This is a genomic window from Pantoea leporis, from assembly GCF_028048155.1.
Classification (GTDB): Bacteria; Pseudomonadota; Gammaproteobacteria; order Enterobacterales; family Enterobacteriaceae; genus Pantoea; species Pantoea leporis.
Map to the genome: position 1 here is coordinate 1 of NZ_JALMEU010000012.1, position 57671 is coordinate 57671.

Here is a 57671-nt window from a genome sequence, read left to right on the forward strand (position 1 = left end):
TGTTACTGCGTTCATCGCCGAACGGAACCAGATGCCAACTTCCGCCAGAATGCGCTGCAGGAATTGCAAATCACTCTCCTGCCACTGGGTAATCAGCTCGCGCGCCGGGTATTCACGCGTCAGGCGGAAATCAAAATCCGGCCCTTCAAAACCGTGCTGGCGCAGCAGCTGCTCCGCCAGCTCCGGCGCGCTGAGGTTCTGGAATATCCGGCTCTCGCAGGTTAGCTTCATCAGCGCAAGGCGGGATTCGAGGATGATGCGGTAGTGCGTCTGGTCAGCGCTCTGGCTGAGCCACTCCATGCGGGTGATCACGCCGTGCACCACCTTGCCGCTGCGCATCGTCAGGCTGGCAAATTTGTTCAGCAGTTCGTCTTTTACCGGTAAATCAGTAGTGAATTCGATATCCCAGCGGAACGGCTCGCTCAGTGCCTCGCGGCCGCGAAAGCGCAGTAAGTCGGGACGCACAGCCGCGTTGTGAATATCAAGCTGATAAAGATTCTGCCCGCTGAAGCGGGATAGCCACTTTTCCATGTGCTTACTCCTTAACGGGCAGTAGAGTCAGCGTGCCTTCGCCCAGCTCAATTACGCGGGGATAATCCGGGTCCAGATCGTTGCGTGTAAGCAGTAAACGCCAGCGGTTATCGGTGAGATCCGGGCGATTAAACAGCGCCACCACCGCAACAAATTTCGCCTCGGCATGCATCGGCATATTGAGGCTGACGCTGCCCTGCGGCATCACCAGCAGCGATTTGGACTCCAGCAAATCTTCTTTCAACACCTTATCGCCATCGCGAAGCAGCGAAGGATAATCCGCGCTTTCCAGTGCCTTGCTGTCTTTCAACTGATAGACGCGCACCATGGTCGCCAGCGGGATTTGGTCGCCATCGGCGTTAGCCGCTTTGCGCGGCGTGAAATCGAGGTGCAGCACCTTAATTTTTTTGTAGAAGATCGATTTAGTGACATCGACGGCGCCATCGGTCACCGTTTGGGTCAGACCACATCCGGCCAGCAGTAAAAAGGCCGGGATCAGTAATACTCGCCATCCACGTAAAACTGGCATGATAATTCCTTTGTATGCAGATTATTCGAAACGGTAATGTCCGCTAGTGGCCGCTTCCCGGCCTGATGATTGCAACCCTTCATAACATCCCAGACTGACAGTGAGCGTTTGTTGCTGATTGCTCAGCGTGCCCTCTTTCAGCCCCAATACGCCGGTGCGTCCCAGACTGATGCGTTGTGACTTCGCCAGGCGTGGCTCCGGCAAAAGGGTTAACGGGATAGTGAGGCGCAATCGCGCGTCACTGCGGTAACCGAGATAAACACGCATCAGCACCAACAAATCGGTATGCAGATAACCGCCGGGCAGCCAGCCGCGCGCTTCCTGCTCACTGTGCGTAACGAGGGAAACCAGCACGCGGCTGCTTGCCTCCTGACCGGATTTTCCCAGCGTGGCACGCTGCGCCAGGCTAACGCGGTTGTTCCGGCCCAGGCCGCTACGTTCCGCGATCTGTACTTTGACCGGATCATGTTCGCTGATGGTGGCCTGCGTTCCCGGTGCCAGCAGATTCACCAATGCGCGGATGCCCTCGGCATTGCGTGTTGGCAAGCGCATGGTGCCAAGCAGCGCCAGAAAGCGTGAAACTGGCGTTGCCACATGCTGCGCGGTGCCCGGAATGCCCAATCCCACCAGCCCAAGCAGACACTGCGAAGTCTTATCCGCACCACCGGCTTCAAACGTTGCCGGATAGGCATGTTTACGCCAGATGCGGTAATACTGCGTGGTGATGCGGTGGCTGAAGATATCGAGAAACGCCGTCAGCGATTCATGCCCTTCACGCCGCTGCGCGATGTCATCGAGGTACGATCCCGGCAGCGGCGAATCGACGCCGTACATACCGAGAAAGGTGGTGCGGACCGACGGCGGCAGCGCTGGATTGTCGTCATCAAACTCAACCGCACGCAGTTCGCTAACTGGAAAGCCCATTCCCGGCCACGGACGAAAGCGCACCGGATCGTTAGCCGGATGGCAGGTTGAACCCAGCAAAGGCTTATCAGGATGTTCCTGCTCCAGCAACTGGCAGTAGCGATAGAAATTCACCCGCCAGATGTCGTCTTTCAGTTGTGCCGTCAGCCCGGTATGTGCTGGCTGTGATTCTCTCGCCATTGCAGTCGTTTCCCTGTTGGTTGCAGCACCAGCGTCAGCTGATTGAAAAGATGGATATCCGCGTAGAGCGAGAAGAAACGGTGCAGCATTTCACCAAACAGGTTCACATCGCCCTCGCCGCTGAAGTTATCCGCATTCAGCGTGATTTCGATGTCCACGCCGCGCAGCATAAAGCCGCGTTCGAAGCGGCGGATCAGGCTGTGCTTCACCGCCACAATCGCTTCGAGGCGACGACGGTTCATTTCGTTGTCGGTCCAGTCGTAAAGCGCCAGTGTGCCGCGCAGCACTTCCGGGTTATCCATCATGCTAAGAAAGTTGGAGCCGAGATGACTCATCACCCGCCAGTGGAAACGGTCTGCCGCAGGTGGATAAAGTGGCAATGTCGGCGCAGTCAGATTCATCACGGAGACCGGCACTTTGCCCGCTTTCACTACGCGATCCAGCAGCGTACTTTCCAGCGCCTTGCGCGGCAGTTGACCGTTGGTGCCGGTGATGCGAATCGATAGTGACTCAGGTTTTTCTGCCAGCTTATCGAGTTCGAATGAGCGACCGCCGAGAATAATCCAGGTATCGTGCATGCCCGATGCGCCACGCTTCACGCGCGTGTGGAAATAGCGTTCCGGCGCATCGTGGCGCATCATGCCGCCGCGATGACGGAAACTGGTGAACGGCACGTATTGGCTTTTGCCATTTTTCATCGCGCCGTGAATATCATCCACGCTGTAAATTTCGGTATGACCATCCTGCAAACGCAGCGGGCGCAGCAGATATTCGGTTTCCAGCGGATTTAGCGTCAGCGGATCGGCTTCCAGGCTGAACAGGTTAATCACCGGCGCGCAGTGCAGCTGGAAATTCTCGGTCTCGAACGGCAAATCCGCCGACCAGGTTTCACTCAGCACAATGTCGATTTCAAACCAGGTGCTGTCGGCGTCCAAACCAATGCCTTCGAGCCCGCGCAGTTCCAGAAACATAAACTTCTGACGAAAGCTGAAGTATTCCAGCAGCAACTGATAACCACTGAAGGCACTTTCGCCTTTCGGCCATAGACGATCAGCATCGTCGAAACCCATCGGCTTGCACCAGCCATCAAACGCATTGCGCTCCGTATGCGTACCCGCGTGGCGGGCATACATCGCGTGCACCTTGCGCGTAAGCGCCAGATGCAGCGCCGAGGCAACCGGGCTGTCGGCATTCAGATAAACAGAGACTTTATCCATGCCTACTTTGCTCCAATCGACTTTTGCCGGGCAGTCAAAACGCAGGCGAATGGTTGAGCGTCCGTTAGTTTCGGTGTGCAGTCGCGCATCGGCCAGGTTTAGCGGCTGCAAGGTCAAATCTCGCGTGGTGCGATACTGACAGGCGGTTTTATGCTGCCCAACCGGTCGGGATAACACGGCGAATTCCGCAGGCAAAACTTCCGCCTGGCGCAGCGTTTGCCACTGCGGATTAAACGCCACCACCGAGAGCGACGGAATGGTGCGCATATAGTGCGGCCAGAGCAGGCTGACTAAGCCTTCGGTCAGTTCCGGCAGATCGTCATCGAGCTTTTCACGCATGCGCCCCATCAGAAACGCAAAGCCTTCAAACAGGCGTTCAACGTAAGGATCGCGCGCGCCGTGTTTGTCGAGGTTGAGCATTGCTGCGCGGTCGGGATGGGCGCGGGCAAACTCTTTGCCGGCTTCGCGCAAATAGCGCATCTCCGCTTCGTAATAGCGCAGGGTTAAATCATCCATGTAGGGATTCCTGGAAAGTCATATTCATTTGCAGTGAATTGCAGCACGCACAATCGTAGCGGCGCGATTTATCGCGTTCAGTTGATTTTAAAAGGTCAACACAACGTAATAAATTGCGCCGCTACGGGAACGTGCGGTGATTAGTTACAAAGCACAAAGGCTCTGGAGGGATCGATTTGAATCATCGCGGCAATCAGCTTGTCCATTTCTGGCGTGAGGCGCGTTTTGTCGGTTTCGCTGCGCGATGACTTCATGCGCAGCAAGCGCAGGCGACGGGAATAAACTTCAAACATCAACGCAGGCTCCCACTCAATCACCGTCATTTGCGGTGCGCTGTCGCTGAGTTCACCCAGCAGATGCAGCGCCATTTCATTGCGGCCAAACTGCTCGGCGATACGCGCCATTACCAGCCGCATCAACCAGCGACTGCGCGCGGAAGTTGTTCCCGGTCGGGTTTGCAGCCAAGCCAGCGCGACTTCCGGGCCTTCGCTATCGCCCTTGGTCATCGCTTCCGCTTCCAGCGCCAGCACGTCATCCGCATCGCTGCTAACCATCACCGCCGCGTCTTCACCAAGTCCGCTGTTGTTGCCCTTCACCTTCTCATTGATCCAGTTCAGCGTGACTTCGTCGGCATACGGTGTGCCATCATCCCAGGCCAGCGTTTCCAGCCCTTTGAGGCGATCAAGTAGCAGCGCCAGATCCGATACCACATAATCCGCATACTGCTCCCACGGCGCACCGGCGCGGGATAATCCCTGCCACAGATACCACTGCACATCGAGGCTAAAGTGATTAACGCCCTCACAGAACATCTGTGATGCGTACTCCACCAGTTCGATCCAGTTTTGTTGCAGGTAAAGCCGTTTGAGCTGGGCGCGGTATTCCGCTTTCGGCGGCGGCAAACGCGTGCAACTGTTAGCATTCATTGGCGGGATGACATCCACTGTGTCCCAGCGGAGGGTTTTCATCAGACGATGCGAGGCGAGCCAGCCCGCCGATTGTTCGCTGAGCCACGCGGAAAGTAACTTGCCCTGATCCAGCAAATCGCGTCCGGATTTCACCGCTGACAGCGTCAAACCAGCCGACTGCGAGGTTGTGCTGGCGCTACTGCTGTTTTGCGGCAGCATCGCATCGCTGCCGCCGGAACCGTCCAGCCGCTGTTGCAGTGCCGTGCACAGGCCAGCCAGCGCAGGACGCTCATTTTCCGGCCATAGCTGCGTCAGTTCAGACAGTTTCACCAGCGCGCCAGCGATCAGGCTGGCGTCTTCCGGCACCACTTCCGGCCAGCGCGCCAGCACATTCAATACCTTCTCGCTGTTCAGCCATTCAAATGCTGCCTTGCGCGCGTTGGCGCGCTGGGGATGCAACTTATCGCCAAATCGTTCCACCATCGCGCACAACAGCAGCAAGCCTTCAGCCAACCCTTTTTCACCGTCATTGACTAAGCGGGCGAGGATGTACCAGGTGATGACGCGGATATCTTTGACGTTTTCACACAGCAGCGTTTCCGCTATCTGGCACAAAAGATCGGCATCCATCCCGGAGAGCTTATTGATTTCGTCGCGCATCGCCTGGAAATCATCTTCATAGGCCGGATCGTCACCGGTTGGATTGCTCTCACTGAGCGGTGCTAACCAGTTTTGCCACAGCGCCATTCCCGCGCTGATATTGCTGGCAGAAGTGGCTCCGGCGCTGGCCTGCAATCGTTGTTCTGGTGTCATTGTTTTTCCCTGTCATGTCGACTGTTATTCATCGAGCGGTGCGGCGTCTTCCGGCACTACCGCGTCATTAATGGCGTTAGCGTCCACGTCGAAAATATTTTCTGGCAGGCTAAATCCGCGCAGCTTCAGTAACGCCAGCGGCCCTTCGCCCAGCTCACTGCGCAGAATGAACTTCAGCGCTTTGCCGTCTGAAGTGTTCCACGTTAGCTGGCTGCGGCTGCTATCCAGCGGCGTTTTCTGCGCTTTCTCCAGCAAGCGGATCCAGCCCCAATTGCCCTGATTGTTTTGATACAGCTGCATGCCGCTGCTGGTGACCGTCTGCCACGTCAGATTCGCGCCGGGGTAGTAGGTTTCTCCCGGCCAGCGGAAGCTCTGCCAGCCTTCCATCTGATTGAAGTAATCCAGTTTCTGCTCATCAATGGTCATCTGTACGCGAGCGATGTCTTGTGAAGGCCGCGCCATTAATTCGAAACGTAAACCGGCATCGCCCTGCGAAAAGGCAATGTCGGCAATCGATGAGAGCTGATTGATCGCCGCAATAAAGGCCGGATCAACCTGCATACCCTGACTGGCGGAAGGATCAACCACCCAGCGATTACCTTCCTGATGCAGAATGCCGCCGAGATTAGTTTTCAGGAAGGTCGCAATACGACCGGAATCGGCACGTACAAAGTTCGCCAGCAGCGGGATCGCCGCATCGCTGCCAGTGGCTTTAAACGGATAGCGTCCGGCAAAGGCGGTGTTCCACTGCTGCACAATGGTCGACTGCCAGCGCGCATTCAGACTGCCCGCTGCCGGAGCCAGCACCTGCCGCCACGCCAGATCCAGCGGCTGCACAAACAGGGCCTGACCAAAGCCGCTCCACTCCTGACCCAGACTGGCAGCGACTAAACTGCCATAGTCGCGCGTATCGGTAAGATCGATGGATTTGCCCTGAAACACGGTTTGCGCCAGCATCTGCGCCATCGCTTGTGGATCTGGCGCGCTGGTGACCTGTTGCAGCTTAAGTCGAACCTGCGTCACACGCGCCAGCCACGACTGAAAGCTGAGATTACCGTTGCTGCCAGTGCCGTCTTTGCCTTCCATCAGGCTGGCAAGTGGGCCGAACACGCCATCCAGCGGGCCTTTCGGACCTTGTGCTTGTGAGATCAACTGTTTAGGTTTCTTCTCGCGGCTTACCAGCTGTTTGGCTGAATCCACCAGCGTATCGGCCAAGGCTTCAGACTTCTGACCGGTTTTTCCCTGCCAGGCCAGCGTGTTCATCAGCGCCACCAGCGGCGACTGACGCACATCAGCCAGCTGATTTAACTGGCCGATCGCTTCAGAAAGTGACGTCGCGTCCTGCCACTGAATGCTGTTCACCATGTTCAGCCAGACGTTGCCGAAGTCGGTGAAGTAACGTTCGGTAAGGCGCTCTTTCAGCGCTTCCGGCGAGGTTTCGCTGCCCGGCTGATGCACTTTGTCAGTCAGCACCCAGTCAATTTCATCGCGACGTGCGCTAACCACATCATCAATCGCCTGCTTAACCTGCTCTTCCCACGCCTGGCGCGTGAACATGCCAGGCACCACTTCGTCGGTGAAGAACAGCGTTGAGGCGTCGGTATCGCCGGTCATGTCCGCCAGCGATAAATCCGGCCAGTTACGCGACACGCGTTTAAGCATCGCCTGATACAGCCCGGATTCAGCATTACGCTGACCAATTTGCTTCAGCAGAATCTGACGCACGGTGCTGGTCAGCTGACTGTCGGGTTTGATTTTCCATTCAGGACGCTGCGGAACGTTCTGCGCCCAGAATCCCAGCAGTTTGGGTGCCAGCGTCTGCCATGTGGCTTTCTGCACACCTTCGCGCTGCGGCCACAGTTGCGCGGTGTTTTTCGCCAGCCACTCCTCATCAGCTTTATCCGGGCGCGCCAGCATCAGATAGCCTTTCAACAGATCGTAAGTGTGCTGGGTGCCATTGAGTCGTTCGATGCTGGCAGGGGGAAGACGGACAAAATCGTCAAGCTGCGCTTTCAGCGTTTGTGCTGCCACATCACGCATCAACGCATTGTTAACGTGGGCATACAGCGGCCACAGCGAAGTCAGCGTGTCGGCATCCTGATTGAGACCGAACCGGGTATACCACGGCGCGCCGGTTTTCTGGCGATGTTGTAGCCGGGCAATCGCCTGCTGCAATGCCATCTGGTGCTGCAAGCGATCGGTCAGCGGTGCTCGCGTATCGGCCGCCACGCGCGCGATTTCCTGCGCCTGATAAATCTGCGTGCGGTTCACTGCCAGCGACAACAGCGTTCCGGCGAACCACAAGCCCAACACGGTAAACAGCGCGAAACGGGCAATGCGCATCCAGTCAGTGGAAAGCTTGCGTGGCCGCACGGCAGCACAGCTTTCCGCGAATGTGTTCCAAAGGTTGGCTGCGCTGAGAATATGCGGATGATGATCTTTCACAACGCGCTGTGGCGTAAACATCACCCCGCTCAGACGATAATTTGCCGGGCTTTTTTTCAGTGTGCTGATGGCGTTGTTGAGATCTTTACCTTGCTTGTGCTGCAAGCGCTCAGCGAGATCGAGATGCCAGTCATTGCGCGTGTCTTCCAGCGATAACAGGGTTCCATGACTACGCAGGCGCGGGATCAGTTCTTCAATCAGCAAAGTGGCACTGTTAGCATCCGCATCCGGCCCAAACATTGCGGCAACTGGATTTTCAGCATCGATATGCTGCGGCCAATGCGTTGGCTGATGCAGCCACAACCAAACAGGTGCCTGCCAGCCGAGCAAACTGTCGGCTTTGTGCCGATTGCGGGCCATCACATCACACTCGTTTTGCCCCGGTAGCGCATCGCCGTTGACTATTGCCAGGATGCCATCGAGCGGACGACGAGAGCGCAGCTGTTTCAGCTCGGCGAGCAGTGCGATATCAGGTTCTGACTGCGCATCGCCGCCGTAGACCAGCACAAAGCCTTCGCCTTCCTGCCAGATATCACTGGTGAGCGCGGGAACAGAAGCCTCAACATCAGCTTTACCGCCCTGCACCAGAATGATATTGACCTTGCGCTGCCAGCGGCGGCCAAAGCGAAAACGCAGATGCTCTGCCAGCGTGGACGCGCTGAAGGCTTTTTGCGTAAGTGCATCAGGCGCATCGACGGAGTCATTTGCACCAGCAGCACGCTGCTTATTCTTCTCCATTCCCGCCTGCACGCCGGTTTTACCTGAACGGCGAAACAGACTTTCTACCGTCCAGCCAATCAGCAGCACCAACACCATGGCAACCGCCGCCCAGGTGAGGATGCGCAGACCGGTAACGGGTGAAATAGAAGTCGCCGCTTCTACCGCTTCAGGAAAAGCCCAGAGCAGAAACGAGATGATGATAATCAGTAAGATGGCCCCGGCGACGCACGGGCCAATAATGGTTTTATTTTCTGCTTCAGACATTCCCTGTTAATCCTTTCTCTTCCTGCTCTTTTCTTACCACCATGACCCAGATCTCTTCGCTCTCTGGCGCTGACTGACAGGCAATAGCCTGCGCTTCTCCAGCTTCAAGAGCCGATTGCGCCAGCGCGATCATCAGCCAGGACGCAGAGATATGGGTGTAACCAATAACGGAGTCAGGCACTGTGAGATCATCCGTCATGCTGAATGTGACTTTGCAGATATCGCAGGCATTGCTCCACGCCGCGCCCTGCGTTACGGCCTCACCGGTGATCCATGCACCGTTGAGGTTCAACGCTTTCAGGTCTGCCCACAGCACTGCGCGCTGCAGTGTTTTATCCAGCCCAGCAAATGAACCCTTTTCGGGACGGTGCAGGCGCGCAGCATCCGGATAATGGTGCGAAGGCCGATTCGCTAATACCAGGGCGGTAAAAGCATCGGCGCCGCCATTCTGCGGTGATTCGGGCAGATGCACGGATATCGCCACCAATATGGCTGGCGTATCCAACGTACGATCCAGCCAGTTATCTAACCCGGCCATACCGTTTTGCGTGATGCGGTTGAATGGGCGATCAGACTGCTCATTGAGTTGCTGAAGAATCAGTGTTTCAGTCTGAGCCGCTTCAGCGCTGTCACAATCAATTAATAACCAGCAGGAGAGATCTTCACGCAGCGGCGCGATCACATCGGCGATGCGTCTGGTCAGACGTTCAATCGCTTGCTGTGCAGCGAACTCACGATTGGGCAGCGCAGCATATTGAATGGCCGCCAGTTTGCCGGTTGGCACGAAACGCTCGACCACCGGAAATGCGGTTTTGATGGCATCGACAATGTTGGTTGCATGCTGCCCGGCGCGAATTTCAATCCCGGCATCCAGAATCCAGGCTGGAAGCTGGCCGCGCTGAGTTTCTTGTCTTATTAATTGTTCGCGCTCGATATCCCACGATTGCGCACCAACCTGATGTGCCTTATAAGCCACGCGGCGCAGGCTAAATATCAGTCCCCACAGGCAAAGCGGCAAGCCGATAGCCGAACACCAGAAGATGAGGCCCGCCCGGTCTCCATGCCAGAACCAGGCAACGATTGCCGCACCAATGAGCAGAACAACCGCCAGAAATATCAACCAGCGGCGCGTGTCAGGACGTTTCACTTTTGCCGCTTTTTCAGGAATGGTATCCAGCCAGACGGGCATACTTAGCCTACCTTAGCCGCTGCAAACGAACTGATCAGCGTGCAGCCGCAAGCGCATTTGTGGCCGTGGAAAGCGACAGGAATATCGTGATCAAGATAATCAGGATGGCCTTCAATTATGGTGGTCGGGCCGTGCCCCTCTTTTGGGCAGGAAACCTGGTCACCTTTGCGGGCAACGCCGATACCGCCAACCAGCATGGTTTCAGAGCCGGTCAGAACCTGACCGCCGTGCGTGGTTTTATCGCCTTTGCGGATAAATGGGAGCATATTAATTTATCTTTTAATTAAGCTACAAATTAAAACTGGATAGCCTTTTAAAATATGCTATCCAGTTAATATTAATTATCCGCGATCACCACCGAGGAAATTAATGCGCTCTTCCGTCATACCAATTTGGCATGAATAAGTAGCAATTTTCGCTTTCAAATCGCCTTGTTCGGATTGAGCTTCACTCAAATTTCCACATTTTTGCGCTTTGAGCTTAACCCACTCCTGTTGAGAAGCCTTCATAGATGTACGCAGAGAAACAGGTAAAGATTTCCAAATATCATTGAGTTCCCGATCGCTATCAGCATATGAGTACCTCATATTATTAAGTTTATTCTTTAGATCATCAGATAAGATATTATCATGATTTACTGATAGCCATGCCGTGTTATAAACAGCCTCAGGCATTCTATTCATATCACCCACGATGATATCCTTTTTATTATCTGCCAACTTTATTTGATATGAATAGTTTTTCCAGACCAATGCACCATTCAGTAAAGAAGCGCCGCCAACTTTAAGCAAAGAAAATTGCTGAGGCAATTCTTGCGAAAGATTTAGAGAGGCCTCAGGAACTTTAACTGAGATAGTGGATGTGCAGTTTACGAATGAACTTGATTTTTGATCTGATGTGCTGGTGTTGCTGAAACTGATTTGAAGGCCATCTATCTCTTTCTGATATTCTTCGACAGGTTTATTGTAGAAACTTGTACGTCCTGATGAGATATACTTTGACTGTAATATTTCACTCGCGCTTTCTTTAATGCTTTTTTGTACAGCCTGAAGAACATCTTCCCTGCCGCATTTAAAATCATCAGATGAACTAAAGAACCCGGCATGGGCATTTAATGATACAACGGTTAGAACTAGTGCGCTACATGCATGCTGCATTTTCATATATATTTCCTTATGTGTGATATTACTTGAATAGAAAAGCCTTACGATCAATAATTCAGAGTTATAACCAACTAAATCGATCAATTAATTTTATTTAATGCGAACCATTTTTCATCATCCCAAGGGAATAATGAGCTTTTTATTAAAAGGATGGTGCCTGTATTTTGCTTTGCGATGAATTGTGGTGGCTGTGTATCACACTCCATTTCAGAGCCTTCCCCAGAGAGCCAAGTTAATTTAATCTCATTATTATCTTTCTCAGTTTGGTACAAACCATCGCAAGTAAATGGAGCATGCCATGACGTAATAGAAACTTTTACTTCCCCCTCTGGCAAGAAGTTTAGAACCCATGTTATTGAAGCATTTTTACCATCGATTAGCTCATCTCCTTGTTGGGTATAAGTATATTTACCTATAATATTTTCATAAGAAGATGACTGTTTATTCTCAGCTAAAGATTGGAATGAAGCAGTAAACAACATCAACAGCAGTAATAACGACCTTAACATTATTCATATACCTCATTAGAACAAGTATCGGTAACTTTATAACCATACGAATAATAAATATGCTCATTCGAATTAGAAGAGTAAACATGGTCACATTCAGAACCATGGCAACTATTAATTTCGAGCTTTTCGTTCCCCATGGTCAATACCCCCTGTTCTTGTCATATTAAAAATCAACAACAGACTAGTTTCTTTTATTACAGAGAAAGATCATTCCAACTAAAGAGCCTAAATCACATAAAAGAGTAGGACTTACGCTAAATTCACGGGGATATTTTTTGGAAATAAAACATCAAGCGTTCACTATATCTTCAATTTGGTGAGCGTTCGAAAAATTATAAATGACATTCAAATCTTTATTTTTATAAGGATGAAAAAAATCAGACTAAAATAGAAAGATGACATCCCAGAAGTACGCAAGCCACTTCACATCAATTAACATCCATTATCATCGTGTAAAAGAAAATTAATTCCACCATGCTGGATTTTTTGTGAATGTAAAAATCTTCCTATTTAGCACATCCCTGCATGAATCATACTGAAGTCTAAACAATAGAAATCAAAGACAGATAAAAAAAATAAAAAGCCTTCATATCAATTGATTTTCAGCAGGTGTTTATCTCTATAAGACCAAATATCCACATCCCCCATTTTATTATTTTTAGCCGAATCAACTTGTGGAATTCTTATAGTAAAGCTGGAAGGTCCACTGCTTATGGTTGGATATTTACCACCACAAAAATCTATTTTGCCAATTAGTTTATAACCAGCTTCATTATCATTTATAATTACGTGCAGTGGTCCGCCGTCACATGCATTACCTAACGGTTGTTCTATGTAAACAAAAAATTCAACATCAGAATCATATAAATAAGAATAAGATATGAGCAATGGTTTGCGCGAACCGTAGCAGTCAAAATTATCAATGACATCACTTCCAACCTTAATACTACAGGTGTTACTATCTGCAAAACTCTCAATTTGCGGAAAATCATCAGCAAATGCAACATTACTATTTAAACAAAACAGAATAGTTGAGAATGACATAATCATAATAAAATTCAAAAACATAACATTACCCCTCATACATAAAACCTTTCTTATAAAAAACCTCAATATTTTTCACAATCTCTTTCTTTGTTATTTCCCCATCTTTATTTCGGTCATGAAAGAGATTTACTTTATATGCACTTTGACCTTCCGCGTAAACCACATCCGAATCTTTAAGCAACATAGCTGAAGGTGTGAAAATTGATAAATACACATCACCAAGAGACCATTTATTAGTGGGGTAATTAAAATTACTAGCCTGAGTTTCAAAATATTTTTTTACATAATCCATTTGTTCAACATGAGTCATGGCAGCTAACCTAGTTGTAGTAGTTCCTAAGTCTTTCGCAGTTGCAGACATGAACTGAATTAATCCTGTAGCTGTTGAATTAGGATTTTTGGTAGAAGTATTGAACTTCTCTCCTGTTTCTAATGCCATACAAGCCATAATGTAGTTAGGATCTATTGATAAATCTTTGCCAACTTCAATTACTTTTGACTTAAATTCGTTAGCTACATCTCTTCCGAATAGCTCTTCAACTCTCCTGACCCATATAAGCTTCTCCCTTTGTTGTAATGCGTGTAAAAACATTACTGGATGCATATGCCATAAAGAAGGCCCTAGTTTAACATCAGTCAAATCCTGCATCCATGACATCTTATCCAAAAAATTTTCGCTATACTTAGCCCAATCAGGAGCATTTTTTTTCAAAGGAGTAATAAAAGATTGCCAAATAGTATCATCTTTTTTGTGATACCAGTCACTTGGGTGCTTGACTATGGTTTTTTCAATGACATCTTTATAAAATGGATTATGAATAGCATTCAAGTATTCCTGTGGAGAATACCTACCATTGCCACTATCAATTTTAATCAACAGTCTATTATAGTTATGCGATACAAGTTCATGATTTTTTCGATTATCATTTTTAGATATTTCGAATAGGGACTCAAATACACCTCGAACAAATCCCTTAGGCTGATTTTTACCATCAAGATGATCAAAACTTGATGGATTCTCAACATAAGTTGTGAATCCAAGTTCACTAAGATCATACTGGGATAATAATTTAACCCCTTTTGAATCTTCAGAAATATATCCACCAGTTGAATTATCAAACCAGAACTTCTTTTTAGTTACTTTATCAACTTTAGATTTAAATTTAATCAGACTGGATATAACTGTTGACGTTGTTACTCTTCCATTACTCGTAAAAGTTCCATCTGAATCATTCAGATTAAATAATTCAACATCCTTATAATATTTCAGATAATGCGGCGAATCTATACCTACTTTCTCCGGATTCGTTAGAAAGCTTTCCAAGTTGCCATCCGTGCTAATGCATTCAATATGCACTTGATAACGAGAGTTATAGCCTCCTTCTTTTGCTGCTTGGAAGTAACCTAAATGACCAATCGGATCCCCAGCTCTAATGCTAAGAGGTTCGTTCAGAGTTATAACCTCATCGAATTTCATCATCTGTTTAGAGGGAGCAGATAGTTTTCGCCACCATACAGGACGTGGGACCTCTGTATCAGAAGGAACAATGTTATTGTTATCAACTAGCATCCAATACTGGCATCCAACTAATTTTAATTTGCTTTCTTTACTCGCATCCCCAGCTACAGATTTAATAGTAACAAGGCCATACTCCCTGTTTTTATAGGCCATTGTATGTAAATTGGAATCCAAGGAATCCCATTCAACTAATGAACCTTTTGGCAATGTTCCGTCTCTATAACTTTGGCTATGCTGTTGATTATTGGTACTAGCCGTTAATACCCATTCAGGTCGATATAGCGATAGTCGGTCTGTGGACTTCCATAAATTCTTTTTTCCCGAACTCTGATAAGCACTATAAGGAGCCAAATGCATATATAGAGTGTAAAATTTCAACCCACTTTTTTTTGTTTCTCCGAGTTGTATGTAATGCCGCACCAGTACAAATGATCCTGAGAAACTTAGCGGCATTCCTTGCCACGGAATGCCTAAATAATCATGGCATATCCTATAAGCAACAATTTCACCATCTGCCATACATCGAACAAATTGCTCTCCTTTATATGGTATTTGAAAATTAATTTTCTCTGAGGCTGCTTTTCCAGTTAGTGCACACCAAGGTGTTGTAGCATTTGTAATATGGATGCCCCCATGCCACATGCCATTGCGGCCGATCATGTACTTCCCTGTTGATTCATTGTCCAAATGTGATGTTATATCTTCGATACTTCTGAATTCACTTCCGCTTTTTTGAGATACCGGAAAGCATATTTTTATGAGTTTGTTATTATTTTCCTCAACGTTCTGGAGTTGTTCATTTTTTCGTTCGAACCTATACAATTTAAATGCTGGCTTTATATTTCTATACTGCTGACCGGGATAAAATCCCCTGAGTTGAATAAATTCCGATACCCAATTCACTCCATTAAACAATGCAATATGACCATGTGGATGCCCCTGTATTGGTTGAATAACGACAACATCACCGGCCACCTGCCCTACCACGGTTCCAGTGTCAATCGGTCCCCGAATAAACAAATATAGGCTTAAAGCCGACGGCCTCAAGAGATGGGCCATAATCACAGGCTGAAGCAGAACTTCCGAACCTTGGCGCAGGGATGCGAATAGTTACCCCACCTGCCTCAATTGCCCTTCTTACATATGCCGCACATTTACCAAGACTTTTTGGTTCAGCTTTTTCATTGATAAAATTAACAGATGATTGAGTATTCCACATAGTTTAGCCTCTAGTATTCCGTCACTTTTCTTATTTTCCAGTTGCCATCAACTAAACTAACGATTACTCTTAATTGCATTATCGGATCTGGCTTCATCCCTAATGAAACTTTGTAACTCTCACTATCTTCATACTTTGCAACAAGGGAAACTGAAACATGCTTTGACCATGAAGGATAAAAATCTTGGCTCTTAGTAAAGTAATCAACATCTGTTTCAATCCATATTCCATTCCAATTACAAGAGACATTATCCCCCTTCGTTTTGCACTCTCGTTTTTCTGAGCACATCTTTTCTTTATTATTCAAAGGACTAACATCATCAGAATCATAATTACAACTGGAAGAATAATTTATGCTTCGTAGCAAATCTTTAGATATATACTTTTTAAGTAACGCATCAACACCTTCACTAACCAAGTATTTTTCATAAAAACATTTTACTTTTTCCGAGTGAAAATCACTTGAAATTATTGGTTCTATTTTTGTTTGGCCGTTAATATAATCATTATCTGCTGCATTAACAGAAAAACCCATCAATACAAAAATAACGACCAAGCTCTTTGTTATTCCCTTCATGCTCGAAGCTCCATGTTAGCTTTATTCACCCCTAACTTCAGATAAAAATTGTTGATGATAATTTTATAGTGCCTGGCAATTACTCATTGAAAGGTTTGCTGGTAATTTCGTTTAATATTTCAATCTCACTTAAACGAAAACCAGGTGCATCATAAGGCAAATCCGCCCCGCCCGCCGGTATCAGATACTGCGCCACGTTCATAATCATCGGCCCCTGCGAGCCGTGCTCGACGCCTTCGCCGCTCAGCTTCAGATACGAGCCGCCGCCGTTCAGCGTCAGCGTTTTCGGCGTGCTGATGACGATTTCATCTTCCGTGCTGGTCACCGTGATTTGCTGCGCGGCGTTGAACGTCATCGCGTTGTGCTGCGCCTGCATCAGCACCTCGCCCTGATTGGCAATCATCGTCATCGCGCCGGTGTGGGCGAACAGGCCGAGCGCCTTTTCGGCGGCCAGCGACAGGTTTTTCATCGCGCCGGCGTCAAGATTGTTGCCCGCGTTCAGCAGGGTGTTCTGGCTGCTGGTCAGCTGCAGGTGCTCGCCCGAGGTCAGCGCCACGCCGAGCGGCGCGCTGGCCAGCATCGCGGCGGACTGCAGATTCTTCAGCCTGTCCGACAGCAGGTTCGCCTGCGCGTTAATGTCTCCGGTCAGCGCGCCAGCGGTTTCGGCGGCGTTAGTGAGTGCCGCCATCTGGTTGTTAGCGTTTGATATCTGACCGACCGCCGCCGACATCTCCAGCACCTCGCCCTGCGCCTGCTGCTGGCCGTGTGAGCTCAGAAACAGGCCGCGCGCGGCGCGCACTGCGCCAAATTCATCGGTGCGCAGCTCAAAGCCGGTGCCGCGCTGTTTGCGCTGCGCGTCCACCAGATGCCCCATGTTGAGCTGGCTTTTGCCGTACTCGGTCGCCAGCTTGATGTGCTCCTGCTGGCGCAGGTCTTCCATGCGCAGCTTGTTGTTCGCCGGCGTGCGCAGCACGTTGCGGCTGTGGTTGTCGCGCGTAACGTGGTCGGGATGTTCGGAGTCGTGCTGCGCGTGGGCGATGTACGGACGGTCCGGGTCGCCGCCGTCGAAGGCTATCGACACTTCGGTGCCGTCCAGCAGCGGCGCGTGCCAGCCGTAGTCCGCGCCCGCGTAAGGTTTTGCCATGCGCACCAGCAGGTAGCCGTAGCCCGCCTCGCGGTCGCTGCGGTCAAAGTCCAGCTTCACGCGGTAGCGCCCGCTGCTGTCCAGCCACGCGTAGGTGTCGTTCTTTTCGATGCTTTCCACGCGCGCGGGCAGCGTGCCGGCAATCACCGGACGGCGCAACGGCGCCGGACGCCAGCAGACGGTTTCGCTGTACGCCATACCGTCAAACGCCAGCATGAAGCTGCTGCTGCGCGAGCCGTGGCTGCGCACGCGGGTAATCAGCACGCCGTCCTGCAGTCCGTCCGGCAGCGCGCTGTGGCTTTCCAGCACTTGGCCCGGCTTCCGCTGCGCGCGGTTGGTGGTGCTGTTGGTAATAAGCACCCACGGTAAATAATGATATTTCTACTTTTTTTATTTTTCCAAAGAATCAGCCATGATCCATGCAACAAGAGGCACACCCTTTGAATTAATATAGCCAATATTAATCCAATTATTGTCTTTGGAAGTTTGTATAACTTTTACCTTATCACCAGTAACAAGATAAGCACTTGTTTTGCTATTATCGTCTGGAGATAAAAACAAATATGATTTCTTAGAAATTTTTTTCTCAGACTTTATACCCCTTACATAATTTAAAATATACTCATTTACTATTGATTTAGACTCTTTATTCTTTCTAACTAACTCTTGATAAGTATTGATGTTGTCATTATCAGGAGCATCACAACGCAAATACCTTTTTACTGTTAATTTATTAAGTGATGCGAGATTGTCTTTAACATTTTTAATTGTTGGTCGAAGTGACTTGAAATCAAAGGTGTCTGTTCCTTGGGAGTTTTCCAGTACATCTTCATTTTTTTTCCAATCATAACCACATGCATCACCTTCCCAATCGCTTACATAACAACCGTTTTTCATGTCTACAATGCTACAATGAGCCTTGTCAACATATTCTTTTTCTTCTCCTTCATCACTTATGTATCCTCCAGAGATACTATTTAAAATCAAGTACCTTCCCGATGGAGAAACTTTAGTTGAGCCATCTTCCGTAAAATAGCGATCTTTGATGCCAAGGTCTATAACATAGCCATTCCCATTAAAAGATAATGCCCGCCAAGCATCAAAGTAATAATTAGCTCCGTTTATCTTTTCTGAAAATATCACGCTAGTTCCGAGTGGCGACTTAATAGTAACGTCACTTAAGGCAGATGTTGGAATGGAAAAATAAAATATATAAGTCATATTTAGATAATGATAACCTTTCATAGCCCATCCTATAGTGAATTAAATCTCGCGATTTAATCAGTTATTTTACCGGCAAACTTATATTCATCGATGCAATAGCTGTAGCCATTACCCCCCTATTTAAGCCAGCAACTCCAGGTAGTTATGCTAATTAAGTGTGTAGCTTGGACGTGTATTCTATTTAGCAGACTACAGCTATTTCACCTTTAAGGTTGAGGTATTTGTTAATTTCATTTTACCAAAATTTCCTTTATAAAAAGCAGACACTATGCATATAGAATTGACAACATCACTGGCAGTGGTGAACTGAAAAATGAGAATCAAAGACACTCCCTCGCAGTATCTATTACCTCAATAAGAAAAATCTATAAAAAAGGTTTTTTATAACCCTTGATACTATATTTTTCTTTAACCATCCTTTAATTAAAAATGATCATTAAAAACCTAAAAACACTCGATTATTGATTAACTATTACATAGTTTCTTTCTCTTTTTGAATACTTCAGCTCACTTACTACATCCCCTTTAATACTGTAACAATTTAAAAATGAGCCCCCATTATCCTTTTCTAAATTCTGATAGATAGCTGTCATGTAAAAACCAAAATCACACTTATCAGACTGAGGGTTAATAGTTTGGATTACCTTACCATTTTTCTTTTCAATCACATTGATTTTATTAATAATCAGTTCGCCTTTTTGGGCTTTATAGACACCAAAGAAAGAGTAACCAGCATCACTTCCCCAAAAAGGAATTATTAGTGATTCACCGGTAAGGACTCCATTAACCCATGAATTAGTAGCTGTCAATTTAACATCGTATTCCTTACCATTGCTAGACCAACTACCATTAAGATTATTATCACTAACCAACAATTTGAACTCACATTTCTCTGGATTAAACATTACCCCATTTACAATATAGTCTTCATAATCCTTAACCCCATGAACTTCACAGATTGTAAGCTCATCATTTAACTTCTTACCAAAGAGAGCTATAGGCGTCATTTTCTTATTATAAAAATAACTACCTTTAATGTTCACTCCAGAACCAAAATTATATTTCTGAATCGATAGCTCAATTGGATACACTCCTACAAATCCTTTATAGTTTTGCACTTCATACCAATCATTTCTTGCAAGAACATTAAAAGATAAAATAGTACTAATGAAGAAAACAAATAACCTCATAATCAAACTCAAAAATTAAGAAGCAGAAGACTTATCTTTCCTGAAGTTATCAAAATTATGTCCACACCTGTTATAATCATCAGTGCAAAGAATGTTTTACGCTAATTTAATCAAGTTAAAAAACACATCAAATAAAATAAGCAAACTCAACTGACACCTTAAAAAATAAAAAACGGACAATAAATTACTGAGATAATAATCATTTCTCTTTTAAATACCCCCATACATCACTTGCTTTTTTGAAAGCATACTTTACGGTTTTCCCATCAACTAAGCCATCCTGTCCTTCATCGAAGTATGAAGTAACCAGTTCATTTTTCTTTATATTTCCGTCTATGAAATCATATGCGTAAACACTATAGTATTTACCAACGGTGTTAATACCATCAAGATTGTAAATCCAACTAACTATAATGAATAAATTGCTTTTGAATTTACCTTTCCCCCAAAAAACAGACTCGACATTTGCCACACTCCCATCAAAGGAAAAAACATCAAATATGAAATTCTTATCAGAAAAACATCTATCAGGCATAAATGAAGCGTTAACATCCGGATGTTCATCAGTTATTGACTTATAAAAATAGATTGAACTTCCTTCTTTGAAACGTTCTGATTTAAATGCATCGATTAATTCATAGCCATTTGACTTTAAACTAGACTGCAATTTAACATCATCACACGCAATAACACTCCATGAAAAAAACAAAAAAAACAGAGCTATAATTTTAGCTTTCATTTAACACACCTCGTAATTTTCTTCTTTAAATAATCCAATGCATTCTTTTGAATAACACCCCTTTTTGCCATATCTAATCTTGCTGTATTAACTTTATATGTTAATGCGCTAAGATTATCCGAATCTGCAAGGGTGTTAATTTTTGCAAACTTAGACCAAAACCAACAAGCTGAGTCAACTGCAAGCGAAGGCGAGCTCTCTAGTAATTTAGGGTTTGATACAACATCATTTCCACTATAATCTTTATAACTCTTATAAGTACCTTCATGAGTCAGATGTATCAAACCGCGCCCTCGATAATCCATTCCATCGAAATCACTTGGGAATAATGTTTTGGCCAGTTCATCTTCATTTCTTACAAGATGATCTTTGGTATATTGTTTTCTTTGCGCCTCAGTATAACTCGGGAATCGTTTGGATAATCCCAAATTCAATTGGGTATAATATATTTTCCACAACCTATCTCCATCCTTATAATAAAACCCTTCTCTGAGCTTTGTAAGCATCTGAGTTTCCACTCCAATTTGCCCTAAGAAGTGAGAAATCCTTAAGCAATTATCAATTTCATATTTAGCAAAAGAGGTTGTCATGAGTGGAGCATATAGTTCAGCTTGTTCAGTACTAATACCAAAACAATGAATAAGCAACTCTGGACTTATCTCTATACCGCTCTGGCAAGTGGAGCAAGAAATGCTGCCCGATGTTTTTTGTGTAAGTGAATCGATTAAAACTATTGGATGCATATGCCATGGCTCAGGTCCCATTCCCGTCACCTGCTTCATCCACGTCACTTTCTCAATAAATGTTTCCAGATAGGTTTTCCACTTCGAGTGCTCACCCGTCAGTGTATCCAGATAGGTTTTCCACATCGGGTCATCTTTACCGTAATACCACTCGCTGGGATGTTTAGCGATGATGCGCTGTAAGCGATCACGGTAGGACACGTTATTTAGCGCCTGCAAATATTCATCGATGGAATAGGTGCCGTCATTATTACTGTCTATCTTCGCCAGCAGGCGCTGGTAGTTATACTGATTGAGCGCATAGCCTGGACGATTATCCGCTTTTGCTGCTGCCTCCAGTTGTTGCAAAATTTCTTTCACTATATTGTCAGGTTGTAACTTGCCATCAATCAGGTCAAAACTGGCTGATGACTTATTCAGCACCGCAAAACCCCGTTCAGCCAGCGCATATTGTGAAATCAGCTGCGCGTCTGCCGACGCGATCCAGCCGCCTTCCTGACGGATCTGGTAATATTTCGGCTGGTCACCTTCTTTTACTACCGGCACTTTTGCCAGCGTCACGATGCCATCGGATTTGGTCTGGCGCTCGCTTGCAGTAATCTGTCCAGCTTCATTTTTATCGAACAGCTTTAGTCCGGGTTTAAATTTCAGAAACGCTGGCTTGTCTGTCCCCACATTTTCTGGATTGCCAATAAACTTAGCCACGTCATCCATGCTCAGGCACTCAATGTGCACCTGATAGCGCGACCTCTTGCCGTTGTCTGTTGGCAGTTCATAAAAGCCCAGATGCCCGATGCTGTCACCCGCGCTGATGGAAATAGCCGTTGCCGGCTTTACCACGCCATCAAACGTTGGTTGCGCGCCGGATGCGGTAGGTGTTGATGGCGTCTGATAGTCCGCATCAGACACAACCCATACGCGGTCACCTTTCTTAAGCTTGCCCACGTCTTTACCCAGCGTTGCCAGGCTGAAGGTATTCAGCGCGCCGGACGGCTCTGGCGGGTTTATCCCCGGTTTCATAATCGCGCGCGTTGTCTGCTGCGCAGCATTATCCGGTTCGTAGCTCAGCGGAAATCCTTCCGTTAGTTCCCCTGGCGAAATGCCTTTCTGAACGTCATCGCTGCTCAGATAATATTTCACGCCCGTGCGTAGCACGGCGCTGATCTGGACACCGGACTGAGCCCCGTAAGCCGGAGCACATTTTACCCACCAGGATGGCTTTGGCGCACTGGCGCTGGAGGCCAATGAACCGCGATCCGAAACGGTCCAGATCTTTGTGCCTGCGGCTAACATTGTGCCCGCTGCGTTCTTTGTCTCAGCAACAAGCGTCACTTCGGTAAACTGCCTATTGTCCGACGCACGGCTGATAATATTGTCGCTCAGCGTGACAAGTATTCCGGCTGAAAGCATCCCGGCAGAATTTGCCGGTTTCGCCGTCACATCCTCCGCGCTCATGTAGAATTTCTGTGCTTTCACTACCTTGCGCGTCAGCTCACCACCCGATTGTGCATAGGCGCTGAACGGCGCGAGATTCATATACAGCGTATAAAACGTCAGGCCACTTGCCGCTGTTTCACCCAGCTGAATGTAATGCTTCACCAACACAAACGAGTTCGACATATGCAGCTGGGCGTTATTCCAGCTGATGGCTGCGCTGTCGTAGTCTTTGCATACCCGGTACGCCACAATCTCGCCGTCCGCCATGCAGCGGACAAACTGTTCACCTTTGTAGGGCTGATTGTTATAGAACGCCTTTTCCGCTTCGCTGTTTGTGCTCAGGGCACACCACGGAATGGTCTCTTCCGTGATGTGAATCCCGCCGTGCCACATGCCCTGGCGGCCGACAAGAAATTGCCCGGAGCTTTCGCTACCGAGCTTCGCCAGCAACTCCTCAGCGGAGCCGAAGGCCTGCCCGCTTTTGTTTGCGGGCACCGGAAAACTGAACTTTGGTAATACTGCTGGCATAAATAACCGTCCCTGTTATTCGCTGGCCCATTTAGGCACGTTGCGGGTAATCACGCTGATTTCACTGGTTTTGAAGTCCGGCGTTTCCATGGGTAAATCCGCCCCGCCCGCCGGTATCAGATACTGCGCCACGTTCATAATCATCGGCCCCTGCGAGCCGTGCTCGACGCCTTCGCCGCTCAGCTTTAGGTATGAGCCGCCGCCGTTCAGCGTCAGCGTTTTCGGCGTGCTGATGACGATTTCATCTTCCGTGCTGGTCACCGTGATTTGCTGCGCGGCGTTGAACGTCATCGCGTTGTGCTGCGCCTGCATCAACACCTCGCCCTGATTGGCAATCATCGTCATCGCGCCGGTGTGGGCGAACAGGCCGAGCGCCTTTTCGGCGGCCAGCGACAGGTTTTTCATCGCGCCGGCGTCAAGGTTGTGACCGGCATTCAGCATCGTGTTCTGGCTGCTGGTCAGCTGCAGATGCTCGCCCGAGGTCAGCGCCACGCCGAGCGGCGCGCTCGCCAGCAGCGCGGCGGACTGCAGATTCTTCAGCCGGTCCGACAGCAGGTTCGCCTGCGCGTTAATGTCTCCGGTCAGCGCGCCAGCGGTTTCGGCGGCGTTAGTGAGTGCCGTCATCTGATTGTTGGCGTTCGATATCTGTCCGACCGCCGCCGACATCTCCAGCACCTCGCCCTGCGCCTGCTGCTGGCCGTGCGAGCTCAGGAACAGGCCGCGCGCGGCGCGCACTGCGCCAAATTCATCGGTGCGCAGCTCAAAGCCGGTGCCGCGCTGTTTGCGCTGCGCGTCCACCAGATGCCCCATGTTGAGCTGGCTTTTGCCGTACTCGGTCGCCAGCTTGATGTGCTCCTGCTGGCGCAGGTCTTCCATGCGCAGCTTGTTGTTCGCCGGCGTGCGCAGCACGTTGCGGCTGTGGTTGTCGCGCGTAACGTGGTCGGGATGTTCGGAGTCGTGCTGCGCGTGGGCGATGTACGGACGGTCCGGGTCGCCGCCGTCGAAGGCTATCGACACTTCGGTGCCGTCCAGCAGCGGCGCGTGCCAGCCGTAGTCCGCGCCCGCGTAAGGTTTTGCCATGCGCACCAGCAGGTAGCCGTAGCCCGTCTCGCGGTCGCTGCGGTCAAAGTCCAGCTTCACGCGGTAGCGCCCGGTGCTGTCCAACCACGCGTAGGTGTCGTTCTTTTCGATGCTCTCCACGCGCGCCGGCAGCGTGCCGGCAATTACCGGACGGCGCAGCAGCGCAGGTCGCCAGCAGACGGTTTCGCTGTACGCCATGCCGTCAAACGCCAGCATGAAGCTGCTGCTGCGTGAGCCGTGGCTGCGCACGCGGGTAATCAGCACGCCGTCCTGCAATCCGTCCGGCAGACCGCTGTGGCTCTCCAGCACCTGACCCGGCGTCAGCTGCGCGCGGTTGGTGGTGCCGCTGGCCTGCAGCTGGTCGCAAAGCAGTCGCTCATGATGCAGGCGGGCGAAGAACGCGCCGGACTCCGTGCTCCCGGCGTCACCCTCCGACAGAAACGGCTCGGCGTAGCGGTACGCTTCGCCGATGGTGATGCCTTCCGCGCTGCTGATGCTCTGCGTGCTGTCCTGCGGCACCAGCGCCTCGCGGTAGTTGTAGTCGCGGGTGCTGACGCTGCCGGTGACCACGTTGCGACCGGTGTGAATATCAAGAATGCATTCCTGACCGGTATTGCTCAGGCCCGACGCCGGTCGCAGCGGCAGCGAGGTGCCGAACTGATAGTGCTGCTGCGAATCGTGGAATATCACCACGTCCTGCTCAAGGCGCGCGTCCATGTCGAAGCGCCAGAAAATCCCCACTTCGGCCAGCAACCGCTGGATGAACGCCAGGTCGGTTTCGCGCCACTGGGTAATAAGTTCGCGCTGCGGATACTCACGCGACAGGCCGAACTCAAAGTCCGGGCCTTCGAAGCCGTGCGAGCGCAACACCTGCTCCACCACTTCCGGTACCGACTGATTGAGGTAGATTTCGCTGCGATGAGTGTGACCGAGCATCGCCAGGCGCGGCACCAGCGTTAGCGCGTAGCGGGCTTCATCCTTCGACGTTGAGATGCGGCGAAACGTCTGCACCACGCCAAACACTGTGCGTACCGGCGTGGCGGGTGCGCCGGTGAACATCGGCACCTGAAAGGTGAACGAAGCCGGCTTCATCAGCAGCGCCTCGCAGGCGATATCCGCGTTTTCGCAGGTTACGATGACGTCATAGCACCACGTTTCGCTCAGCGCCTCTTCGGCCTGAAACTTCAGCACGTCCAGCGTCTCGTCGCAGCCGTGCACCTGCATCAGGTAGCGCGAATGGCCCAGCGTCTGCGCCGCCTTTTTCACCAGGGAAATGACCTCATCACTCATGGTTCACCTCATCAAACGCCAGTACGATGCCCTCTTCTTCCGTGCAGTCCATGGTCAGGTGCTGTGGATGATTACCCGCCGCACGATGACTGAGGATTTGCTGGCTCAGCACCGGCAGAATTTGCTGATTCAGCAGGCTGTCGACGTTGCGCGCGCCGGTGTCCGGCAGCAGGCAGGCGTCGGTAAGCATGTCGTACAGGCCTTCGCCGATGGTGGTGCGGATGCCGTAATGACGTTGCAGACGTTTGCTGACCTGGCGGAGCTTCATTTCCACAATGATGCGCATGGCGTCGCGCGCCAGCGGGCGGTAAATCACCGTCTGGAAGCGCGCCAGCAGCGCGGGCTGGAAGTGGTCGCGCAGGATCGGGCGCAGACATTCCTGCAGGTCGGATTCGGCGGCATCTGGCTTTTCCTCCAGCAGTTGCATCAACTGATCGCTGCCGAGATTCGAGGTCATCAGGATCACGGTGTTGCGGAAGTCGATTTCGCGCCCTTCGCCGTCGCGCATGAAGCCGCGATCAAACACCTGATAGAACAGGTTAATCACGTCGCGGTGCGCCTTTTCCACCTCGTCGAGCAGCACCACGCTGTACGGTCGCTTGCGCACCGCTTCGGTGAGAATGCCGCCCTGGCCGTAACCGACGTAGCCCGGCGGCGAGCCTTTGAGCTGGGAAACGGTGTGCGCTTCCTGATATTCGCTGAGGTTGATGGTGATTAATGATTTCTCACCGCCGTACAGCAAATCGGCCAGCGCCAGCGCGGTTTCGGTTTTGCCGGTGCCGCTGGTCCCGACCAGCAGGAACACGCCCTGCGGGCCGTTTTCGGAGGTGAGTCCGGTTTTCGAGGCGCGCAGGCGCCGGGCGATTGCGTTCAGCGCCGCGTCCTGACCGACCACGCGGGTGGCGAGCTGATTTTCCAGCGCCAGCAGCTCCGCCTGCTCGTCCTTCATTAATGAGGAGAGCGGCACGCCGGTCCAGTCGGCAATCACGCCCGCCACGATGCGCGCGTCGACGTCGGCGGTCAGCAGCGGCTCGCCGGGCTGCAGCGCGTCGAGGTCGGTCTGGAGCTGTGCGATGGCGCTGCGCTGGCTGACGTCTTTGCGGCCTTCCAGCAACTCTTGCATCAGCGACTGCACGATGCCGTAGCGCTGCTCCAGCGCCTCCAGCTCTTCATCGGTTACCGCAATCAGGCCGGCGATTTCTGCCAATCGCTCCTGCGACACCGCGCCGCCCAGCGCTTCGTCGTCAAGGATGGCGCGCTGCTCAATGTTCAGCGCATCAAGCTTCGCTCTTAAGCGGGTTATCGCCTCCGGCGTGGTGTCCTGACTCATACGCACGCGCGCAGCGGCGGTGTCGAGCAGGTCAACCGCCTTGTCAGGCAGCTGGCGGCCTGTAAGGTAGCGGCGCGACAGCGTGACGGCGGCGCGCACCGCCGCGTCGGTGATGTGTACGCCGTGATGGTCGGCGTAGCGCGACTTGAGGCCGCGCAGCATCAGGCACGCGGTGTCGTCGTCCGGCTCGTCCACCTTCACCATCTGGAAGCGTCGCTCCAGCGCGGCGTCCTTCTCAAAATACTGCTTGTACTCGCTCCACGTGGTGGCCGCGATGGTGCGCAGTTCGCCGCGCGCCAGTGCCGGTTTCAGCAGGTTGGCCGCGTCCGCGCCGCCCGCTGCGTTGCCCGCGCCGATGATGGTGTGCGCCTCGTCAATAAACAGCAGCACCGGGTTCGGCGCATTCTGTACCTCGGTGATGATGTTTTTGAGGCGCTGCTCGAACTCGCCCTTCACGCCCGCGCCCGCCTGCAGCATGCCGAGGTCCAGCGTATGCACGCTCACCGGCTTCAGGCTGTCCGGCACGTTGCCTTCGGCAATGCGCAGCGCCAGCCCTTCGACCAGCGCGGTTTTGCCGACGCCCGGCTCGCCGACCAGAATCGGGTTGTTCTTACGGCGGCGCGACAGGATATCCACCATCTGACGGATTTCGTTGTCGCGGCCAAATACCGGGTCGATTTTGCCGCTGCGCGCGTCAGCGGTGACGTCGCGGGTGAAGCGGGCAAGTGCTTCGGTTGATGCAGCTTTGGCTTCGCCTGCGGGAGCTTTCTCGATAGTGCTGACCGGCATCTCCGGCTGCTCCGCTTCCGCACGCTCGTCGGACTGCGCTTCCAGCATCGGCTGCAAGCGTTCCAGCTGGCTCATTCGCAGGCTCAGCAGCGGCCACAGCCCTTCACAGCGCACCAGCGACGATTGGTCGGCCAGCGCCATCAGCAAATGGATACTGCGAATTTGCGGGGAATTATCAGATGCGGAGGCCATTAGCCACGCCTGCTTCAGCAGCGCTTCCAGCGAAGAAGAAAGCTGCGGACGCCCGCGCACCGCGCGCGGCTGGCGGTCAAGAAACGCCAGCAAATCCTGCCAGATGGCATCCATATCCCACTCGTAGCGGCGCGCAATCACGGTGATGTCGCCCTCGCCCTGCTCCAGCAGCTTGAGCAGCCAGTGTTCCGGCTGGATTTCGGCGTGCGCGCGGGTCTGGCACAGCGACGCGGCGGCTTCCAGCGCCTGCGCGCAGAACGGATTGAGGCGACGCAAAAGCGCGGCTGACTGACTGTCCATAGCAAAATCTCCTGATTAGGGGCACGCTACCGCCCGTCGCCGTGTACCGAAGCGCATAAGGTCAGCAGGTCTGAGGTGGAAATGACTTGTGGTTTCACCCTTAAGAGATGAATTCATAAATCATCTGCCAGGCTGCAAAAAACAGCCCGGCGGAGGGATTACGCTAAATAGTTCGTGTCGCAGGAAGGCGGCAAGCGAGTGCAGCCCCGGGAGCTTACATAAGTAAGTGACCGGGGTGCGCGAGCGCAGCCAACGCACCTGCGGCGCGAAATATGACGCGTAATCAGGCTGTGGCGCGTTCGTTCCACGAATCCGAGTGAATGATGTTGCCGTCTTTATAGGTCCAGGTGATTTTTTCGTAGCGCAGCTCCAGCTGCTCCAGATGGTTATGCTTCTCTTTCGATGGATCTTTAACGTCGTGCATGATTGGATTGACCTTCACCACCTTCACGTTCTCCAGTTTGGTGTTGAAGTACTCGACTTCCTGACCGGCGTCATTGATGCGATACCATTTGAATTCGGCAGATTTCAGCGTCTGACCAGTGGTGACCGCTTTGTAGAGGTACGGGCTGGAAGAATCGATCTCTTTAGTGAACAGGAACGGCGTGTGAATGCGCGTGCCGGTCAGTTTGCCCGTGTTGTTGTCGGTCGGGATGTAGAGGTTGTGTTGCTGCGCCACTACTTCGATGCTGCCTTCGCGATCCTTCACATCAACAGAACCCTTGATGTCCGCGCCGCCGTCGTCCTTCAGCCAGAGATAAACAGGAATTGCCATTGGGATTTCTCCTTTCAGTTTTCAGAACCGTCATCATCCTGTGATGACGGCAAGGTTGTGTCCGGCACATTACAGGCATCCGCCTGCGGTACCAGACTGATTTCGACACGACGATTGAGCGCACGCCCTTCCGCCGTATCGTTACTCTCAATCGGGCGGCTCTCGCCATAACCCTGTACTGCAAAACAACTTTCCGGCACGTCACCGGTATCACGCATCCAGTCACGCACCGCTTCCGCCCGTTTGAGTGACAGCGTCTGGTTAAGCGGTGGATTGCCGGTGTTATCAGTATGCCCACTGACCACGATCAACCAACCCGGACGCGCTTTAATGCCCACCAGCGAATTCACCAGGAAGCGGGTTGAACCCTCTTTCAGTGCAAATTTGCCGGAGTCGAACAGCGACATGCTGTCGAGACGTATGATTTTCGGTACAGGCTTGGGCTTGGGTGCCGGTTGCGGAACATAACTGTCGATTGCCTGTTGCAGTGCCAGCCACAGTCGCGCGCCGGGATAAAGACCGAGGCCATAGCGCAGTGGCTCGCCCTGACGATGCCAGCGCTCGAATAACAGCGCCTGCTGCTGTAAAGCGTTAAGTGATGAGGCTTTCGCGGCGTAGCTGTCCATCGGAATAGCGTGCCAGCGTTGCAATCCATAGCCGGTCTGCTCAATCAGCTTGCGGTTGTTATTAGTGGAACAGGCCAGAGCCACGAGCGCGCAAAACAGCAGCACCAGCATCACGCGCCGCGCGGTTCTGCCGCCCTGAACCGGAACGATCAGTGGCGTCAGTACGGCGAACAACGGGTCGGCAAAGGATGTCGCAGGTTGGGATGGAGGCATTTCAGGCGCAAATATCATCACCGCATGGCGTTGCAGATACTGTTGCCAGAGCGAATTTTCAGCACCTACGCTGCTGCCGCAGCGAATGGAAACCGCCACAGGCGATACCGATGGGCTGAGTCGATCAGCTTTTTGCAGTTCGTCGAGCAGTGTTTCACGTAAGAATTGCCAGGCGTGCCGGATAACCGGGATGCAGAGGATATTGCTGCCCTGACGCTGCCAGTCGTCTAACGCCAGCTGATTGCCGTCCGCATCCGTCAGCGTGGCTTCATCGTCACGAACCAGAATCCATGGCGTAGCGGGCCCGGAAAACTGGCATTGCAGCGTTACCGGCAGAACCAGCCCGGTCAATTCGGTCACGGCGCGCAGTTGCTGGCGCAGTGCTTTCAGCCGGGCGCGCAACTCACCTTCATCCAGCTCCTCGTCGGCAATACAGCTGAACGTCACCGACATGCGGCCCGCCTGCGACGGCGAGTGATCCCAGATTTGCTCAACGGTACTGCGCAAGTCCTCAATCTTTTCAGCCCGATGCAAACTGCCCTGCGCGGTGACTTTAACCTTTTCATCGGCAAAAAAATCGTCCCGCCCGTTGCCATACACCAGCACAATCGGCCCTTCAGCAGCAGCAGCCAAAAGCGTTGAACTGGATGCGGAGGCGCTGGCGTAGCGTTTATGCAGCGGCCACAGCACGGCAGCGGTTGCCAGCACCATTACCAGGGAAATCAGCCATTTCACCGGCAGCGTCAGCGCGATAAAACACCACAGCAGCCATAGCAGCGCGATGACGCACAGCGCCGTCGGTGCCAGCACGGATAAGGTGAAAGAGCGGCGCATCAGGAACGCAGCTCCGGCAGCTGTGACGCCAGCAGCGCCTGTAACCACAGATGTCCACCCCACCACGCCAGCAGCGTGGCAGCCAGAGCGATCCCTGCCCAAAACCAGGCTGAACGGAACAGGCTGTAATGACGCAACCTGCGCTTGTGCACCACCAGTGAAACAGCGGGATCCAGCGGCTGTACGCGTTCGTTCAGTGCAACCAGCGCTTCTTCACGCTGTTTCGGATTGACGTTTGCCGCGCCGAACATGCCCTGGAAGCCCAGCGACAGCACGCGGTGATAGCAGGTGAGCACCGCCATCAACGGCGTGGGCTGACGCAATACTTCCGCAATGCGATCCCACAAGGCTTCACCGGCACGCAGCGAGCCAAAGAAGTGCGCCTGTAGCGGAACCGCGCGCCATTCACGCTGTGCACCGGCGGTGTCATCATTGTTGCCGGTTTCACCCGGTTTGCGGCTCAGCACCACCTCATCCAGCAATGCACACTGCGCGTAACTGATATGGCCGATGCTTTCCTCGTCGACGTTGGCGGCTTTCAGTGTTTCTCGCACTTTTTCCACCTGCGTCAGACAATTGCGATACAGCGCTTTGCCATCCGGAATGACAGCCGCATGCTTCAGCATCGCTACCGTCAGCCAGGTTTCTGCCATCAGTTCGTCGATATCAATGTCATTTTTCATGAGCGCAGCACCGCGAAGAGTTCAAGTTCCAGTTCACCCAGCAGCGCCGGGATGTAGAACAGGCATACGCCCTGATCGAGCATTTCACGTGAGGCGGCGCACTCCATATCCAACGCGAAGTACTGGTTTTCCAGACGCACCGGCAGCGCCGCAGGAACGCGGTTGACGGCGATGAGTGGAATACCGTCCAGCGCAATACTGGAAATGGCGTTGACGTTATCTGGCGACCCGGCTTTGCACAGCGTCGGGAAGCGTTCGGCAATCTGCCAGGCTGGCACATCTGAACGCACCGACAGATAGAAATCGGCGTCCTCACGCAGGCGCATGTCATGCAGCAAGGCTTTCCACGTCTGTCCATCCGGGCGCGACATATCCAGCGCAATCACGCGCGACGGCAGGCTGGCTTCCAGCAGACCGGCAATCAGGTCAAACAGCGGCGGGAAGCTCTGTGCCGGATCTTCATGCTGATAACCTGGAATAGCGTCAACATCGTGATCCAGTGAGAACGTCATGATGCTGCCAGCAAGACGTGCCAGCTCAGCCCACACTTGTTCTGGGTGACGCGCTGGGAACCGTTCAAACTCGGAAAGCACACGTGCGTGAGAATTCAGCGCGTTAAGCAGCCAGAACAGCGAAACGTCGGCCACGGCAAAATCGGCCAGACGTTCGTTGCTCTCACGACGCATCGCCATCAAACGCTGGCGACGTGAACGTAACTGGCGATTCAGTAGCACCAGACGTTCACGTAGCGCATGACTGGAAGAGAACAGTGCCAGCGGCGGAATAAACGCCGGATCAATGCGCCAGCCGCCCTGCCCGTCGCTAATCAGACGGCACAGCGGGCAGGTTTCCCAGGCATCGTTGTTCTCATGCTGATAGCGCAGCGCAAGATTAAAGCGCGCCACGGCAATTGACTCTTCTTCCGGCCCGAAAGCATCCTGAACGTTGACCCATTCCTGGCGATAACGCTGCGGACGCTCCGGCGTCGCCTCGGTTTCGCAGACGTTGCCGCCGCCCGCCTGCATCAGCGGTAGCGCCAGTAACAGCGTGATGCTGTCTCTGCCTGATATCGCATCTGAGCGCAGGTCACGCGGTGCAGGTGCAACATCACTTTGGCGGGTATCGATTAACGTGCCGTCTGGCAACCAGAGGCGCAGTGTTTGAACCACTGCACGACCTGATGCCAGCTGCGTTTCGTCAAATTCGACCTGCTCTACGCCCCATGGGAATGGAGACGTCAGCGCAGCAAGGCCAGCTTTGGTAAACGCTTCCCATGCCGACTGCTGCTGGAACTGCTGAGGGGACAGCAATGCCCCCTCGTTCCACAGTGGACGATAAATTTTCATCCCTGAGTTCCGCCTTACGCTTTAGCTTTCGGCATCTGAGAAACCAGCGACAGGTTCACGTCCATGCCTTCCACCTGGAAGTGCGGGATGGCGAACAGCTTAACGCGGAAGAAGCCCGGGTTGTCCTCGATATCTTCCACCAGCACTTTCGCATCGCGCAGCGGATGTGAAGACTGCAGCTCGTCGCCCGGATCGGTCATCTCGGTCACCAGCGTGCGCACCCAGGTGTTGAGCTCCAGCTCCAGCAGGCGGCGGTCTTTGGTGGTGCCGATGTTTTCGCGCTGAATAAGCTTCAGGTAGTGAGCGATGCGCGACAGCAGGAAGATGTAAGGCAGACGCGCGTTGATGCGGCTGTTAGCCGTCGCATCAGCGGTGTCATACAGCGCCGGTTTCTGCGTCGAGTTAGCCGAGAAGAAGCAGGCGTAATCGCGGTTCTTGTAGTACGACAGCGGGATAAAGCCGAGGTTGGCGAACTCGAATTCGCGGGTTTCCGGGATCATCACTTCGGACGGGATTTTCACCTGGTTGCCGGTGCCCAAATCGTACAGATGGATCGGCAGATCCTGCACCGCACCACCGGCCTGCGGGCCGCGAATTTGCACGCACCAGCCGTTGCTGATGAAGCTCTGCACCATGTTAGCGGCGAAGGCGAACGAGGCGTTGGTCCACAGGTATTTATCGTGATCCGGGCCTTTTACTTCTTCGATGTAGTTGAAGCTGCGCACCGGCACGGTATCCGGGCCATATGGCAGACGACCAAGCACGCGCGGCATGGTCAGGCCGATGTAGCGCGAGTCGTCGGTGTCGCGGAACGACTTCCACTTGATGTACTCAGCGCGGTCAAAGTAGTTGCCGATGTCTTTGATCGCCGCCACTTCTTCCATTGTATCCTTGAGGAAAAACTGCGGTCCGACCGAACCGATAAACGGCATGTGTGCTGACGCCGCGACTTTCGACAGGTTACGCAGCAGCGCGATGTCCTGTGCAGAGGCATCGAACTCGTAAGCAGAAATCACCGCGCCAATCGGCTCGCCGCCCGGCGTGTCGTATTCGGCGACGTAGGTTTGCAGATAGAGACCGCTCTGGATGATTTCTGGCGCATCTTCGAAATCCTGACGCAGATCGTCTTTCGATACGTCGAGCACTTCAATTTTCACGTTCTGGCGGAAGTCAGTTTTATCCACCAGCGACTTCAGGCCGCGCCACGCCGACTCCACTTTCTGGAATTCGTCGTGGTGCATCACCGCATCGAGCTGGCGGCTGATCTGGCGGTCCAGCTCGGCGATATGGTGATCCAGCAGGTTTTTATCCAGCTTCTCTACTTTCGCGCCACTGATTTTCAGACGTGTCAGGAATACCTGCATCGCAGCGGTGACACGCTCGTCGGCGGTGGCATCAGACATCGCCTGATTGTCCTGCCAGACGTTGAGGTCGCTCAGCTCCGAGACAGGATTGAGGTTGATTTTTTCAAAAAGCGACGCGTAGACGCCGCCCGCAGCGGGGCGGTCCAGCACGGTGGTTGCGCCATTAGCATGGGTTTCATTCTGAACTGACATCAGCATTCTCTCTCAATAGTCCGTTACGGGGATGATCAGGCTTGATCGGTGGCTAACGCAGACAGTTCGCTGCGCAGTTCGTCGCTGAGTGCCGGATCTTTCAGGATGGCTTCCAGCTCTTTGCGGAAGGTGACGTTATCCAGCAGGTTGGATTTGAGGTCGCGCAGTAGATTGCGCATCGCCAGCATGGCGCGCAGCTGGGGAATTTGGCGGGCAACCTGCTCCGGTTCGAAGTCCTTCATGTCGCGGAAGTTAAGCTGAACGTTCTCTTCGCTGCCGTCACCGGCCAGGGTGTTCGGCACGGCAAATGACACCGCTGGCGCGATATCGGCCAGCACGCTGTTGAAGTTGTTTTTGTTGACGTTGATTTTTTCGCGTTCAGACAGCGGGCGGTCTTCCGCGCCGTTACTGAAATCGCCGGTCACCAGCAGCTTGAGAGGGAGCTCGGTTTTCTTCGCCGCTCCACCGGTGTGCAGGTCTAGCTTGAGGTTGATACGGGCTTTAGGGATTTCGTTCTGGTAAGAGTTGCTCATGTTTACTCCTTGTAAAAATGGCGCGGAAAGCACGCGTAGGCACACTTTCCCTGTGTGTTACCGCGCGAATATATAGCTGGAATTTTAGGAAGGCAATAAAGCGAGATGATCTTTGCAGTCTGATTTATATAGGAAATTTCTTATGATTTGAGTTAAGCCCCTGATGAACCCTGATAAAGTGACTAGGATTGTTCTTAAAATTATTTTTGACCGGGAGTGCCATTTATCACCAAAAATACTTTTACAGGTATCAATAATACAATGGCGCTAATTGTTACCGCAGGGGGATGGTGTCGAGCCGAGGGGGGACACAATAAAAAAACCCGGCGCGCGCCGGGTTTTACTTAAGCTACATTCTCAATCAAACGGTTAACTGTAAGCGTGCAGCGTGCGTTGGCACAGCGCTGAACGGACGCAATCCTCTTTGCCGAAACGCACCACGCCGATCATCTCATCCTCTTCGAAGCGCGCTAACGCATCGGCAAGGCCTGACCTGGCGTGGGATGGCAGGTCGCACTGGGTAATATCGCCGTTGACGATAACCGTCACGTTTTCCCCCAGGCGAGTCAGGAACATCTTCATCTGTGCGGCGGTGACGTTTTGTGCCTCATCAAGGATCACCACCGCATTTTCAAAGGTACGTCCACGCATGTAGGCGAAGGGCGCGATCTCTACCTTGGCAATTTCGGGCCGCAGGCAGTATTGCATAAAGGAAGCGCCGAGACGTTTAACCAGAACGTCATAGACCGGTCGGAAATAAGGCGCGAATTTCTCGGAAATATCTCCGGGAAGGAAACCGAGATCTTCATCCGCCTGCAGCACCGGGCGCGTTACGATAATCCTTTCGATATCCTTATTGATCAGGGCCTCAGCCGCTTTGGCTGCGCTAATCCAGGTTTTTCCGCAGCCGGCTTCACCGGTGGCGAAAATAAGCTGTTTCGTTTCTATGGCATGGAGATAGTGTGCCTGAGCTTCATTTCTGGCTTCAATCGGCCCGCGGTCACGTGCATCACGTGCCATACCAATCGAATCCAACCCACCCATTTGCACCAGCGAAGTGACCGATTCTTCTTCACGCTGACGGTGACTGCGAGAGTCGCTACGAATAACGCGTCTTGCTTCACGACGTGCTTTGATCACTGCTTTCTGTCTTCCCATAGTGGCACCTTACAGTTGGTTTCATTTATCGCGGCGGATCACCCGCGGCGATGACTTGAACGCTTTAGAGGTTTAGTTGGCTTCCTTGTAAGCCGTGTCGAGCCAGTGAGAATGGTGTGCATCAGCGCCGAGACGCAGGCGCGCACCGGTAAAGAAAATGAGATTGAACAAGAACGATGTTTGAAAAGTAGCGAGGTTACGTTGGAGGGAAGAAATCCCCCGCAGTGGACTGCGTGTGGTGAAACTATTTAACTGTCCCAAAGAGAGACGAATCATGCGCGAACTCCAGTGGCTTAGCCACACAACTGACAACGCTTATGAATAAAGTGCATCATATTTGCGGTGGTTTGCAACATTATTTTTACTTAGCAGTAAAGAAAAAAAGATAAGCGAAGCCTAAGGTCTTTTACCTTAAATTAAATTTATCATATTTATCATATAGATGATTTATTAACGGGTAACATAACTTTTTAAGAACATTCGGAAGTGATTACTTCCAGCGGAAAGTTTAAGGAATACTTAACAAATGCGCCTGCGAAGCGGTGACCATCGCAGGCGCTGCACATTTATTAATCAGGCCTGCAATAAAGATTGCCCGAGATAATGGTTTTTATCCGCCACGCCCGGCAGCGCGAAAAAGTATCCGCCCCCAATCGGGCGAATATATTCTTCCAGCGCTTCGCCATTGAGACGCTGCTGTACGGTAATAAAGCCCTTGGTTAAATCATGCTGGTAGCAAACAAACAATAACCCCATATCCAGCTGGCCCGATCCGGTAATACCGCTGGAATAGCTGTAACCGCGCCGCAGCATCAAGCTGCTGTCGGTTTCCGGCGTGCGTGGATTGGCGAGACGAATATGCGCATCCAGCGCGATAAAATCGCCATCGGGATCTTTGCTGTAATCCGGTACGTCATGCTCGTTTTTCATACCCAGCGGCGCGCCTGATAACTTCTCACGACCGAAGATGGTTTGCTGCTCGCCGAACGGCGTACGGTCCCACATCTCTACGTGAAAACGGATAATACGCACCGCCTGATAGCTGCCGCCGTGCGTCCACGCCGGTTCCTGCTGTTCGTGCGTGACCCACAAGAGTTGATCCATCAATGCCGGATTATGCGTATCGGGATTGGCGGTACCATCTTTGAAACCCAGCAGGTTGATCGGCGTTTCTTTGCCGTTGCTGCGCGCCGCGTGGTCGGCAATAAAACCTTCGCGACGCCAGCGCACCGCCAGCAGATCGGGTGTGCGTTTAATGATGTCGCGCAGCGCGTGAATCACCGTATCCTGGGTGTTGGCGCAAATCTGGAGCAGCAGGTCGCCATGGCACTGTTCCGCATCCAGCGAATCGTTGGGAAAACGCGTCATGGTTTGCAGCTGCGCAGGCTTGTGTTTGCTTAAGCCGAAGCGCTCATCAAACAGCGAGGTGCCAACCGATAACGTCATGGTGAGATTGTCGGGCGCGATATCGGCACCGAGAATCCCCGAATCCATCGGCGGCAGCTGCGGATTGGTGACCGCCGGCGCCGGTCCACCATGCGTGAGAAAAGCGAAGCGATCGGTTAGCAAGCGGAACAGACGTTCAAGCTCGGCTTTGTCGCTCGCCAGCACATCAAACGCCACCAGCATCATGGATGCCTGCTGCGGCGTGACGATACCGGCCTGATGGGCGCCGTAAAAAGGTTGCGCCTGCTGGCGCGAGTTGGGTGCAACCGTGCCGGGAGAGAAGCTATCGGCGGTTGCGGTATGGAACGGACAACCGCCGCCGAGGGCGGCTGCGCCACCCAACATGCCTAATCCCTGCAATAATCGACGACGCGACGGCTGCGCCGCGTCATTTTTTTCACTCATGATCAGTCGAGACCCAAGGTTCCACGCAGCAGTGAGAGATCTTCCGCCAGCGTGGTAATCGGGCCTTTCAGCGCGTTACGGTCAGCGGTAGTCAGTTTTTCGTACGATTCAAAGCCATCTTTGGTGCGATATTTGCTGAGAATGCCGTCGACTTTCCTGAAGTTAGCATCCACTTTCGCCAGCAGCTGCGGGTTGTTTTTCTGCAGCAGCGGACGCAGCAGGTCAACGATTTTCTGCGCGCCATCAATGTTGGCCTGGAAGTCGGAGAGATCGGTACGGCTGTAACGATCCTCTTCACCAGAGATCTTGCTGGAGGCCACTTCTTCAATCAGACCGGCTGCGCCGCCAACCACCTTCGCCGGTGGGAACGCCAGTTCGCTGATGCGGGTTTGCAGATCGAGCACATCCTGATTTAGCTTGCTGGCGAACTCTTCGGCACCTTTGGTGGTGTTATCGGCGAACAGGATTTTTTCCAGGCGGTGGAAACCGGTGAATTTCGGATCTTCATTTTTCTTCTCGAAGTCATCTTCACGCGCATCAATGCTGCCATCCAGATCGGAGAACAGCTCAGCAATAGGTTCAATACGCTCGTAATGCACGCGCGTAGGTGCGAATAGCGCTTTGGCTTTCTCGATGTCGCCGGCTTTCACCGCATCGGTAAACGCTTTGGTGCCCGCTACCAGCTCTTTCACTTCATTCATCACGTAGACTTTGTAGTCGGCGATCGGGCCAACCAGCTCCAGCACATCCGGTTTACCGTTTGCCGCTTGCTTCGCATCGCCGCTCACCACCAGCTTGCCTTTCGGGTTGCTGAGCAGGCCGCAGGTCATGCCATATTCGCCCGCCTCCAGATTGGCGGTGAGTTTCTGGCTGAAGCCAGGCGCGATGTTTTCACGCTCTTCCACCACCATCACCCCTTTCAGGATCTCCCACTCCAGCGCTTTCTGGCTGTTGTTTTTGATGATGAACTGGGTTTTACCGGCCTGCACGTTGAGCGACATCGGCTCACATTGTTTGTCCGTCACGGTGACCGTGACTTGCGGGACGGCAGCAGTAGCCGCGCCGGAAAGCGCCAGCATAGCAACCAACAGCGCCTTGTGGCGGAAGCGAATCGTCATAGTGATATCCCTGTTACATGGAAGAACAGGCGCGCAATCGCGCCTGATTAAATTTCAGCGTGTGGTACGTGCCGCGTTGACTGCAGGCCGGGCCGGGAAGAAAAACAGCAGCAGCGCCGGGATGAGATAGGCAAGCCACACCGCCACTTCGCTGACGCTTGGCGTTTCCTGGTAACCTAAAATCCCTTCCAAAAGCGTGCCGAACACCGAGTGCATTGAGAGCGTGTTGCTCATATCAAACGCCACATCCTGGAAGTGATTCCACAAACCGGCCTCATGGAAGGCGCGAATGGCGCCGGCGGACAAACCCGCTGCGACAAACAGAATGAACAAACTGGTCCAGCGGAAAAAGTGCGCCAGGTTCAGGCGAATGCCGCCGTAATAGAGCAAAAAGCCCAGCGCCACGGCGGTTGCGAGGCCGAGCACCGCGCCGAGCGGCGGCGCATAACCCACATCTTGCGTGAACGCGGCCAGCAGGAAGAACACCGATTCCAGCCCTTCACGCGCTACCGCCAGAAACACCATCAGCACCAGCGGGAAGCCGCTGCTGCCCTGCTTCTGCAACGCCTGATCGACCGATTTTTCCAGCGTGGCTTTGATATTGCGCGAAACTTTGCGCATCCAGAACACCATCGACGTCAGGATCACCACGGCAATCACCGCGACAATGCCTTCGAACAGCTCCTGCTGTTTCTGAGGAAACTCACCGGTAGTTTCATTAATAAAGATGCCCAACGCTAAGCAGAGCGCGGCAGCGATAAATACGCCGGCCCACATGGCGGGAAACCATTGGGTACGCTGAGTGCGTTTGAGATAGCTGGCAATCAGGCTGACGATGAGCGCTGCTTCCAGACCTTCACGCAGCATAATGAGAAAGGGAACGAACATCACCAACCTCTTGAATTTTAAGAAGGGTAAACCTTAGGTAAAAAAACGTAAAGTGCGAACGATAGTGATTATCATTACTGAAGAGAGAAATACAAGTCACTGCAGGAAATTAATTTTGTTTTGCGGATGGGGGAGCGGGTTTTAAGGGTGCGCACTCCTGCGCACCCGGGGGTTCATCAAACACGTCGCCATCAATGGCGATAGAGGTTACTTGCTGTGGTATTGGGCTTCGGCGGCAGCAAAGCGCTGCTGTGCCGCTTCTGATGGGCCGCGACCCAGCAAGCTAAATACCACAATCGCGATACTGGCGAACGCGAAACCTGGGATGATTTCATACAGCTCGGCGTAGCCATAATCTTTCCACAGCAATACGGTCAGCGCGCCAATCACCATACCGGCCAACGCGCCGTTGCGCGTCATGCGTTTCCAGCACACGCCGAACAGCACCACCGGACCAAAGGCGGCACCGAAGCCAGCCCACGCATAGCTCACCAGACCTAACACGCGGTTTTCCGGGTTGGCAGCCAACGCGATAGCAATCAAGGCAATCACCAGCACCATCAAGCGCCCTACCCACACCAGCTCTTTCTGGCTGGCGTTTTTACGCAGGAAGCCTTTATAGAGATCCTCGGTCAGGGCGCTGGAGCACACCAGCAGCTGGCAGCTTAAGGTCGACATCACCGCGGCGAGAATCGCTGAGAGCAAGATACCGGCAATCCACGGATTGAACAGAATACGCGCCAGTTCGATAAAGATACGCTCGCCGTTCTGGCTTACGCCCGCCGCCTGATCGGGATGGTTCTCGAAGTAGGCGATACCAAAGAAGCCCACCGCCACCGCGCCACCCAGGCACAGGATCATCCAAATCATACCGATACGACGCGCGCTGCGGATGGTGTGATGCGAATCGGCCGCCATAAAGCGCGCAAGAATATGCGGCTGCCCAAAGTAGCCAAGTCCCCAACCGAGCAGCGAAATCACCGCGACAAAGTTCAGCCCTTTCAGCATATCGAGGTTTTCAAGGCTCTTCGCCCTGATCACCGCCAGTGAATCATCCAGCCCGCCGACGGCGACAATCACGATAACTGGCGTCAGAATCAGCGCAAATATCATCAGGCTGGCCTGTACGGTATCGGTCCAGCTCACCGCAAGGAAACCGCCCACCAGCGTGTAGAGAATGGTGGCAGCGGCACCTGCCCACAGCGCGGTCTGGTAATCCATACCAAAGGTACTTTCAAACAGACGCGCGCCGGCAACCACGCCAGACGCACAATAGATAGTGAAGAAGATCAGAATCACCACCGCCGAGATAACGCGCAGCAGTTTGCTGTTATCTTCGAAGCGGCTGGAGAAGAAGTCTGGCAGGGTTAACGCATTATCGTGATGCTCGGTCTGCACACGCAGACGGCCCGCCACAATGCGCCAGTTCAGCCAGGCGCCGATAATCAGGCCGATGGCGATCCAACTTTCGGAGATCCCAGACAGGAAAATGGCGCCCGGCAGGCCCATCAATAACCAGCCGCTCATATCGGAAGCGCCCGCAGAGAGCGCGGTCACGACGCTCCCTAAACTGCGCCCGCCGAGAATATAGTCATCGAAGCTTTTGGTTGATCGCCAGGCGATGAAACCAATTAGCACCATCCCAAGGATATACACTACAAAGGTCACCAACATCGGTGTACTTACACTCATGAGTCTCTCCACTTATTATTTGATCCATCAAGAGAAATCTTTTTGATCAGCGCTGTCGGAACGGGACAGCAGCTGGTTTCACCGCATCCAGAGAAAGCGATTTCTCTTAAGGCGCGGTATCCTGCCGCAAAGGGTCGGCGCGCACAATGCATTTAACACAGCTGTTACACCGGTTTCACCTTCCTTCGCTTTTTTAATGCCAGCAGGTTGCGCCTGCTCACAGTTTGAGTTGCACCTCATCGGGTTCAGTAACCGTCTTGTTGCTGGCGGTTGCAACATTGGCGAGTTTCTTGCAGCAATTTTCATGCCGCATTTATCGATTTAACACTTTCGGCGGTTCAAAGCGTGCAACCGAGGTCACATTTAACCTGGTTGCACAAAGTTGCAACATAGGTGATATTGCTGCCACGCAAGCGTTGAATCACTACTTTTGAGGACGAGGACATCATGGGAACGACTACCATGGGGGTGAAGCTGGATGAAGCCACCCGCGATCGCATTAAACTGGCGGCGCAGAAGCTTGACCGCACATCACACTGGCTGATCAAGCAGGCCATTTTTAATTATCTGGAGCAGCTGGAAGCCGGTGAATCCGTGCCGGAAATTCCGCAGTTGCTGATTGATGCCGCCGGTGATGAAAGCGTGCCCGACGAGGCGCTGCAGCCTTTCCTCGACTTCGCCGAACATATTTTACCGCAGTCAGTCAGCCGCTCAGCGATCACCGCTGCATGGCGTCGTCCGGAAACGGATGCGGTGCCAATGCTGCTGGAACAAGCGCGTCTCCCTGCCCCGCTGGCCGAGAAAACCCATCAGCTGGCTTACAGCCTTGCCGATAAATTGCGGCACCAGAAAGGTGCAACCGGCCGCGCCGGCATGGTGCAAAGCTTGCTGCAGGAGTTCTCACTCTCCTCGCAGGAAGGCGTGGCGCTGATGTGTCTGGCGGAAGCGCTACTGCGTATTCCGGATAAGCCGACGCGTGATGCGTTAATCCGCGACAAAATCAGCAATGGCAACTGGCAATCGCATCTTGGCCGCAGCCCGTCGATGTTTGTTAACGCCGCCACCTGGGGCTTGCTGTTTACCGGCCGTCTGGTCTCTACCCATAATGAGGCTAATCTGTCGCGCTCGCTCAATCGCATCATCGGTAAAAGCGGCGAACCGCTGATCCGTAAAGGCGTGGACATGGCGATGCGCCTGATGGGCGAGCAGTTTGTTACGGGTGAAACCATCGCCGAAGCGCTGGCCAATGCGCGCAAGCTGGAAGAGAAAGGGTTCCGTTACTCATACGACATGCTGGGCGAAGCGGCGCTGACCGCTAGCGATGCCAAAGCCTATTTGGTTTCCTATCAGCAGGCGATTCACGCCATCGGCAAAGCGTCGAACGGGCGCGGTATTTATGAAGGTCCAGGCATCTCCATCAAACTGTCAGCGCTGCATCCGCGCTACAGCCGCGCGCAGTATGAACGCGTGATGGACGAACTCTACCCGATCCTCAAATCCCTGACGCTGCTGGCGCGCTCGTATGACATCGGTATTAACATCGATGCGGAAGAAGCCGATCGCCTTGAGCTGTCGCTCGATTTGCTGGAAAAACTCTGTTTTGAACCGGAGCTGGAAGGCTGGAACGGCATCGGCTTTGTGATTCAGGCGTATCAGAAGCGCTGTCCGTTCGTGATTGATTCGCTGATTGATTTGGCGCAGCGCAGCCGTCGCCGTCTGATGATTCGCCTGGTGAAAGGCGCGTATTGGGACAGCGAAATCAAACGCGCGCAGATTGAAGGTCTGGAAGGCTATCCGGTCTATACCCGCAAGGTGTACACCGACATCTCTTATCTGGCATGCGCGCGCAAATTGCTCGCGGTGCCGAACCTGATCTATCCGCAGTTTGCTACCCACAACGCGCACACGCTGGCGGCGATCTACCAGCTGGCGGGCAATAACTATTATCCAGGCCAGTACGAATTCCAGTGCCTGCACGGCATGGGTGAACCGCTGTATGAGCAGGTTGTCGGTAAAGTGGCCGATGGCAAACTGAACCGACCGTGTCGTATTTATGCGCCGGTCGGTACCCACGAAACGCTGCTGGCGTATCTGGTGCGTCGTCTGCTGGAGAACGGTGCCAATACCTCCTTCGTTAACCGCATCGCTGATAATACCTTGCCGCTGGATGAGCTGGTCGCCGATCCGGTGGCCGCCGTGGAGAAGATGGGCGTCGCGGAAGGCGCGATTGGTTTACCGCATCCGAAAATCCCGCTGCCGCGCGATCTGTATGGCGCCAAACGCGCTAACTCCGCCGGTCTGGATATGGCCAACGAACATCGTCTGGCGTCGCTCTCCAGTGCCCTGCTCAACAGCGCCAGCCAGCCGTGGATTGCCCAACCGCTGGTAGAAGGTGAATTGGGCGAAGGCGTCAGCCGCCCGGTGCTTAACCCTTCTGCACCAGCAGATGTGGTGGGCAGCGTGCGTGAAGCCACTGAAGCCGAAGTCTCGGCTGCACTGGATGCGGCAGTCAATGCCGGTCCAATCTGGTTCGCGACGCCACCGCAGGAGCGTGCCGCGATTCTGGAGCGTGCCGCCGAAGCAATGGAAGGCCAGATGCAGCAGCTGATTGGCCTGCTGGTGCGTGAAGCCGGTAAAACCTACAACAACGCCATCGCCGAAGTGCGTGAAGCGGTTGATTTCCTCTATTACTACGCTGGCATGGTACGCGACGATTTCGATAACGAAACCCATCGCCCGCTTGGTCCGGTGGTGTGCATTAGCCCGTGGAACTTCCCGCTGGCGATCTTTACCGGACAAGTTGCCGCAGCGCTGGCGGCGGGTAACAGCGTGCTGGCAAAACCGGCGGAGCAAACGCCGCTGATTGCCGCGCAGGCGGTGCACATCCTGCTGGATGCCGGCGTACCGGCTGGCGTGTTGCAACTGCTGCCGGGCCAGGGCGAAACCGTGGGTGCGCAACTGACCGGCGACGAGCGCGTGCGCGGTGTGATGTTCACCGGTTCAACCGCGGTGGCGACATTGCTGCAGCGTAATCTGGCCGGTCGTCTCGATCCTCAGGGACGTCCGACGCCGCTGATTGCCGAAACCGGCGGCATGAACGCGATGATCGTGGATTCCTCAGCGCTGACCGAACAGGTGGTGGTGGATATCGTGGCTTCGGCCTTTGATAGTGCCGGTCAACGCTGCTCGGCGCTGCGTCTGCTGTGCGTGCAGGACGATGTGGCCGATCACACGCTGAAAATGCTGCGCGGTGCGATGGCCGAGTGCCGCATGGGCAACCCGGAACGTCTCTCGACCGACATTGGTCCGGTAATCGATGCCGAAGCTAAAGCCAACATCGAACGTCACATTCAGGCGCTGCGCAATAAGGGCTTCACCGTCTATCAGGCGGCGCAGGAGAATCCGCAGGACAGCAAAGAGTGGAACAGCGGCACCTTTATCAAGCCGACGCTGATCGAGCTAGATCAGGTGAGCGATCTGGATAAAGAGGTGTTTGGTCCGGTGCTGCACGTGGTGCGTTTCTCGCGCAATAACTTGCCGCAGCTGGTTGAGCAGATTAACGCGTCGGGTTACGGCCTGACGCTCGGCGTGCATACCCGCATCGATGAAACCATCGCGCAGGTTACGGCGAGCGCTAAAGTCGGCAACCTGTATGTAAACCGCAATATGGTGGGTGCGGTCGTTGGCGTGCAGCCGTTCGGCGGCGAAGGCTTGTCGGGCACCGGTCCAAAAGCCGGTGGTCCGCTCTATCTCTATCGCCTGCTGGCCAACCGTCCAGATGGCGCGCTGCGTATCACCTTTGATCGTCAGGATGCCGAGCGCCCGGTGGATAGCACGGTGCGTGCCGAGCTGATGCGTGCGCATCAGGCATTGCAGCAGTGGGCGCAGGATAAGCCTGAGCTGCTGGCGCTGTGTCAGCGTTACGACGAGCTGGCGCAGGCCGGTACGGTGCGTCTGCTGCCGGGCCCAACCGGCGAGCGCAATACCTTCACCTTGCTGCCGCGCGAACATGTGCTGTGCATCGCCGATAACGCAGAAGACGCGCTGACGCAACTTGCGGCGGTAACCAGCGTCGGCAGTCAGGCCATCTGGCAGGATGATGAGCTGCATCGTGCGCTGCGTACGTCTTTGCCTGCTGCAGTGCAAGCGCACGTCAAGCTGGTGAAGGATGCGCTGGCGGCGGAGTTTGATGCGGTGATTTATCACGGTGATGCCGATCAGCTGCGCAGCCTGTGTGAGCAGGTCGCGGCACGCGATGGCGCGATTGTCTCGGTGCAGGGCTTCGCCCGCGGCGAAACCAATCTGCTGCTGGAGCGTTTGCTCATTGAGCGTTCACTCAGCGTCAATACCGCCGCTGCGGGCGGTAATGCGAGTTTGATGACCATCGGTTAAGACGCGCAATAAAGTGCGCCGCTACAGTCAGTGCATGATTTGGTAGCGGCGCGATTCATCGCGTGAATTTTCAGGCCGCAGACTTATTCCGCTTAAACCCGATCAGCGTTGGAAACACAAACAGCGACTGCCCCAATCCACGATTCGTCACCTGCCACACCGCCACCGAACACAGCGAACAGATGCCAACAATCGCCAGCGGATAGAAACAGGCCCACAGAATGGAGAACCATGCTTGCTCAAACAGGTGATGGCGCTGGGCGAACAGAATCGCCGACATACCGAAGAACTCAATGAAGATGCGGTGAATCACGTAAATTTGCAGCGTGTTGCGCCCAACCCAATTCAAGTAACTCATCTTGAAACGCGCGTTCAACCAGCGACACGCCGCCACGCTACCCAGCACCGCAAGGATGCACAGGAACAGGCTCTTATCCAGACCAAAGATGATATGCAGGCCCGAGACCGCCGCCAATATCGCCCACGGCACAATGTTGTCACGACGCCATTCACTGAGACGCAGCATCATCGGGCTCCAGAATGCCCCCAGCAGGAAGAACAGGAAATACTGCGCCACGCTTTGTGGCCCCCAATACGGAATGATCTTCTCCACCGCCAGATAGTTGAGCGCAATCGCCACCACCAGCAACGCCACTTTCTGCTGTTTAAAGATCTTGGCGCACAGGAAATAGAGCGCCAGGCCGTAGAGATACCACGAGGTGCTCATGGCGAGGAATGTCAGCTTTAAGAACTCCAGCAGCGAACCGGCATACGCCGCGTTGAGGTTCTGTGAAATACGCTGCCCGGTGATCTCGGTTGAGATGCCAACAATCGACCACCACTGAATAAAGCCCCACAAAATATAGAGATAAAACAGGTTGGTGATGCGACTGGTAAACACCTGTTTCCACGGCCGATTTAAAATACCGTTAGTGGCTAATAAGCCCGAAACAAAGAAAAACGCCGGCATACGCAGCGGCGATAATACGGTATTAAACTGCACCCATATTTCTGCCGGGATCCAACCAGCCGTCAATAATTTCACCGTGCCTTCGAATCCAGGTAATACGGTGTGATACAACACCACCAGTAATATGCAGGCTCCCTTGAGGGTATTTATCCATGCGATATCTTCTTTCCTGGCGCTATTCATATGATGACTCCCGCTGCTGTTGCTGTGTAGGTCTTAAAGAAGAAGGATGAGGAAATAAGCGTTGTAGCATTTATGATTATTAAACGATTATTCAACAGGCAGGGCGGGCATGATGTAGCGAAAGTCCTAAATGTTTTTTTGTGGTCCTGATATAACAATACTTTACACATCCAGACAAAAATAGAACCCTGAGCAGGCTAAGGAAATTTGTCTTAATTTGAGTCACTAAAAGAGAATTAAGTAAAATAAGTGTGATCGTTGTCGCGCAGGGAAATTAAGAACAATCCACCCTTTCTTATGCCAGATTAAATTCAAATTCTAAATGTGGATTTATTTAATGTGCCAAATGGATAAGCAGGAATATTAGCGTTGTGCTAAGCGATTTATTACCGCACATTCCGTAGCGGTGCGATTTATCGCGCAATGAATTGCGCCGCTACGGAATGTGCGGCGCGTGATCAACAAAGTTATTGCAGCGGTGCGCTTTTGCTTTCGAGCGCAGGTTTGCGCAGCAGGCGCGGATAGAGAAACAGCATGCGGCCCGGACCACGGTTGAGCAGCGTCCACACCAACAACGAAATACTGGTACACAACGCAACGCCGATAATTGGCATCAGTAGCGCCCATGCCCAGCTAAAGACGGTATGGTCAAACCAACCATAATGCACCGCCAGCACAATCGCACTCAGCCCCAGCAGCTCAATAAAGATACGGTGCAGCACGTAGATTTGCAGCGTGTTACGGCCAATCCAGTTAAGCCACGCCATATTGAAATGTTCATTGAGCAAGCGGCACAGCACAATGCCAAACACGATGGTCAGCAAGCTGTAGAACGGATTCTTATAGATGCCGCCGACATGGTGCAGCAGGCCAATCAGCGCAATGCCGCCCAACATCAACCAGTGCTGACGCTTCAGTTCGCTCAACTCGATCAACGCCTGGCTGAAGAACACGCCGAGCAGGAAATAGAGATAGTTCTGCGCCACGCTGGCGGGTCCCCAGCCGGGAATCAGGCTAAACTGCGCGGCGTAAGTCGCGACAATCGCCAGCGCCATCAAGGCCATCTTCTGTTTGTGGAACAGCTTGGTGAACAGGAAGAATCCGGCCAGCGCGTAGAGATACCAGAGGCTCGTCATTGAGGTCATCAGCAGCTTAACGAACTCAAACGGCGTGTCCGCATAGGCGGCGTTTTTAGTGCTGGAGAGCCGTTCCCCGAGATGGGTGGAGATGTAGTGAATGCTCAGCCACTGAATGACGCCCCACAGCAGGTAGAGATAGACGATGTTGCTGAACTTCTTGGTGAACACCTCTTTCCAGCTCTTTTTGGTGATTGAACTGGCAGCCAGCAAACCGGAGACAAAAAAGAAGGCCGGCATGCGCAGCGGCGACAGATAGGTGTTAAACGCCACCCACCAGTGCGCTGGCATCAGCCCAGCCGTGAGATGATGCAGCGAAGGCGCGAACGTGGTGATGATGGAATGGTGTAATACCACCATCAAAATGCAGCCCCCTTTGAGCGTGTTGATCCACAGGACCTCTTTCCTGGCAGTTGTCATTGCTATGTCCTAATTGCGCCATGAATTTGTAAAGAATTATTTATATTTACAAAGATGTCTCAATCGGGACTTTCCTAATAAGAAATTACCATAATTCATGTCGGGTACTGGTGAAATTTAAACGTTAAAATTCAAATGTTTATTAAATTCAGGTAAATTGATTTTAGGAAAATACTGAGAAGAAAAATACCGGGAGAGATAAGAAAAGCGTCGCCCTTATCAGGCGACGCTGGGGATTATTGGTTAAGAAACTTGTCGAGAAATTGCCGGGTACGCGCCTGCTGTGGATTGCTGAACAGCGCTTTTGCTGCGCCCTGCTCCACGATGCGTCCCTGATCCATAAAGATGGCGCGATCCGCGACGTCGCGCGCAAAGCTCATCTCATGGGTGACGATCACCATGGTGCGTTTCTCCTGCGCCAGCGCGCGAATGGTGTTGAGCACCTCGCCCACCAGCTCAGGATCAAGCGCCGAGGTCGGCTCATCAAACAGAATCACTTCCGGACGCATCGCCAGCGCGCGGGCAATCGCCACACGCTGTTGCTGTCCGCCGGAGAGACGACGCGGAAAACTCTCTTCCTTGCCGTGCAATCCCACTTTTTCCAGCAGACTGCGCGCACGCGCGATGGCTTCCGCCTTCGGCTCGCCCTTGACGATCACCGGCCCTTCAATGATGTTCTCCAGCACCGAGCGGTGCGGGAACAGATTGAAGTTCTGGAACACAAAGCCAACCTGCTGACGCAACTGGCGCACCAGCTGTTTTTGCTTGTTAAGGCCGAGCGCCGCATCAATGGCAATATCGCCAACTTTGATACGTCCGCTTTCAGGCACTTCCAGCAAATTGATACTTCGCAACAGCGTGGTTTTACCGGAGCCGCTTGGCCCGATAATGGCCACCACTTCGCCTGGTGCCACGTCGAGATCGATGCCGTGCAGCACCGTCTGGCCGTGAAACTGCTTCACCAGCTGACGGACTTCAATTGCACTCATTTGCCCTCCCGATCCTGTCGATTCACATGCGCTTCGAGGCGATTTTGCAGCGCCGACAGCACGGTCGCCATCACCCAGTAAATCAGCGAGGCCGCCAGATACATGGTGAACACTTCCAGCGTACGTGAGGTGATCAGCTGCGCCTGACGGAACAGCTCCGGCACCTGAATGGTGGCGGCCAGCGAGGTATCTTTCACCAGGCTGATAAAGCTGTTGCCCAGTGGCGGCAACGCGGTGCGCGCGGCCTGCGGCAGGATCACGCGACGCAGCGTTTGCCACGGCGTCATGCCGATGCTGGCAGCGGCTTCCCACTGCCCGCGCTCAATCGCGGCAATCGCACCACGCAGTGATTCAGAGGCGTAAGCGGCGGTATTCAGCGACAGACCAATCATCGCCGAGGGAATCGGATCCAGCTCGATACCAAACTGCGGCAGACCGTAATAGATCATAAACAGTTGGGCGATGAGCGGCGTGCCACGGAAAATCGACACGTAGATGCGTGCCAGCCAGTTGATCGGCCAGAAGTGTGACAGGCGCATCAGCGCCAGCACGAAGCCGAGTATCAGGCCGAAGAACATCCCGCCGATACTCAACTGCAGCGTGAACAGCGCGCCTTTCAGTAAGAATGGTGCTGAATCCAGCACCAGTTGTAAGCTTTCCTGCATTATTTAGTGACGTCCGCGCCGAACCATTTTTCAGACAGTTTGCTCAGCGAGCCATCTTTCTGCATGTCCGCAATGGCGGAGTCGATCGCTTTCAGCAGATCGTCGTTGCCTTTACGCAGCGCCACGCCCGATTCCAGACGGGAGAAGGCCGGGCCCGCTACCGCCATGGTGTCGCCGGTTTTCTTCACCAGATCCAGCGCCGCCAGGCGATCAACCAGAATGGCGTCTAAACGGCCTGAACGCAGATCCTGATACTTGGTTGGGTCATCATCATAGGTACGCACATCGGCTTTCGGCACATTATCCTTCAGCCACTGTTCGTAGTTGGAACCGAGACCGACGCCGACTTTCTTGCCGGCCAGATCGTCTGGCTTGGTGACGGTTGCTGCGTTTTTCTTCAGCGTCAGCGCCTGCACGCCAGAAATGGTGTACGGCGTGGAGAAGTCATACTTTTTCTTGCGCTCTGGCGAGATGGTAACCTGATTGATCACCACGTCAATGCGTTTGGAATCCAGCGACGCCAGCATGCCATCCCATTTGGTAGGACGCAGATCGGCTTTCACACCGAGGTGTTTCGCCAACTCCTGCGCGAACTCCACTTCAAAACCGGTGAGTTGGCCTTTTTCGTCCTGGAAGCTGAACGGCGGATAAGTGCCTTCCAGACCGACGCGCAGCTCGCCTTTACTCTTTACTTTTGCCAGCAAATCTTCAGCGGCGAAGGATTTAACGTTAACGCCCGCGACCAGCGCGACCGCCATCATGCCCATCACCATTTGGCGACGAATTGGAGAGAAAGTCATGTTTACCCCATTTATTGTGATGTGTTGTTGTGTGCTTTGTTAGGCCGCCACCGACGGCGACCGTTTCTAAATAACCGCCGGATTATAAACCGTTTTTACGTTCTGTCTCAGACCGAAGGGTGATAAGCAAATAACGCCGGCGATCCCCCGGTGTGCACGAACAGCAATGGACCTTCACGACGGAAGCGATTTTGCGCAATACCATCGATTAATCCCGCCATCGCTTTGCCGGTATACACAGGATCGAGCATGATGCCTTCCAGCCGCGCCAGCAGTTTCACCGCCGCCATGCCCTCTTCGTTCGGCTCGCCGTAACGCGGCGCGAAGTAATCATCCCACAAGGTGATCGGCGCTTTGGCCTGCACTTCCAGCTGCTCTGCCAGCGCGCTGCGAATGCGCTCCACCACCGGCAACTGCGCCTCAACTTTGCGCGACACGGTAACGCCGACCAATTCGGTTTCGGGCAGCAGCTGTTCCAGACCCACCGCCAGGCCCGCGTGCGTGCCGGCGCTGCCGGAAGCGACCACCACCGCGGCAAAATCCACCACGCCTTCGCTTTGATGCGCAATCTCCTGCGCGCACTCAACGTAGCCGAGCGCACCGAGCGCGTTGGAACCGCCGACCGGCACAATATACGGGCGGAATCCCTGCGCTTCGAGGTGTTCGGCCTGAGCGGCCAGCTGTTCAGTGGGATTGTGCAGCGCATCAACCATGACGATTTCCACATCCATCAAATCAAGCATCAGGCGATTGCCGTTGCTGAGGTAGTTTTCTGACGTGGTGCCAATCGGGTTTTCCAGCAGCGCCACGCACTTCAGGCCGAGCTTCGCCGCCACGGCGGCGGTTTGACGCACATGGTTAGATTGAATGGCGCCCGCCGTCAGCAGCACATCCGCGCCTTCGCGCAGCGCATCCGCAGCCAGGAATTCGAGTTTACGCAGTTTGTTACCGCCGAGGGCCACCGGCGTGAAGTCATCGCGCTTAATAAAGATATCGCGACCAAGATAGTCAGAAAGCCGGGGCAAATGCTCAAGCGGCGTTGGTGCACCGAGTAATTCAAGACGGGGGAACTGGTGCAGAAGATGTAAGGACAATGCAGCCTCCATTCGGGCAATGTGCAGTTATCCATACAGTGTTGCAGAAGATGAGAAAAGTCGCACCCGGAATTCACCGCGTGCTGCCCTTGTTGCTGTCATGCTCGACAACAACAAGGGTGGGATCTCCCTCAGCCCTGCTGCCAGCCTAAAAACTGGTCATATTTGCGCAGTGCGATGCGGTAATTGTTATTGCCCGCATCAGGCAGATCGTTCTCCAGACATTCATGCCAGCTATTGCCCCGTAAACGATCGGCCGGGAAATTTTTCGCCTTCAGCATGTCATCAAGCCGACGCAAACGTACCACATACTCACGTATGGTACTGTGGCTCATCTCGGTCTGCTCAAACAGGTATTGCTTAAACGCCATAATGTCGAAGTAATTCGGATGGGTATTACAAAATATATCGCTGCAGAAACGACACAAGGCGGTCAATTCTGGCTGGAGTTTCATCCACACCTGATCGTCAATCATTTGGTCCATGCGTGCGATGGCCTCTTTATTGATGATCTGGCCGCGAAAGACTAACGCCATACGATCTAAAACTTTGCCACAGTGTGAACAATTGCTTTGGCTGTGCTTATAGTCTTTAAGATAGCGACTTAACGGTCTGGCTTTAACTTTGGCTCCCATTGCTGAGTCCCCGGTTTTATTGTTTTTTTCGATCGCCAGGAACTGAGACTGTTAGCGCGCCCCCGATAATCGGGCACGCAGGCGTTTGATCGCCTGACTGTGCAGTTGACTGACGCGGGATTCCCCCACTTCCAGCACCGCGCCAATCTCCTTCAGGTTCAGTTCTTCCTGGTAGTACAGTGTGAGCACGAGTTTTTCACGTTCAGGCAAGGCCTCAATCGCTTCAATCACGCGGTCACGTAGGTTTCCTTCCAACAACTGATGAAGCGGGTTGGCTTCCTCATGCCCCTCCGTCACCAGCTCCGCACTGTCGCCGTGTTCTTCCCGATACTCGTCGTAGGAGAAGAGTTGGCTGTTGTTGGTATCGAGCAAAATCTGCCGATACTCCTCCAGCGAAACATTCAGTCGCTCAGCCACTTCCTGCTCAGTAGCCGAGCGCCCCAACGCTTGTTCTACCTGATGCATGGCACCTGCCACTTCGCGCGCATTTCTGCGTACGCTGCGTGGTGCCCAGTCGCGACTGCGCAGCTCATCCAGCATTGCTCCCCGGATACGCTGCACGGCGTAGGTAGTAAAGGCGGTGCCCTGTAGCGCATCGTAGCGCTCCACGGCATTTAATAAGCCAATGCCACCGGCCTGCAGCAGATCGTCAAGCTCAACGCTGGCTGGCAAACGAACCTGCAGGCGCAGCGCTTCATGCCGCACCAGAGGAACGTAGCGCTGCCAGAGCGAATGTTTATCCATCACGCCATCGGCGGTATAGAGATCGTTCACGTTGACTACCCTGCGTTAGTAAAGTTATCGGCATGATTATCCAATTCTGTAGGGGTTTTGATTGGCAGAATAGGCGGGCAAAAGCGAGGTTATTTCAAATTTGTTATGGATGGCGGTGGATCGCACCGCCATCCGCGCGGGCGTTAGCGCAAATTACGCAGTCTTTCCCGCGTGCCAGGCGGCACCGCGTCCCATAATGCGCAAACTTTGCCCTCAAGTGCCTGATAAAAAGGGGTAATCAACGCTTCAGTTTCCAGCGCAGGATTAAACAGCACCTGACCGGTTTCCGCGTTGATGCTTATCATTTTGTTGATAAACAACCGCTGCAGGTCGCTACGCAGGAATAAGCCGTTATCGGCGCTGTTATCCGCCAGAAAGCCCTCTTCGTTCTCTTGCGTGTCGATGTAGCAGGCTTCCACCCACGGCCAGCTGTGACGTTCGGTCAGCTGCGTGCCGGTGATAATGCAGGCGCCGTAGCGCGCTTTTACCGCCGAGGTGAACTCCGCCTGGCTGGAGCGCTGCAGCACTTTAGCTTTTACGCGGCGTCCGACTTCGGTGCCGGGCATCACGCCACTCGGCACTTTGTATTGCGGCGTGCTCAACACCACCAGAAACTGGATTTTGCGCGACAGCGGGAAGCACGGATGCGCCTGCGCATCGAACAGCTGCCAATACTCATCCTCTTCGGTCTGCCGCATCAGCACCAGCTTAAAGCCCCGGCTGTTGAGCAGATTCTGCGCCGCTGCCGAATTGGGATCGAGCATGGCAAACACCTGGGTTTCGCCGACCACTTTCCAGCGCCCTTCTTTGCGCGCTTCGTCGTTGCGCCGGAAGTAGAGAAACGCCTGCTGGTTTTTCAGGTAGTGCTCAAAGCGACGCAGATAATTTTTGCGCTCGTTGTCGTCCGAGACAAACAGCAGATCCTCGATCGGGCTGTTAATCTCCTCCTGCGCGAACAGCGCGCGGATCACCAAATTGCGAAAGCTGGTCGACGGGCTCAGCAACCCGCGTGCGGTAAGCTCTTTTTCGTCGGGATGCTGCTGCGTGTAGCGCAGGGCAATCTCTTCGAAAGTCAGTAGCTCACCCGGTAACAAGTCATAATTGAAGCGCATAGACACCCCAGAAACGGAAAAATGTGGTTCAAAAATTGGAATGATTCTGAGGAAAGTTATCGGCAATCTGGGCGAGGACTGTAACAAGGTGGTTACTTTTCTGAGGAAGTAGTGCAGCAGCTAAAATCGTCCATTCCCCTGCGTATGAATTTGTTTTAGGTCAGCAGGATTTATCGTCCGAAAAAGCCCCGGTGAAAACCGGGGCTAAACATCATGCTGCTTTCAACCGTTGCAGACGCTTTTCACGGCGAATCTTACGCTCTTCAAATACCGCCACCATCGCCATTAAGGCGATACAGCCGATCGCGGCGGCATCCAGCGCCGCAAAGGTCCCGGCCCAACCGGTTAAGCCAAAGATGGGCGTGCCATCGGCGATCATTCCCAAGCCTAACTTGGCGAAGCTGTCACCAATCAGGTAAGCAAAGGTGCCTTTGATGCCATCGGCGGCGCCAATGGCTTTTTTCGGCACAAAGCCGACAGCGGCAACGCCAATTAACAGCTGCGGACCAAACACCAGGAAGCCCAAGGCAAACAGCGACGCCAGATAAACATACTGATTGCTGGCATGTTGATAGATACCAAGCGTGGCGATAATCAACGCCAGCGCCACGCATGCCACCAGCGCACGACGACCATTCGCCAGATCCGACAACCAGCCCCACAGCAGCGTGCCGACTAACGCACCGACTTCAAACAGCGTGAAGCCCTGAATCGCCACCTCTTTTGACAGTTTTAATTCCTGGAAGGCATACACCGTCGACCACTGATCGATACCAATGCGCACCACGTACAGGAAGATGTTGGCGAAGCACAGCAGCCAAATCACTTTGTTTTTCAGCACGTACTCGACAAAGATCTGCCATTTGGTCATTGCCTGATCTTCGGTCTCTTTGTCCTCTTCACTGATCTCTTCGCCAAACAGTTCCTCGGCTTTGCCCAGACCGTAAGATTCAGGTGAATCGCTGCCGTAGCGCAGACCGATAAAACCGACCACCAGGGCGATCAGTGACGGGAACACAAACATGCCGACCACATGCCCATCGAACAGGTAATTGGCACCAAACAGCGCCACCCCCGCTGCACCTGCGCCGCCCAGGTTGTGCGAAATATTCCACATCCCCAGATAGCTGCCGCGTTTCCGGCGCGGCGTCCATTTGGTGATGGTGGAATAACTACAGGAGCCGCCGGTACTTTGGAAGAAGCCGCTCAGCGCATAAAACGTGATCATCAGGAACAAACTCACCGAGCCCGCGCCCATGCTGGCGCTGAAGCCCAGCATGCAGATGGCCGAGAGGATCAGCATAAACGGCAGGAACTGCTTGGTATTTTTCCCATCGGCGTAATAGGAGACCAGCGTTTTACCGACGCCGTACGTGATGGAGAAGCCGAGGCCAATCATCCCCAACTGCGTCATGCTGAGTCCGTAGGTGGTGATCATGTCGTTCTGCGCAATGTTGAAATTTTTGCGGATCAGATACATGGTCAGGTAGCCGATAAAGACCACCAGATAGGACTGCATAAAGGGTTTGAACCACATCTTGCGCCGCTCTTCGAGCGACAGATTCAGGGTCGGCTTGCGCACCTGATTTAAGAAAGCCAGCATGGAGTGCTCCTGATTAATAACCTGCGTGATGGCAGGCATTGTAAAAATCAGCAGCAGTTTCGGCCTGAGACAACCGCCCGGCGCAACCGGGAAAATTTCTTAGTTTTGTCGATGTAAGGGTAAAAAGCGGGGATGCATCACACTTCCTCGCGCTGGCGCGGCGTTTGAGCATGCAGGAATGGCAACAGCAGCAAGGCCGAAATGCCCGCCGCGCAGGCGATGATCGCAAAGAAACCGTTCCAGTGCCAGACATCGATCACCCGTGCCAGCGGCCAGCCGGAGAGCGATGCGCCCAGATAGGCAAACAGGCCAACAAAGCCGGTCGCCGCGCCCGCCGCGTCTTTATGCGAACACTCCGCCGCCGCCATGCCAATCAACATCTGCGGCCCGAAGACAAAAAAGCCGATGGTAAAGAAACACGCAGCCTGCATCACGTAGCTGGCAAACGGCATCAGCCACAGCGATCCCACTGACAGCAAAATGCCGGCGGCAAAGATCAGGTTCATCGGGCCACGATTGCCGTTGAACAATTTATCCGATCCCCATCCCGCCACTAACGCGCCACCGAAGCCACCGAGTTCAAACATGGTCACCGCCGAGTTGGCCGTCACCAGATTGACGCCCAGCGTCTCGGACATATAGAGATTGCCCCAGTCGTTAATCGCGGCACGCACCACGTAAACCAGCACGTAACACAACGACAGCAGCCAGATGTAAGGGTTGAGCAGCACATATTTGGCAAGGATCTGTTTGTGACTCAGCCCTGCGCCCTCTTGCTGCTGGGCGATCTCCAGCGCATCGTGGCGCCAGTCACCGACCGGCGGTAAACCCACGGTTTGCGGGCGATCGCGCAGGCGCCAGCAGAGAAAAATACCAGCGACGATCGCTAATCCGCCCGCGATCATCATGCCGGCGCGCCAGCCATAATGCAGCGCGGCGGCACCCACGATCATCGGGATCAGCGCACCGCCAACGTTTTGTGCTGTGTTCCACAGCGCCCACCAGCCGCCGCGTTCGGTGCGGGAAAACCAGCTGGTTAGCAGACGCGCACAGACCGGCGATCCCCATCCCTGGAAAAAGGCATTTAACACCCACAACACGGCGAAAACCCACAGCGACGTGGAGAAGCCAAACAGAATATTCACCACGCCTGTCGCTATCAGCCCGATGCCCATGAAGTAGCGCGCGTTAGAGCGGTCGCTGACGATGCCAGAGAAAAACTTCGACAGGCCGTAAGTGATGTAAAACAGCGTCGCCAGAAGGCCGATATCCGTGCGCGTCATCACGCCCGCCGCCAGAATTTCCGGCGACGCGGCGTTGAAGCTTTTACGGGTGAAATAGAACAGCGCATAGCCGAGCCAGATGG

43 protein-coding genes and 1 pseudogene (1 of these 44 running past the window's edge) are annotated in these 57671 nt (G+C 53.2%); 1 reads left to right on the forward strand and 43 read right to left on the reverse strand.

The features are described 5' to 3' along the window. From MWH02_RS21235 to putP, 32 genes and pseudogenes are all read right to left on the reverse strand, one after another. On the reverse strand, nucleotides 1-531 hold a 531-nt coding region (locus MWH02_RS21235), incomplete at its 3' end, for a contractile injection system protein, VgrG/Pvc8 family (protein ID WP_271461403.1). 4 nt (nucleotides 532-535) lie between these two features. Beyond that, a complete protein-coding gene (gene tssJ, locus MWH02_RS21240; protein ID WP_271461404.1) occupies nucleotides 536-1060 on the reverse strand; it encodes a type VI secretion system lipoprotein TssJ in 525 nt (174 codons plus the stop codon). Nucleotides 1061-1081: 21 nt separating this feature from the next. Continuing rightward, nucleotides 1082-2164, reverse strand: coding sequence for a type VI secretion system baseplate subunit TssG (gene tssG / locus MWH02_RS21245; RefSeq protein WP_271461405.1), 1083 nt, complete (start codon nucleotides 2162-2164; stop codon nucleotides 1082-1084). Further along, nucleotides 2128-3897 (reverse strand): type VI secretion system baseplate subunit TssF, encoded by a 1770-nt coding sequence (tssF, locus tag MWH02_RS21250; protein WP_271461406.1) that lies wholly within the window; start codon nucleotides 3895-3897, stop codon nucleotides 2128-2130. Before tssF ends, tssG begins: the two co-directional genes overlap by 37 nt. Nucleotides 3898-4037: 140 nt before the next feature. After that, the gene (gene tssA / locus MWH02_RS21255; protein WP_271461407.1) at nucleotides 4038-5618 is read right to left on the reverse strand and encodes a type VI secretion system protein TssA; all 1581 of its coding nucleotides are present in this window, start codon (nucleotides 5616-5618) and stop codon (nucleotides 4038-4040) included. 24 nt (nucleotides 5619-5642) lie between these two features. Further along, nucleotides 5643-9047: an ImcF-related family protein gene (locus MWH02_RS21260; RefSeq protein ID WP_271461408.1), complete on the reverse strand. Its 3405-nt coding sequence runs from the start codon at nucleotides 9045-9047 to the stop codon at nucleotides 5643-5645. After that, complete coding sequence (locus MWH02_RS21265) at nucleotides 9040-10236, reverse strand: KPHS_23130 family T6SS system protein (RefSeq protein ID WP_271461409.1); 1197 nt, start codon at nucleotides 10234-10236, stop codon at nucleotides 9040-9042. The genes MWH02_RS21260 and MWH02_RS21265 overlap by 8 nt, the downstream gene beginning before the upstream one ends. 2 nt (nucleotides 10237-10238) lie before the next feature. Further along, the gene (locus MWH02_RS21270) at nucleotides 10239-10502 is read right to left on the reverse strand and encodes a PAAR domain-containing protein (RefSeq protein ID WP_222233594.1); all 264 of its coding nucleotides are present in this window, start codon (nucleotides 10500-10502) and stop codon (nucleotides 10239-10241) included. Nucleotides 10503-10577: 75 nt separating this feature from the next. Beyond that, a complete protein-coding gene (locus MWH02_RS21275; RefSeq protein ID WP_271461410.1) occupies nucleotides 10578-11399 on the reverse strand; it encodes a lysozyme inhibitor LprI family protein in 822 nt (273 codons plus the stop codon). Between the two features lie 80 nt (nucleotides 11400-11479). Next, a complete protein-coding gene (locus tag MWH02_RS21280) occupies nucleotides 11480-11908 on the reverse strand; it encodes a hypothetical protein (protein WP_222233596.1) in 429 nt (142 codons plus the stop codon). 594 nt (nucleotides 11909-12502) lie between these two features. Continuing rightward, nucleotides 12503-12979, reverse strand: a complete 477-nt coding sequence (locus MWH02_RS21285; RefSeq protein WP_271461411.1) for a hypothetical protein — start codon at nucleotides 12977-12979, stop codon at nucleotides 12503-12505. A gap of 4 nt (nucleotides 12980-12983) precedes the next feature. Continuing rightward, complete coding sequence (locus MWH02_RS21290; RefSeq protein WP_271461412.1) at nucleotides 12984-15464, reverse strand: lysozyme family protein; 2481 nt, start codon at nucleotides 15462-15464, stop codon at nucleotides 12984-12986. A 242-nt stretch (nucleotides 15465-15706) separates the two neighbouring features. Further along, entirely contained in the window at nucleotides 15707-16273 is a 567-nt protein-coding gene (locus MWH02_RS21295) for a YqhG/Tai3 family protein (protein ID WP_271461413.1), read from the reverse strand. Nucleotides 16274-16352: 79 nt separating this feature from the next. Beyond that, nucleotides 16353-17735: pseudogene (locus MWH02_RS21300) on the reverse strand (DUF2345 domain-containing protein); the annotation flags it as partial. Nucleotides 17736-17807: 72 nt separating this feature from the next. Further along, the gene (locus tag MWH02_RS21305) at nucleotides 17808-18662 is read right to left on the reverse strand and encodes a hypothetical protein (RefSeq protein ID WP_271461414.1); all 855 of its coding nucleotides are present in this window, start codon (nucleotides 18660-18662) and stop codon (nucleotides 17808-17810) included. A 437-nt stretch (nucleotides 18663-19099) separates the two neighbouring features. Next, a complete protein-coding gene (locus MWH02_RS21310) occupies nucleotides 19100-19831 on the reverse strand; it encodes a hypothetical protein (RefSeq protein ID WP_271461415.1) in 732 nt (243 codons plus the stop codon). A gap of 199 nt (nucleotides 19832-20030) precedes the next feature. Further along, the gene (locus MWH02_RS21315) at nucleotides 20031-20570 is read right to left on the reverse strand and encodes a hypothetical protein (RefSeq protein WP_271461416.1); all 540 of its coding nucleotides are present in this window, start codon (nucleotides 20568-20570) and stop codon (nucleotides 20031-20033) included. Next, complete coding sequence (locus MWH02_RS21320; protein WP_271461417.1) at nucleotides 20567-23278, reverse strand: glycoside hydrolase family 19 protein; 2712 nt, start codon at nucleotides 23276-23278, stop codon at nucleotides 20567-20569. Before MWH02_RS21320 ends, MWH02_RS21315 begins: the two co-directional genes overlap by 4 nt. 15 nt (nucleotides 23279-23293) lie before the next feature. After that, entirely contained in the window at nucleotides 23294-25648 is a 2355-nt protein-coding gene (locus MWH02_RS21325; protein ID WP_271461418.1) for a type VI secretion system Vgr family protein, read from the reverse strand. Next, nucleotides 25641-28259 carry a type VI secretion system ATPase TssH gene (gene tssH, locus MWH02_RS21330; RefSeq protein ID WP_271461419.1) on the reverse strand — a complete coding sequence of 873 codons (2619 nt, stop codon included), beginning with the start codon at nucleotides 28257-28259 and terminating at the stop codon, nucleotides 25641-25643. The genes MWH02_RS21325 and tssH overlap by 8 nt, the downstream gene beginning before the upstream one ends. Nucleotides 28260-28542: 283 nt before the next feature. Further along, nucleotides 28543-29034, reverse strand: a complete 492-nt coding sequence (gene hcp / locus MWH02_RS21335) for a type VI secretion system effector Hcp (protein WP_210081904.1) — start codon at nucleotides 29032-29034, stop codon at nucleotides 28543-28545. Between the two features lie 14 nt (nucleotides 29035-29048). Beyond that, nucleotides 29049-30707, reverse strand: a complete 1659-nt coding sequence (locus MWH02_RS21340; protein ID WP_271461420.1) for an OmpA family protein — start codon at nucleotides 30705-30707, stop codon at nucleotides 29049-29051. Next, nucleotides 30707-31390, reverse strand: a complete 684-nt coding sequence (gene tssL, locus MWH02_RS21345; protein WP_210081906.1) for a type VI secretion system protein TssL, short form — start codon at nucleotides 31388-31390, stop codon at nucleotides 30707-30709. Before tssL ends, MWH02_RS21340 begins: the two co-directional genes overlap by 1 nt. Then, complete coding sequence (gene tssK, locus MWH02_RS21350; protein ID WP_271461421.1) at nucleotides 31387-32736, reverse strand: type VI secretion system baseplate subunit TssK; 1350 nt, start codon at nucleotides 32734-32736, stop codon at nucleotides 31387-31389. Before tssK ends, tssL begins: the two co-directional genes overlap by 4 nt. 14 nt (nucleotides 32737-32750) lie before the next feature. Continuing rightward, nucleotides 32751-34298 (reverse strand): type VI secretion system contractile sheath large subunit, encoded by a 1548-nt coding sequence (gene tssC / locus MWH02_RS21355; protein ID WP_271461422.1) that lies wholly within the window; start codon nucleotides 34296-34298, stop codon nucleotides 32751-32753. A gap of 29 nt (nucleotides 34299-34327) precedes the next feature. Beyond that, nucleotides 34328-34825 carry a type VI secretion system contractile sheath small subunit gene (gene tssB, locus MWH02_RS21360; protein WP_101764057.1) on the reverse strand — a complete coding sequence of 166 codons (498 nt, stop codon included), beginning with the start codon at nucleotides 34823-34825 and terminating at the stop codon, nucleotides 34328-34330. A 369-nt stretch (nucleotides 34826-35194) separates the two neighbouring features. After that, the gene (phoH, locus tag MWH02_RS21365; protein ID WP_101764056.1) at nucleotides 35195-35983 is read right to left on the reverse strand and encodes a phosphate starvation-inducible protein PhoH; all 789 of its coding nucleotides are present in this window, start codon (nucleotides 35981-35983) and stop codon (nucleotides 35195-35197) included. A 72-nt stretch (nucleotides 35984-36055) separates the two neighbouring features. Continuing rightward, on the reverse strand, nucleotides 36056-36259 hold the full coding sequence (locus tag MWH02_RS21370) for a hypothetical protein (RefSeq protein ID WP_110866394.1): 204 nt from the start codon (nucleotides 36257-36259) through the stop codon (nucleotides 36056-36058). Nucleotides 36260-36556: 297 nt separating this feature from the next. Further along, nucleotides 36557-37834 (reverse strand): iron uptake transporter deferrochelatase/peroxidase subunit, encoded by a 1278-nt coding sequence (gene efeB / locus MWH02_RS21375; protein ID WP_271461423.1) that lies wholly within the window; start codon nucleotides 37832-37834, stop codon nucleotides 36557-36559. Nucleotides 37835-37836: 2 nt separating this feature from the next. After that, the gene (efeO, locus tag MWH02_RS21380; RefSeq protein WP_271461424.1) at nucleotides 37837-38952 is read right to left on the reverse strand and encodes an iron uptake system protein EfeO; all 1116 of its coding nucleotides are present in this window, start codon (nucleotides 38950-38952) and stop codon (nucleotides 37837-37839) included. A 54-nt stretch (nucleotides 38953-39006) separates the two neighbouring features. Beyond that, a complete protein-coding gene (gene efeU / locus MWH02_RS21385) occupies nucleotides 39007-39840 on the reverse strand; it encodes an iron uptake transporter permease EfeU (protein ID WP_271461425.1) in 834 nt (277 codons plus the stop codon). A 207-nt stretch (nucleotides 39841-40047) separates the two neighbouring features. Further along, nucleotides 40048-41532, reverse strand: coding sequence for a sodium/proline symporter PutP (gene putP / locus MWH02_RS21390; RefSeq protein WP_110866398.1), 1485 nt, complete (start codon nucleotides 41530-41532; stop codon nucleotides 40048-40050). Between the two features lie 447 nt (nucleotides 41533-41979). Between putP and putA the strand changes: the two genes are divergently transcribed. After that, nucleotides 41980-45924, forward strand: a complete 3945-nt coding sequence (gene putA, locus MWH02_RS21395; RefSeq protein ID WP_222182747.1) for a trifunctional transcriptional regulator/proline dehydrogenase/L-glutamate gamma-semialdehyde dehydrogenase — start codon at nucleotides 41980-41982, stop codon at nucleotides 45922-45924. Nucleotides 45925-45994: 70 nt separating this feature from the next. Here the strand turns inward: putA and MWH02_RS21400 are convergent, their stop codons facing one another. The 11 genes from MWH02_RS21400 to MWH02_RS21450 all read right to left on the reverse strand — a co-directional run. Then, the gene (locus tag MWH02_RS21400) at nucleotides 45995-47077 is read right to left on the reverse strand and encodes an acyltransferase family protein (protein WP_271461426.1); all 1083 of its coding nucleotides are present in this window, start codon (nucleotides 47075-47077) and stop codon (nucleotides 45995-45997) included. A gap of 467 nt (nucleotides 47078-47544) precedes the next feature. After that, nucleotides 47545-48633: an acyltransferase family protein gene (locus MWH02_RS21405; RefSeq protein WP_217546296.1), complete on the reverse strand. Its 1089-nt coding sequence runs from the start codon at nucleotides 48631-48633 to the stop codon at nucleotides 47545-47547. Nucleotides 48634-48869: 236 nt separating this feature from the next. Then, a complete protein-coding gene (tcyN, locus tag MWH02_RS21410) occupies nucleotides 48870-49622 on the reverse strand; it encodes an L-cystine ABC transporter ATP-binding protein TcyN (protein ID WP_064739083.1) in 753 nt (250 codons plus the stop codon). Then, complete coding sequence (tcyL, locus tag MWH02_RS21415) at nucleotides 49619-50287, reverse strand: cystine ABC transporter permease (protein ID WP_064739084.1); 669 nt, start codon at nucleotides 50285-50287, stop codon at nucleotides 49619-49621. Before tcyL ends, tcyN begins: the two co-directional genes overlap by 4 nt. Further along, nucleotides 50287-51087, reverse strand: coding sequence for a cystine ABC transporter substrate-binding protein (tcyJ, locus tag MWH02_RS21420; protein ID WP_271461427.1), 801 nt, complete (start codon nucleotides 51085-51087; stop codon nucleotides 50287-50289). Before tcyJ ends, tcyL begins: the two co-directional genes overlap by 1 nt. Nucleotides 51088-51194: 107 nt before the next feature. After that, entirely contained in the window at nucleotides 51195-52181 is a 987-nt protein-coding gene (locus tag MWH02_RS21425; RefSeq protein WP_222233611.1) for a D-cysteine desulfhydrase, read from the reverse strand. A 131-nt stretch (nucleotides 52182-52312) separates the two neighbouring features. Continuing rightward, nucleotides 52313-52816 carry a flagella biosynthesis regulatory protein FliZ gene (fliZ, locus tag MWH02_RS21430; RefSeq protein ID WP_007891377.1) on the reverse strand — a complete coding sequence of 168 codons (504 nt, stop codon included), beginning with the start codon at nucleotides 52814-52816 and terminating at the stop codon, nucleotides 52313-52315. A gap of 51 nt (nucleotides 52817-52867) precedes the next feature. Continuing rightward, nucleotides 52868-53590 carry an RNA polymerase sigma factor FliA gene (locus MWH02_RS21435; RefSeq protein WP_007891379.1) on the reverse strand — a complete coding sequence of 241 codons (723 nt, stop codon included), beginning with the start codon at nucleotides 53588-53590 and terminating at the stop codon, nucleotides 52868-52870. 143 nt (nucleotides 53591-53733) lie between these two features. Then, a complete protein-coding gene (locus MWH02_RS21440; RefSeq protein WP_101764045.1) occupies nucleotides 53734-54702 on the reverse strand; it encodes an HNH endonuclease signature motif containing protein in 969 nt (322 codons plus the stop codon). A gap of 211 nt (nucleotides 54703-54913) precedes the next feature. Next, entirely contained in the window at nucleotides 54914-56305 is a 1392-nt protein-coding gene (gene uhpT, locus MWH02_RS21445) for a hexose-6-phosphate:phosphate antiporter UhpT (protein WP_256696734.1), read from the reverse strand. A 137-nt stretch (nucleotides 56306-56442) separates the two neighbouring features. Further along, a protein-coding gene (locus MWH02_RS21450; protein WP_271461459.1) for an MFS transporter crosses the window boundary here: on the reverse strand, nucleotides 56443-57671 show its 3' portion. The gene runs 100 nt beyond the window's last position; only the last 1229 of its 1329 coding nucleotides appear in the window; the start codon falls outside the window, past its right edge — the gene reads right to left on this strand; it ends in the stop codon at nucleotides 56443-56445.

Excerpts from the sequence above, each read along its gene's own strand:
- tssJ (WP_271461404.1), bottom strand. The coding sequence starts at position 1,060 with ATGCCAGTTTTACGTGGATGGCGAGTATTACTGATCCCGGCCTTTTTA.
- tssG (WP_271461405.1), bottom strand. The coding sequence starts at position 2,164 with ATGGCGAGAGAATCACAGCCAGCACATACCGGGCTGACGGCACAACTG.
- tssF (WP_271461406.1), bottom strand. The coding sequence starts at position 3,897 with ATGGATGATTTAACCCTGCGCTATTACGAAGCGGAGATGCGCTATTTG.
- tssA (WP_271461407.1), bottom strand. The coding sequence starts at position 5,618 with ATGACACCAGAACAACGATTGCAGGCCAGCGCCGGAGCCACTTCTGCC.
- MWH02_RS21260 (WP_271461408.1), bottom strand. The coding sequence starts at position 9,047 with ATGTCTGAAGCAGAAAATAAAACCATTATTGGCCCGTGCGTCGCCGGG.
- MWH02_RS21265 (WP_271461409.1), bottom strand. The coding sequence starts at position 10,236 with ATGCCCGTCTGGCTGGATACCATTCCTGAAAAAGCGGCAAAAGTGAAA.
- MWH02_RS21270 (WP_222233594.1), bottom strand. The coding sequence starts at position 10,502 with ATGCTCCCATTTATCCGCAAAGGCGATAAAACCACGCACGGCGGTCAG.
- MWH02_RS21275 (WP_271461410.1), bottom strand. The coding sequence starts at position 11,399 with ATGAAAATGCAGCATGCATGTAGCGCACTAGTTCTAACCGTTGTATCA.
- MWH02_RS21280 (WP_222233596.1), bottom strand. The coding sequence starts at position 11,908 with ATGTTAAGGTCGTTATTACTGCTGTTGATGTTGTTTACTGCTTCATTC.
- MWH02_RS21285 (WP_271461411.1), bottom strand. The coding sequence starts at position 12,979 with ATGTTTTTGAATTTTATTATGATTATGTCATTCTCAACTATTCTGTTT.
- MWH02_RS21295 (WP_271461413.1), bottom strand. The coding sequence starts at position 16,273 with ATGAAGGGAATAACAAAGAGCTTGGTCGTTATTTTTGTATTGATGGGT.
- MWH02_RS21305 (WP_271461414.1), bottom strand. The coding sequence starts at position 18,662 with ATGAAAGGTTATCATTATCTAAATATGACTTATATATTTTATTTTTCC.
- MWH02_RS21310 (WP_271461415.1), bottom strand. The coding sequence starts at position 19,831 with ATGAGGTTATTTGTTTTCTTCATTAGTACTATTTTATCTTTTAATGTT.
- MWH02_RS21315 (WP_271461416.1), bottom strand. The coding sequence starts at position 20,570 with ATGAAAGCTAAAATTATAGCTCTGTTTTTTTTGTTTTTTTCATGGAGT.
- MWH02_RS21320 (WP_271461417.1), bottom strand. The coding sequence starts at position 23,278 with ATGCCAGCAGTATTACCAAAGTTCAGTTTTCCGGTGCCCGCAAACAAA.
- MWH02_RS21325 (WP_271461418.1), bottom strand. The coding sequence starts at position 25,648 with ATGAGTGATGAGGTCATTTCCCTGGTGAAAAAGGCGGCGCAGACGCTG.
- tssH (WP_271461419.1), bottom strand. The coding sequence starts at position 28,259 with ATGGACAGTCAGTCAGCCGCGCTTTTGCGTCGCCTCAATCCGTTCTGC.
- hcp (WP_210081904.1), bottom strand. The coding sequence starts at position 29,034 with ATGGCAATTCCTGTTTATCTCTGGCTGAAGGACGACGGCGGCGCGGAC.
- MWH02_RS21340 (WP_271461420.1), bottom strand. The coding sequence starts at position 30,707 with ATGCGCCGCTCTTTCACCTTATCCGTGCTGGCACCGACGGCGCTGTGC.
- tssL (WP_210081906.1), bottom strand. The coding sequence starts at position 31,390 with ATGAAAAATGACATTGATATCGACGAACTGATGGCAGAAACCTGGCTG.
- tssK (WP_271461421.1), bottom strand. The coding sequence starts at position 32,736 with ATGAAAATTTATCGTCCACTGTGGAACGAGGGGGCATTGCTGTCCCCT.
- tssC (WP_271461422.1), bottom strand. The coding sequence starts at position 34,298 with ATGCTGATGTCAGTTCAGAATGAAACCCATGCTAATGGCGCAACCACC.
- tssB (WP_101764057.1), bottom strand. The coding sequence starts at position 34,825 with ATGAGCAACTCTTACCAGAACGAAATCCCTAAAGCCCGTATCAACCTC.
- phoH (WP_101764056.1), bottom strand. The coding sequence starts at position 35,983 with ATGGGAAGACAGAAAGCAGTGATCAAAGCACGTCGTGAAGCAAGACGC.
- MWH02_RS21370 (WP_110866394.1), bottom strand. The coding sequence starts at position 36,259 with ATGATTCGTCTCTCTTTGGGACAGTTAAATAGTTTCACCACACGCAGT.
- efeB (WP_271461423.1), bottom strand. The coding sequence starts at position 37,834 with ATGAGTGAAAAAAATGACGCGGCGCAGCCGTCGCGTCGTCGATTATTG.
- efeO (WP_271461424.1), bottom strand. The coding sequence starts at position 38,952 with ATGACGATTCGCTTCCGCCACAAGGCGCTGTTGGTTGCTATGCTGGCG.
- efeU (WP_271461425.1), bottom strand. The coding sequence starts at position 39,840 with ATGTTCGTTCCCTTTCTCATTATGCTGCGTGAAGGTCTGGAAGCAGCG.
- putP (WP_110866398.1), bottom strand. The coding sequence starts at position 41,532 with ATGAGTGTAAGTACACCGATGTTGGTGACCTTTGTAGTGTATATCCTT.
- putA (WP_222182747.1), top strand. The coding sequence starts at position 41,980 with ATGGGAACGACTACCATGGGGGTGAAGCTGGATGAAGCCACCCGCGAT.
- MWH02_RS21400 (WP_271461426.1), bottom strand. The coding sequence starts at position 47,077 with ATGAATAGCGCCAGGAAAGAAGATATCGCATGGATAAATACCCTCAAG.
- MWH02_RS21405 (WP_217546296.1), bottom strand. The coding sequence starts at position 48,633 with ATGACAACTGCCAGGAAAGAGGTCCTGTGGATCAACACGCTCAAAGGG.
- tcyN (WP_064739083.1), bottom strand. The coding sequence starts at position 49,622 with ATGAGTGCAATTGAAGTCCGTCAGCTGGTGAAGCAGTTTCACGGCCAG.
- tcyL (WP_064739084.1), bottom strand. The coding sequence starts at position 50,287 with ATGCAGGAAAGCTTACAACTGGTGCTGGATTCAGCACCATTCTTACTG.
- tcyJ (WP_271461427.1), bottom strand. The coding sequence starts at position 51,087 with ATGACTTTCTCTCCAATTCGTCGCCAAATGGTGATGGGCATGATGGCG.
- fliZ (WP_007891377.1), bottom strand. The coding sequence starts at position 52,816 with ATGGGAGCCAAAGTTAAAGCCAGACCGTTAAGTCGCTATCTTAAAGAC.
- MWH02_RS21440 (WP_101764045.1), bottom strand. The coding sequence starts at position 54,702 with ATGCGCTTCAATTATGACTTGTTACCGGGTGAGCTACTGACTTTCGAA.
- uhpT (WP_256696734.1), bottom strand. The coding sequence starts at position 56,305 with ATGCTGGCTTTCTTAAATCAGGTGCGCAAGCCGACCCTGAATCTGTCG.